This window comes from uncultured Caldilinea sp. (assembly GCF_937128415.1).
In the GTDB taxonomy this organism is placed as follows: Bacteria; Chloroflexota; Anaerolineae; order Caldilineales; family Caldilineaceae; genus Caldilinea.
This window is the reverse complement of record NZ_CAKZMJ010000022.1, coordinates 1-42,037: the sequence shown is the minus strand read 5'-3', so window position 1 is coordinate 42,037 and position 42,037 is coordinate 1. Positions and strand designations below refer to the sequence as shown.

Sequence of the window (42,037 nt, the reverse complement as noted above, 5' to 3'; positions counted from 1 at the left end):
GTGATCGAGCAATGGGTTGTAGAGGTCGAAGACCTGGAAGACTGGATTTATGAAGTAAACGAGCTCGCACTTCACGAGAAAGGAGAGGAGCTGACCGAGCTGCTGGCCGAGGCGTTGCTCAGCATGGACCTCTCACCGGCGGAGCGAGCGGAATGGTTGCAGGTTGTGGAAGCATGGGACCAGACTCTGCCGGAGGTCGAGATAGTGAGGCTCGCCCTGGAGCAAGGATGGGATCATCCGCCTTTGGTCGCTGTATTGCAAGGGCGCATCCCGGCGGAAGAGGGCGATGTTTCCGAACCGAACGACTCCTTGACCCAGATACGGCTCAGAATTCTCGAGCGTCAGGGGCGTTTGCAGGAGTATCTGCATTTGGCGAGGGCGGCAGGATTGTTTGCTGCGCACGTCAACATGCTGGCGCGCATGGGGCAGGTGGAGCAGACCATAGAGATGGCGCGCCTTCACCTGGTCGACGCAAGCGATTTCCTCGCTCTGGCGCAGATCCTGGCCGACCGAGGATGCATGGCCGCAGCCCTGGAGGTTGCAGCCCATGGATTGTCGCAAGCTGGAGGGAGGCGCCTTGATCTGGCGCGCTGGACTGTCCAACAAGCAGAGGCGATGGGCGATTTGACGCTCGCGCAGAGCGCAGCGGAGACTGCGTTTCTGAGCGCTATGCAGCTGGAGGATTACAAGCAGGTGCGGCGTTTGGCCGGCGAACGCTGGTCACAGGTGCGCGATCGTCTGTTGGAGCATTTGCAGCGCGTGACCGACGAGCGAGTCATCCCTATTTATCTTTACGAACGGATGTTGCCGCAGGCCATGGCCGTCATCGACCGCAATCCCTACAGCGCCTACTTCGAGCAGGTGGCCAAAGCAGCGCATATGGAGCATCCTGATTGGTGCATTCAGCACTATCAGCAACGAGCGGAAAGCATCATGGATGGGAAGAGGGCCAAACACTACGAAAGCGCAATTGAATGGCTGCGCTGCGCCCGCGAAGTCTACCTGTTGCATCAGCGCCAGATAGCCTGGGCGAACTATCTGAACGGTTTGCTTGAAAAACATGCGCGCCAATACAAATTGGTTCTCATGCTGCGCAGATTACAGTGAGGGGGCGGCGCTCTCTCCTAAATGTCGGCTGCCAGAAGCAGATCCGGCGCGTTGCTGCAGACGCCGTCCACGCCGATTTGACGCAACGCAGCAATCTCCTCAGGCCGCTCCTCGTGCCACAGAATGATCCCCAGCCCATGCTGACGCACCTGCTTCACCCATTCCGCAGTAAGCAGGCGATGAGGCTGCGGAGCCGCCGCTTCCCAGCACGGATGGACGTAATCGGCGCCGACAGCCTGGGCAAGTTTGACCGGATCGACGTTGGGCGCGCTGAAAAGCACCGAAGTGGGAATGGCTGGATCGAATTGTTTGACTGCGGCGATCCAATCAGGGCGAAACGATCCCACGATCGCCTGATGCTTGAGGTCAAAGCATTGCATCGCCTCCACCACGGCGGGCGCCGCTCCGCCTGCTTTGATTTCGATGTACAGGCCCAAATCATGCTCCAGGCAACAGGCGATCGCCTCTTCGAGCGTTGGAATCGGCTCGCGGGAGCCGTCGGGGCCGGGCACGGTGAGCTTTCTCAGCTGGGCGAGGGAAAGAGCGTTGACGGCGCCTCGGCCTTCCGTCAAATGGTCCACGACAAGGTCGTGAAAGATCACCGCCGCGCCATCGCGTGTGAGCTGGACGTCCATCTCCACCATGTCGGCGCCCAGCTCGGCAGCCTTGCGAAACGCCGCCAGCGTATTCTCCGCCGCGTAGGCTGAGGCCCCGCGATGCGCAATGCGCAGAAAGCGCAAGGCTTCCGGCGGCGTCCCCTCAGCAAGCCGTTGAATCCATCCCGCCACCCGCTCGGGGATCCAGCGCTGCAAGGCGCTCCAGGGGATCAACTGCTCGGCCTGGATGGGAAAGATTTTCGTGAATTGCCAGGCAGGCTCGAATGCGCAGCGCTGCAAATGCGTGCGCACCAGTGTGTTGGCGTAGGGTGTGCGCAACGGTCGGATTTCGCGCTCGAAGAGCGGCGTGACCCAGACGCCCCCGAAGCCGGCCCGACGCGTGGTTTGCTCGCGCAGCGTGCGAGCGTCCCGACGCTCGTGGAACCAGAGGGGGTCCGGCGCAAAAGCATGCTTGCCCGGCTCGGAAAAGACGATCAGGTGATCTCCGTCTAACAGCAGCGCGCCCTCTGACGACGCCATGGCATGCCATCCGCCATGCCAGCTCGCCTCTCCTCGACAGACGCGGCCTTCGGCATCGACGAAGACCCAGACGTGCTCCAACTCATATAAATGTTGAATGTCCCAGTCCCACCAGATGGCGTATTCGATGGCCAGCGCCGCAGGAGGACTGTCCGGCCTCCGCAGCTCGATGCGGCGTGGAAAGGAGGGTGAATCGCCGTCTTCGCGGAAGAGCGTGTATCCCACCGCCAGCGGCGGAAAAGGCTCGCGTGCATCGAAGCGAAGGATCGGCGCGTAGCGCGCGGCAAGGCTGCGCGCTTCCTCCGGCTGCTCCGTCTGCAATAAGGTGCGCAAATGGACGTCGGATAAATCTTCAGACTGAGGAATCATAGAGCCAATGGGTTATGTCCAGAGCAATGACTGCTCGGTCTTTGGGTCAAACAATTGGATTTTTTGCGTATTGAAGCGCAGGTGGACCCGGTCGCCCACTTTGCATCTGCGATTGGGATCGGCCAGCACGTGAACATGCACGTCGCCGAGGCGGACGTCGATCAGATCGTCGCGGCCTAGCGGCTCCACGACGTACACTTCGCCGGCGATCCCTTCCTCTGCAATCATAACATCTTCCGGTCGAATGCCCAGGATCACAGGGCCGCGGCCCGCAGCCTGCCCGCCGCGTTCGGCCAGCAACGGGAGATCGAAGCCTGCCCGCTGCGCGTGATAGACGCCATCGCGCAGAACGATCTCTACTTCGATGAAGTTCATAGGGGGGTTGCCCACAAAGCCGGCGATAAAGAGGGTGCGTGGACGGTCGTACAGTTCGTTAGGTGGACAATACGCCTGCAACCGTCCATCCTTCATGACGGCGACGCGATCCGCCATCGTCATCGCCTCCACCTGGTCGTGGGTCACATAGATTGCGGTGACGCCGAGGTCCATCTGCAGGCGTTTGATCTCGGCGCGCATAGACAAACGGAGGCGGGCGTCCAGGTTCGAGAGCGGTTCATCGAAGAGCAGGAGATCGGGTTGTTTGGTCAAGGCCCGCCCCAGCGCCACGCGCTGTTGCTGCCCGCCGGACAACTGGCCGGGCCGACGATCGAGCAGTTGGCTGATGCCCAGCATCTCGGCGACGCGTTGGGCGCGCGCTTTCATCTCGGCAGGCGGCACCCGCTTCAGCTTCATCGGAAAGACCAGGTTCTCATACACGGTCATGTGCGGATAGAGGGCGTAGCTTTGAAAGACCATCCCGATGTTGCGGTTCTTCGGAGGAACCTGGTTCATCACGCGGTCATCGAACAAGATGCGTCCGGCGGTGGGTTTATAGATGCCGGCGATCAGCAACAGCGTCGTCGTCTTTCCACAGCCGGAAGGGCCGAGGAAGGCGACGAATTCGCCATCGTTGATGTCGAGATTGATGTCGCGGGCGGCGTACACCGGACCCCAACGTTTCGTCAGATTTTCCAATTTTACCTTCATCGCTCACCCCTCATGAGCCGCCTTTGGCGCCGCCGGCGAAAATGCTGAGCAGGTATTCCTGCGTGAACAAGAAGAAAAGCATGACAGGGATCAATTGAAACAAGCCGACGGCCGCCACCTGGCTGTAATTGACTGGCGCAGTGTCGCTTAATAACTTGTTCAAATAGGCGGCAATGGTGCTTTGTTGTTGATCGGTGATATAGGTGTAGGGGATCAAAAATTCATTCCAACCGGATATGAACGAAAAAATGGCAAGCGCCGCAATGCCTGGCCGAATCTGCGGCAGAAGAATCTGCCACCAGGTGCGCCAGCGAGAACATCCGTCGATGAGGGCGGCGCGTTCCATGTCCCATGAAACGTGGTCGAAAAAGCCCTTCATCAGCCAGACGCCCAGGGGCAACTGCAAGGCAAGCATGACGAGAATGACTCCCCCCAGCGTGTTGTATCCGAAGCCGCCGATGATGGGGAGGTCCCGGCCTAAAATCGGAATGCGAGAGATCCAGCGCAGCACAAAAAAGATGGCGATCAGCAGCGTGACGCTGGGGAAGGCGTGCAACACCAGCGTCGTCCCCAGAAAGACGCGGCGCCCTGGAAAACTGATGCGCGACAGGACGTAGCCGGCCATCGAGGAGACCAGCACCACGCCGATCGTCAACCCGATCGCCAGGATCAACGAGTTCAAGGTGACTTTCCAGATGTTGGGGTCCTCCCACAAGAAAGACCAGTTTCTCAGCGTCAGCCCACCCACCTGCCCGGAAGCGTCCACCGGAATCAGGCCATAGGTGCGCTGCGAAAAAGTGGAGATCAGAATCCACACGTAGCCAATAAGAATGGGCACGGTTAAAATTGTTAGAATCAAGAGAAGGATCGCCACCCGCCAGCGACCGCCCATCCCCAAACGATCTTCCATCTTCCCCTCCTCTAGAGCGCCTCGATTTTGGGTTCCTGGACAAGTTGATTGAACTGGAAGTAGCGCATATAGACCAACGCCATCACGACGCCGATCAGCACCAGCACGGCCGCCAACGCTGCACCGAAGCCCCACTGAAAGTTGCCCCAGTAATTGCTGAGCGCCCGCTGGTACGCCCACAGCGACCAGACCTCTGTGCCGAATTGGCCCTCCGTCAGCAGCAATATCTGCTCAAAGGACGTCAACAGAGAAAGCGTCTGATAGGTCGTGACAAAAAGGAGCGGCCAGCGGAGCAGGGGGAGGATGAGGTAGCGAATGCGTTGCCACAGGGAGCAGCCATCGACCAGGGCCGCGACCATGTAATCGCGGGGGATGGACTCGATGGCTGAGGTGAAAATCACCATGCCAAACGATGCGCCGATAAAGCCGTTGGTCAGAATGACAAAAATCCAGGGCTGGGCAGGCAGCCAGTTTGTCGGCGGGATTCCGAGCGGGCCCAACAGGTGTTGGTTGAGAATCCCATAGGGCGCGTCGGCGGCGACATATTTCCACATCATAATGTACACAACCGAAGGCGTCAGTCGCGGCAGCAACCACAACGCCCGAAATAAAAAACCGCTTCGCCTGGGGATATGCGTGGTCAACAGCGCGATCACCAGCGCCATGCCCACGTTGAAAAGGGCCAAGGTGAGCGCCACATACATAAGCGTGTTGCGCAAGACTGGAAGGGTGTTGGGATGCGTTGCGATCCTGAGGTAGTTGTCGAATTGCACCCATTTCCAGTTGTTGAACCCCGTCGCCGTGCTCATATCGGTCAGCGAGATGACCAGCACGATCACGACCGGAATGAAGAAGAACACCACCACAAGGACGATGGCGGGCGCCATAAAAAGCAGCGGACTGAGCAGGCTGCGCAACGACGCCTTTTCTTCTGGATAGCGCGCCTTCCCAACCTCCAGCGCCTGGGCGGTTGATGCACTTTCCGACACGGTCTTCTTCCTTTCTCCTTTCGGTTGCCGACAATGGCCTTGGGACGTTGCCCTTGGGATAGCTTTTGAGATGAATCCGGTCAAACTTTGGAAGAGCGCGCGAAGCGCAACCTTTGCAGCGCTCCGCGCGCTCTTTTCACCGTTGCGCGGCTCGAGACAGCATCGCCCGAAGCCTCAGGCGAGCTTTCATTCCACGATCACCACGTCGCCCAGCTCGGTCTGCAGCAGCTCGACTGCGCCCCTGGCGGCGTCGGAAGGCGACATCTCGCCGTTTTCCGCCTTCACCATGAAATCCCACACGATGTCAAAGTAGGGGCCGTACATCACATGGTTCGGCTGATAGTAGTTGTAGTCGAGCATGTACAGAGTTTCCGAGAGCAGTCGGTCGTTGGCATACTCCGGGAAATTCGCCTGCGACTTGAGGATGCCCAGGTGGGTGCTGCCCACTGCGTGCAACGTGTTGATTTCGGGCGTCGTCGTCTTGGCCAGCAGCGCACAGGCTGCATCCTGATTCTTCTTGCCCGAGGCCTTCTCCGAGGTGATCATGTACACCAGCGGATGCGACAAGGTGCCGCCGGGCTGTCCTTTGACGCCGGAAGGCTGAAGCGCATAGCCGACGAAGCTGAAGAGGTACTCCTGGCCGCCCAAGTCCTTCACATAGTTGGCGGCCCAGTCCGCCCATTGCCAGATGCCGCCGTTCCAGAACAGCGCCTTGCCGTGGCTGACGGTGTCGTGCCAGATGCTCCATTCCGTGCCGATGAAGTTCGCCGGCGTAATTCCTTCCTCGACGACGCGACGCTGGAAGGCGTACCATTTTTCCAGCGCGTCCCGCACAACCACCAGCTTGTCTTGTTCAGGGTCGTAGAGGCGACCGCCGTACGAGAAGTAGTACTGCAGAAAATCGCCGCCCTTTCTCGGTCGGTGCCAGTAGCCGTATCCAGGCTCGACCACTCCCTTTTCCACCGCTTCCTTGGCTGTGGCGATCAGATCGTCCAGCGTAAAATCGCCGGTGCGGATGCGATCCGGCAGGGCGGCGATCTCTTCCTCCGACCAGCCCAGCTCCTGAAGTTTGGTCTTGTTGAAGAACATGGGCCGGGCTTCCGTGTCTTGAGGAACAGCCCAAATCTTGCCCTGCCACATGGTGGAATCCCACAGGCTCTCAATCACGTCGTCGAATTCCGGGTAGCGAGCCTTGCACTCGGTGAATTCCACGATGTAGCCGGCGTTGGCCCACACCGGCACATCCTCATGGCCGGAGAGCACGATGTCGGGCGCCTCGCCAGCCTCCGCAGCCAGCGTAAATTTCTTCTTGTAATCGGCCCAACCGGCGTCATCGCGTATGCCGGTGACTTTGAGTTTGTAATCCGTCACCTGCTCCGCCGCCAGAATCGGACCATCAAGCCGCCAATGCTCCACCTCGTTGCCCTGCACCCAGACCGTCAATTCAACCTCCGCCGGACCTTCGGGCGGCGCAGCGGGTGCTTCGCCCACGCCGGTGGCAGGCGCAGCAGGCGTAGGCGCTGCACACGCGGCGACCGTCAATGACAAGACCATCAATGCGATGCCTACCCATCTCCATCTTCCAATCCGCATGACTTCCTCCCTTCTAGAAATGCTTTGTTGTTGGGTTCAGGTCTAGCGACGCCTAACCGATTCCCATGCTATCTGGCGAGTGTTAACAGGCGAACCAACAAGTATTAACAGGATTTTAGAGAGATGTGATGAAACCGATAGCAAAATGAAACGATCGTTCATCGCCATGTTGAACGAAGTCGCCATCCTCGTCTACAGGCCAGGCTCGATAGGCTAGGCTCGATGCAACGGACGCTCTCTTAAGCCCTCTGCCTCGTTTGACCAACCCTCCCCTGCATCCGCTATACTTTCCCTCATGCGAAAACGAATCGTCGTCAAACTGGGCACCAGCGTCCTCACCGGCGGAGGACGTCAACTCAATCAGGCGCGCATGGTGGAGATCGCCCGACAGTGCGCCGCGCTCTACGAACAAGGCCACGATCTGATCGTCTGCACCTCCGGCGCGGTGGCGGCCGGCCGCGCACATTTGAACTTTCCGGCGCTGCCGCCCACCATCACCAGCAAACAGCTCTTCGCCGCAGTCGGCCAGCTGCAGTTGATGCGCGTCTGGGAGCGCCTCTTCGACATCTACGGCGTGCGCATCGGGCAGATCTTGCTTACGCGCAGCGACGTCGAGAACCGCCAGCGCTATATCAACGCCCGCGACACCTTCGCCGCGATGCTGGAGCATCGCATCGTGCCGGTCGTCAACGAAAATGACGCAGTCGCCACCGAGGAAATCCGCGTCGGCGACAACGACAACCTTTCGGCGCTGGTGGCGACGCTGGTCAACGCCGATCTGCTCATCCTGCTCACCGATCAGCCGGGCCTCTTCACCGCCGACCCGCGCAGCAATCCGAACGCGCAGTTGATCCCAGAGGTGCGCAAGATCGACGAGACGCTCAAGGCCATCGCCAGCGGCAGCGTCAGCGGCCTGGGCACCGGCGGCATGGCGACCAAGCTCCAGGCCGCCAACACAGCGCGCCACGCCGGCGTCGACGTGGTGATCGCCGCCGGCAGCGAACCGAACGTGATCCTACGCGTGGTCGCCGGCGAGGCGGTCGGCACGCGCTTTCCGGCGCTCACCAGCCGCATCGAGAGCCGCAAGGCCTGGATTCTGGCGGGGCCAAAGCCGGCGGGCCGCCTGGTCGTCGACGAAGGCGCGGCCTTCGCCATCTGCCACAAGGGCCGCAGCCTGTTGCCCGCCGGCATCCGCAAGGTCGAGGGCAATTTTCTGCGCGGAGATACGGTCTTGATTCTCGACGGCGAACGTCGCGAGCTGGCGCGTGGCATCGCCAGCTACACCGCCGCCGATCTGCGCAAGATCGCCGGCTGCCGCTCCGATGAGATCGAGACGATCCTGGGCTACACCTACGGCGATGTGGCCGTGCATCGCAATGATATGATTTTGTTGACAGATTGAGGTCGCAGATCGATGATAAAAACGTAAAAAATCTCTCTCATTCTTATCTTCGCTTCCCAGTTTCATTTTTATGGCGCCGATCATTCGCATCGAGGACCTCCACTACACCTATCAACATGAAGGCGGAGCCGTGCAGGCGTTGCGCGGGATCGACCTGACCATCGAGCAGGGCGAATATGTCGTGTTGCTTGGTCACAACGGCTCCGGCAAGTCCACGCTGGCGAAACACCTGAACGCGCTCTTGTTGCCGACGCAGGGCGATGTCTGGATCAACGGCTGGAACACGAAAGAGCGCCGCCATCTGCGCGAGATTCGCAGCACGGTGGGCATGGTCTTTCAACAGCCGGACAACCAGATCGTAGCGACGATCGTCGAGGAGGACGTCGCCTTTGGGCCGGAGAATCTCGGCGTGGAGCGACAGGAAATCCAGCGCCGCGTCGAGTGGTCGCTGGCGCGCGTCGATATGCTGCCGTTCCGCCATCGCGCGCCGCATCTGCTTTCGGGCGGTCAAAAGCAGCGCATCTGCATCGCCGGCGTGCTGGCGATGCAGCCGTCCGTGCTCGTGCTGGACGAAGCGACGGCGATGCTCGATCCGCTCGGCCGCCAGGAAGTGCTGGAGGTCGCCCGCCGGTTGAACCAAGAGGAGGGCGTGACGATTGTTGCGGTCACACACTTCATGCGCGAAGCCATCGAGGCCGACCGCGTGATCGTCCTGCATGAGGGCAAAATCGCCCTGCAAGGCCCCCCGCGCGCGATCTTCCAGCAGCTCGATCAACTGCGCGCCCTGAGCCTGGACGTCCCGCACGTCAGCGAGCTGGCGCAGGCGCTCCACCGCCGCTTTCCCGCCTTCCCGCCCGATCTGCTCACTCCCCAGGAGATCGCCGCCGCCGTGATCGCCTGCTGCCATGAGAACCGGGCTTCACCCCAGAGACGCAAAGAACAGCGGAATGAAGGGAGAAATGAGAGAAAAGGGACAGAAGATGACTTCGCCCCTTCCGCTCCTCGCTCCTCTTCTCGCGCGCCGCTTCTTTCCCTTCGCCGCGTGGCCCACTATTACATGCGCGGCACGCCCCTGGAGGTGAAGGCGATCGAAGACATCAACATCGAGGTGCAGCGCGGGGAAATCATCGGCGTGATCGGCCACACCGGCTCAGGCAAATCGACCGCCATTCAACACTTCAACGGCTTGTTGAAGGCGCATGAAGGGGAGGTGTGGGTGTTGGGCCAAAATTTAGCCGACCCCAACGTCGACCTGCGTGCCGTGCGCCGCGCCGTCGGCCTGGTCTTTCAAACGCCGGAGGCGCAGCTCTTCGAGCAGTACGTCGGCGACGACATCGCCTATGGTCCACGCAAGCAAGGGCTGGAAGCGGAGGAGGTGCGCGCCCGCGTGCGGCGGGCCATGGAGGCGGTCGGGCTGCCGTTCGAGGAGTTCAAAGATCGCATCACCTTCGGCCTGAGCGGCGGCCAGATGCGTCGCGTGGCGATCGCGGGCGTGCTGGCGCTCGAACCGCAAGTGTTGGTGCTCGACGAACCGACCGCCGGACTCGATCCGCAGGCGCGGCGCCAGTTGATGCGCCATATCCTCGACCTGCACAAGCAGGGTGTGACGCTGGTGATCATCTCCCACAACATGGAGGAGCTCGCCGAAATCTGCGACCGCATCTATGTGATCGCCGAGGGTCGGACGGTGATGGCGGGAACGCCCGCCGAAGTCTTCAGCCGGGCGTCCGAACTGCGCGCCATCGGGCTGGACGCGCCGGACATGACGCAGGTCGCCGAGGCGTTGAAGGCGCAGGGCCTGCTGCCTCCTGACGCCGTCATCTACACGTTGGAGCAGGCCGAGGCGGCGATCGCCGAACTCTTGTTGGCGCGCGGCGCCGTCCTGGCGGAGACCGCAGCAGGAGGGCAGGCGAGATGAGCGAGTTCGAGTATCTGCGCAACGTCACCGTCGGCCAGTACATCCCAACCGAATCGATTGTGCATCGGCTCGATCCGCGCACCAAGCTGCTGGCCGCCCTCTTCGTGGCGCTGGCGGCGACCTCCACGCGCAGCGTGCTGGCGACTTTGTTGTTGGTCGCCCTGTTGATGGGCGTAACGCGTCTGGCGCGCATCGAGGTGCGCTACGTATTGCGCGGCCTGCTGCCGGCCGCTCCCTTCATCGTCGTCCTGATGCTGATGCAGCTGCTTTTTCAAGGGCGCTTCTCCGTGTGCGAAACCGTATACTGGGAATGGGGATTCGTGCGCATCACCCCCTGCCTGATCGAGCTGGTGATTTTGGGCGCGCTGCGTCTGGTCATCTTTCTCTTCCTCGTCAGCCTGCTCACGCTGACGACGACTGCCTCGCACATTATGCACGGGATCGAGACGCTGCTGGCGCCGTTGCAGCGCATTGGGCTGCCGGTGCACGAGTTTGCGCTCGCCAACATCATTGCGCTGCGCTTCATCCCCACCATCGCCGAAGAGATGGAGCGCATCGCCAAGGCGCAGGCCAGCCGCGGGGGCGATTTCGGCGGTGAGCCCTGGTGGCGTCCCGACCGCATGGCGCGCGCCCGCCTGCCTTTGATCGTGCCGCTTTTCGTCAACACCCTGCGCCGCGCCGAAGAGCTGATCGTGGCGATGGAGGCGCGCTGCTACCTGGGGCGCAAAGGGCGCACGAAATTTGTCGACCTGCACTTCACCGGCCTCGACTGGGTGGTCATTGCGCTGAGCATCTTGTTGTGGGTGGTTCTCTGGCGAACGCCGTGGCCGACGTTCACGTGAGATCTGGACCACACCTCATGGAGTCATTGGCTCCGACGCAATCTTGTGATTCCTCTTGCGGCGTGCGAGACGGCCGGTCGGGAGTCGAACCTGTGATCCATTCGTAGATCATCGCCTTCGGCGTGACATCCTGAACAGTCGAACAAAGGAGCAAAACCGTGCTGTCGGAAGTGGAGCGACAGGCGCTCGCCTGTATTGACGACGAAGAGCTGATTCGCTGGGTGCAGGAGCTGACGCGTATCCCCAGCGTCTGGAAGCCGGAAAGCGGCCAGGGCGAGGAGGCCGCTGCGCGCTGGGTGGAGGCGCGTTGTCGAGAGATCGGTCTGGAGACGCACTTTGAATTTGTCCAGCCAGGGCGCCCCAACGTGATCGCTCTCCACCGCATGGCGGAGGGTCCGACGTTGATGTTCGAGGGGCACACCGACGTTGTCACGGAAGGAGACCCGGCGGCGTGGAGCGATCCGCCCTTCAGCGCGGTGATTCGGGGCGGTCGCATCTACGGGCGCGGCGCCAATGACATGAAGGCGGGGCTGGTCGCCGCCCTGACGGCGATCAAGGCCATCGTGCAAAGCGGCGTGCGCTTGAAAGGGACGCTGCTGCTGGGCGCGCTCTGCGACGAAGAGGGCGACATGATCGGCGTCAAGCATTTCGTCGAGCGCGGCTGGGCCGACCGGGTAAGCGCCGCCATCATCTGCGAGCCGGAGGAGAACCATCTCTGCGTGACGCAAAAAGGGGTGATGTGGATTCACGTCCTTCTGCACGGCGTGATGGCGCACGGCGCCATGCCGCTGACCGGCGTCAACAGCGCCTATCCGCTGGCGAAATTTCTTTCCCTGCTCCGTTCGTTGGAGCAGCGCATCATGGCCGAGCATGGCGTCGATCCCTTCCTTGGCAAACCGAGCATCACGCCCACCATCGTGATGAGCCCGGCGCGCGGTCACGGCGAAGCGCAGAAAAACGTCATGCCGGGCGCCTCGGAGGCCGTGCTGGACATTCGTCTGATTCCAGGGCAGGACCCCGATGCCCTGGCGCGCGAGATTGAGACCCTTCTGCAGAGCGTTGCGGCGGGCGAGGCCGGGCTGCGCTACGAATTTCGCGTGCTGGAAGTGCGCCATCCCACCTTCACGGATCCCGAGCATCCCGTAGTCGCCGCGCTGGCGAGCGCCTACGCCGATCTCACGGGTCAGTCTCCGGTGTACGGCGGCGTGCCCGGCTCCACCGACGGCACCATTCTCAACGCACGCAAGGGCATCCCTATCGTCACCTGCGGCCCCGGCGACATTCACATCCCCCACCACATCGACGAATGGGTCAGCATCGATGAGATCAAGACGGCGACGCGCCTGTATGTATTGGCCGCCATCCGCTACCTCGGGCTTGCTTGAAGGAGAGCGCTGCAATGAATGACACATTGACCGCCGTTCCCGGTTTTCGCGTTGGCCATTGGTCGGATTTCGAGGCGGCCACCGGCTGCACGGTGATCCTCTGTCCGCCGGAAGGCGCCGTCGCGGCTGTCGATGTGCGGGGCGGCTCCCCCGGCACGCGTGAGACCGATCTCCTGCGACCGGAAAACACCGTCGAACGCGTGCACGCAGTCGTGCTGGCGGGGGGAAGCGCCTTCGGGCTGGCCGCCGCCGACGGCGTCATGCGCTGGCTCAGGGAGCGCGACGTGGGTTTCGACACAGGCTTCGCCCGCGTTCCCATCGTGCCGGCGGCGATCCTCTTCGATCTGCCGGTGGGGCGAGCCGACGCCTGGCCCGGCCCCGAAGCAGGCTACGCGGCGTGCGAAGCCGCCCACGCCGGACCGGTCGAGCAGGGCAACGTCGGCGCCGGCGTGGGCGCGTCGGTCGGCAAAGGCCGCGGCATGGCCTGGGCGTGCAAGGCGGGCGTCGGCAGCGCGGCTATGCATCTCTCCAACGGGCTGGTGGTGGCGGCGCTGGCGGTCGTCAACGCCTTCGGCGCGGTCAGCGACCCGCGCACAGGCAGAGTGTTGGCGGGCGTGCGCCAACATGACGCCGAGGGACGCTTCACAGGATTCGTCGATGCTGTGGAGCTGCTGAAGGCGGGGGAGGCGCCTCATTTTGCGGGGCTCAACACCACGCTGGCGGTCGTCGCCACCAATGGGCTTCTCAGCAAGGCGGCGATGGCCAAAGTGGCGCAACAGGCGCAGGCCGGCCTGGCGCGCGCCATCCGGCCGGTTTTCTCCACCATTGACGGCGACGTCATTTTTGCGCTATCGTATGGCGAGGTGAAAGCGCACACCGATATGGTCGGCATGGCGGCGGCGGATGTGTTGGCGCAGGCGGTGGTCAACGGGGTGATCAGGGCCGCCTCCTGTTACGGGCTGCCGGCGGCGAACGATTTTCTTGGCGAGTCAGCGGTATAATTGACTTTGGAGGGGAATCGAATCCATCAAAATCATTTTCAATAACCCAAAAGGAGGAGTGAACCGTGAACATCTCAACGCGTAGCATTGTGGTCGCCGGCGTATTGATCGCCATCTCCGCCGTGTTGGCGCTCACAGGGCTGGGATACTTTCCGGTGCCCAACGTGACGGCGTCGGCGACGATCATGCAGGTTCCCCCGATCATCGGCGGCGTGCTGGAAGGTCCGCTGGTCGGCGCCGTCGTCGGCCTGGTCTTCGCACTGGATTCGTTCATCAAGTTCGCCAGCGTGGTGACGACCTCGCCGGCCTACGCCAACAATCCGACGATGGGTTGGGTGGCCGCTTTCATCATCATCTTTCTCCCCCGTCTGTTGATCGGCCCCGCCGCATGGTGGGTGTACAAAAGCCTGCGCGGAGGCAACGAAATCGCGGCCCTGGGCGCGGCGGGCGTCGCAGGCTCGCTCACCAACACTGTGCTGGTCGTGGGGCTGGCGATCCTGCTGCAGGTTTTCACCTTCGAAATCGTGGCCGTGGTCATTCCTCAGGCTGTGTTTGAGGCGATTCTGGCGGCTGTGGTGACCATCGCCGTCGTCGCCGCCTGGAAGCGCATCGAGACCGGGCGCGGCGGCTCATCGGTGTAGGGGAATCTGTCCGTTCCACTGCTTCGTGTTCAGAATTTTTTACACTCCGCTCAACCGACCTATGGGTCAGGCAATCATCTTCCAGGAAGCCCCGAGCTTCCTGGAAGATGGCGACGAAGAGCCCACATTTACACAAAAAACCGTGAACGGACCGGCGGCGGAGCCGATCCGGCTGCTGCAGCAAAGCCGGGCGGTTGTCTTTCAGTCCATGCTGAAGGTTTCCTGTTTTGGAGGGGCGCGGCTATCATACAGGTTTAGAAGAATCTTCAGCGCGACCCAGTAAAGGAACCCTGCAATGAACTGGCAATCCTACCTTGAGACGCATCAGGCAAACTTCACCGAACGATTGCTCGACTTTTTGCGCATCCCCAGCATCTCCAGCCTTCCAGAACATGCGGCCGACGTGCGCCGGGCGGGCGAATGGGTGATGACGCAGCTGCGCAACGCCGGGATGGAGCACGTCGAGATGATGGAGACGGGCGGCCATCCGGTCGTCTATGCAGACTGGCTCCATGCGCCGGGCAAGCCGACCGTCATGATCTACGGCCATTTCGACGTGCAGCCGGTCGATCCGCTTGAGCTGTGGGAGCGTCCGCCCTTTGAGCCGGTGATCAAAGATGAACGCGTCTATGCGCGTGGCGCAAGCGACGACAAGGGCAACATGCTGGCGCCGGTGCTGGCGTTGGAGGCCCTGTTAAAAACGGAGGGCGGCCTGCCCGTGAATGTGAAATGTTTCTTCGAGGGGCAGGAAGAGATCGGCAGCCCCACGCTGCCGGCCTTCATCGCTGCGCACAAGGAGAAATTTGCGTGCGACTTCATCCTCAGCGCCGACGGCGGCCAGTGGAGCGAAGAGCAGCCGGCGTTGTTGGTGGGGCTGAAAGGACTGTGCGCCCTGCAGATCGACGTGGTGGGCCCGGCCTACGACGTCCACTCCGGGCTGTATGGCGGCGTGATTCAGAACCCCATCCACGCGCTGGCGGCCATCCTGGCCTCGATGCGCAGCGCGGACGGCCGCATTCTGGTCGAAGGCTTTTACGACGACGTCGTCCCGCTCAGCGAAGCGGACCGCGCCGAGATCGCGCGCGTTCCCTACGACGAAGAGGAGGTGCTTCGCAAGCTGAACATCGACGCCTTCTTCGGCGAGCCGGGCTACACGCCGCTCGAGCGAGCCTGGGCGCGGCCTACGCTGGAGGTGAACGGCGTCTGGGGAGGTTTCCAGGGCGAAGGAGTCAAGACCGTGCTGCCGAGCGAGGCGCACGCCAAGATCACCTGCCGTCTGGTGGCGAACCAGCGCCCGGAGAAGATCGCTCACCTGGTCAAGGCGCACGTAGAGCGCCATACGCCGCCCGGCGTGCGCGTGAAAACGACAATCCTGGACAACGGCGCCCTGCCCTACCTGATGCCTGCCGATCATCCGGGCAACCTCGCCGCACGCGACGTGCTGGTGGAGGAATACGGCAAGGAGCCTTTCCTGGCGCGGTCGGGCGGCAGCATTCCGGTGACGGCGATGTTTCTGGAGTCGCTGGGGGCCTACACGGTGAGCTTCGGCTTCGCCTTGAACGACGAGCGTCAACATTCGCCCAATGAATTTTTCCGTCTGGCGAATTTCCGGCGAGGACAACGAGCCTACTGCAAATTGCTCCATCGCCTCGCCGCCTGAACGGGGGACGGCATGCGCTCTGCTGCACTGCGCTCGAGCGCCAACGTATTTTTTTTGATGGGATTTTTTGACGGGAGTCGCCGGGATTCTTTATGAAAGACGCGCGGCGCGATCTGAATCAAATTTTGCTTGAGGCGGCGCAGACGATCACCGCCGATCTGAAGCTGTCGGTCGTGCTTCCCCGCATTTTAGAAGAGCTGGCCAGACTTGTACACTACGAGAGCGCCTCCATCATGCTGCTGGAAGGCGATTGGCTCTCGACGGCGGAGCGACGTTCGGTCTTCCCTCTCCGCACGGAACCCTTTAAGTTGCGCGTCTCTGAATTGCCGCATGTTCATGCAGCGCTTTCCCAACACAGGCCCGTGTACATCGCCGATACAAGCCAGGATTCTCGCTGGAAGCCGCGCCCCGGCAATGAAAACATCCGCTCCTGGATCGGCGCCCCTTTGATAGCCAACGGCAGAATGCTTGGATTGTTGAACGTCAGCCACAGCGAACCTCATTGCTTCAGCGACGTTCACGTTGAGATTATCGGCGCCTTCGCCGCATTTGCTGCGATTGCGCTGTACAACGCCGAACTCAGCCATCGGCTGCAGACGGAGCTCAGCGAGCGCGAACGCGCCGAGGCCGACCTGCAACGCGAGCGCGCGCTGCTCGCACAGCGGCTGGCGGAGCAGACCGCCGCCCTGCGCGCCGCCAATCAGGAGATGGCGCGCGCCTCGCGCATGAAGGATGAATTTCTGGCGGCCATGAGCCACGAGCTGCGCACGCCGCTCAGTGTGATCATCAGCATGACCGATCTGTTGAGCGAAGAAGCCTACGGCGCGATCACCGAGCAGCAGCGCCAGGCTCTGGAGCGCATTGGCCAGAGCAGCAGACATCTGCTTTCTCTCATCAGCGATGTGCTCGATGTGGCGCGCATCGAGTCGGGCAAACTTCATCTGTTGGCGCAAGAGGTTGACATCGACGCCCTCTGCCGCGCCGCCATCGAACAGGCCAACATCGACGCTCGACGCCTGCATTTCACGTACAGGATTGAGCCGGACCTGCCCCCGCTCATCGCCGACGAGCGGAGATTGCGCCAGGTGTTGGTGAACATGCTCTCGAACGCCATAAAATTCACGCCCGAAGGAGGCTCCTTCGGGTTGGAGGTGGAGCGAGACAAAAGCCACGACTGCCTGGCGCTGACGGTCTGGGACACGGGCATCGGCATCGAAGAGAACGACCTGCAACGGCTCTTTCATCCTTTCATCCAACTGGACGGCAGACTAAATCGTCGCTATGAAGGCACCGGCCTCGGCCTCACGCTCGTTCATCGATTGACCGCCCTGCACGGAGGGAGCCTCGCCATCAAGAGCCGCAAGGGTGCAGGCAGCCGCTTCACCGTGCGCATCCCCTGGAGAGCCGTGCTCGAAGATGCGCCGACAGAAAAAGCTGTTGACGACGCAGCGCCGCTTGTATTGTTGGTGACGCGGCTGAAGCATGCTGAGAATCTGTTAATCGATGCTTTACAGGCGGCGGGGCGCCGCGTGGAGATCCTCCTGCCTGAAACCGAAGAAATTCCCGAAGAGCGCCCGACGATGGTCATCCTCGTCGGCTATCCTCCGCTTCGCAACACCTTGCGGACATTGCGGTCGCTTGAGGATCACGCATCGCTCGCCCGGGCGCCCAAAATCGTGTTGACGACGCTCGATCTCCCCGGTGACCGTGAAAAGGTGCTCATGGCCGGGGCGGCAGGATTTGACCTGAAGCCGCTGTCGGAACAAAAACTACAGGCGCTGTTGAACGAGAGTCGCCTGTAAGATAGAAAAGTTTTCGGCTCGAAAATTTTATGGAGAAATTCAAATGAGCACAGGAAAAGCCCCATCAGAATTAAAAACAGCGTTTCGCCGCCACCCGTTGGACGCCATCTTCAAGCCGCGCAACGTCGCCGTGATCGGTGCGACCGAAAAAGAGGGCAGCGTAGGACGCACATTGCTCTGGAATCTGATCAAGAACCCCTTCGGAGGAACCGTCTTCCCGGTCAACCCCAACCGCACGAACGTGCTCGGCATTCGCGCCTATCCGTCGATTAAAGATGTGCCGGATCAGGTCGACCTGGCCGTGATCGTGACGCCGGCGCCGACGGTGCCGGGCGTCATCGCAGAATGCGTCGAGGCCGGCGTCAAAGGAGCGATCATCATCTCCGCCGGCTTCAAAGAGACGGGCGAAGAGGGCGCTAAGTTGGAACAGCAGATCCTGGAGATCGCCCGCAACGCACAGATGCGCATCATCGGCCCGAACTGTCTGGGCGTGATGAGCCCGCTCACCGGCATCAACGCCACCTTCGCCAAAGGCATGGCGCTGCCGGGCAGCGTCGGCTTCATCAGCCAAAGCGGCGCGCTCTGCACCTCGGTGCTCGACTGGAGCCTGGAGGAGAACGTCGGCTTCAGCGCCTTCGTGTCGATCGGCTCGATGCTCGATGTGGACTGGGCGGATTTGATCTACTATCTCGGCGATGACCCGCGCACCAAGGCCATCGTGATGTACATGGAGACGATCGGCGACGCGCGGCGCTTTCTCTCCGCGGCGCGCGAGGTCGCGCTCGCCAAGCCGATCATCGTGATCAAAGCCGGCCGCACCGCCGCCGCCGCCAAAGCCGCCGCCTCGCACACCGGGTCGCTCGCCGGCAGCGACGACGTGCTCGACGCCGCCTTCCGCCGCGTGGGCGTGCTGCGCGTCGACCGCATCGCCGACATCTTCTACATGGCGGAAGTACTGTCCAAACAGCCGCGCGCCCAGGGCCCCAACCTCACGATCGTCACCAACGCTGGCGGGCCAGGCGTGCTCGCCACTGATGCGCTCATTTTGGGCGGCGGCAAGTTGACCGAACTCTCCGAACAGACGCTCGCCGAGTTGAACAGCTTCCTGCCGCCGGCCTGGAGCCATGGCAACCCGATCGACATTCTGGGAGACGCCAGCCCGGAGCGCTACGCCAAGGCGCTCGAGGTGGCGGCCAAGGACAAGCAGGCCGACGGCCTGTTGGTGATCCTGACGCCCCAGGACATGACCGACCCCACGCGCACCGCAGAGGAGGTTCGCAAGGTGGCCCCCACGTTGGGGAACAAGCCGCTGCTGGCCAGCTGGATGGGCGGCGCCGACGTCGCCGCCGGCATCTCCATCCTCAACCGCGCCAGCATCCCCACCTTCCCCTATCCGGACACGGCGGCGCAGGTCTTCAACTACATGTGGCGCTACAGCTACAACCTGAAAGGCATCTACGAAACGCCTTCGTTGCCGGTGGCCAGCGAAGCCGAGGCCATGCATCGCAACCGGGCGCGACGCCTGATCGATCAGGTGCGCGAAAAAGGACGCACGATCCTGACCGAGTTCGAGTCCAAGCAGATCTTCGCCGCCTACGGCATTCCCACCGTCGAGACTCGCCTCGCTCTCACCGTCGACGAAGCGGTCAAGGAGGCGCAGGCGATCGGGTATCCGGTGGTGCTCAAACTCAACTCCGAGACGATCACGCACAAATCGGACGTCAAAGGCGTGCAGCTCAATTTGCAGAATGAAGAGGCGGTGCGCAGGGCTTTTGAGGAAATTCGCACCGCCGTCACAGCACGACACGGCGCGCAGCATTTCCAGGGCGTCACCGTGCAACCCATGGTGAAGTTAGATGGCTACGAGCTGATTATCGGCAGCAGCATCGACCCGCAGTTTGGGCCGGTCTTGCTCTTCGGCACAGGCGGCGTGCTCGTCGAGGTCTATCGAGACCGCGCGTTGGGGCTTCCTCCGCTGAACACCACGCTGGCGCGACGCATGATGGAGCAAACAAAAATCTGGGAGGCGCTGCAGGGCGTCCGCGGGCGCAAGCCGGTGGACACCGAGGCGCTGGCGCGGCTGCTCGTGCGCTTCAGTCAACTCGTCGTCGAACAGCGCTGGATCAAAGAGATCGACATCAACCCGCTGCTGGCCTCGCCGGAGCAGATCGTCGCGCTCGACGCTCGCATCGTCCTGCACGACCCGGAGATGAGCGAGGAGGAGCTGCCGCGCCCTGCCATCCGCCCCTACCCGGCGCAATACAGCGGCTCTTTCACCCTGCAGAATCAGGAAGAGGTGTACATCCGCCCCATCCGTCCAGAAGATGAGCCGATGATGGCCTCCTTCAACCGCACGCTTTCGCCCTACAGCATCTACCTGCGCTACTTCCATCCTGTCTCGCCGGCGCAGTTGATGTCTCATGAGCAGCTTGCGATGCTCTGTTTCATCGACTATGACCGGGAAATGGCGCTTGTGGCCGAGCGCAGAGACGACCGCGGCCGCGTGCAGATTGTAGGCATGGGGCAGCTGACCAAACTGCAGGGGACGAACGACGGCGAATTCGCCATCCTAATCAGCGATCAATATCAGCGCACCGGATTGGGAACCGAGCTGCTCAGACGCCTGATTCAGATCGGTCGCGATGAAAAGCTCGATCGCATCGTCGCCGAGATTCTGCCGGAGAACGAGGGCATGCGCCGCATCTGCCAGAAACTCGGCTTTAGCTTCAGCAGAGTGCCGGGCAGCAACGTGATCTTTGCGGAGCTTCCCTTGCACGCACACAACGGAGGCGCGGCTCCCCAGCCACACGCCGCCGATAGAGCGTAGGCCGGTGGGTTGACCGACGAAGCACACTTCGAGCCGGCGCTGACAAGATTGTCGGATTAAAGCGCGGCCGCCTCGTAGGCGAAGCATGCATCTTCCAGGAAGCTCTGAAGCTTCCTGGAAGACTGCGGCGAGCATTTCATGCCGCTTTGCATACCAGCGCCGCCTAGGCCATCTGCATCCAGGCTTCCATGGCGGCGTCCAGCTCCGCCTCGGTCTCCGCATACGCCCGACCGATTTGCTGGATCGCGTCGAGGTCCTGCGCTTCGGTCGCCGCATGGAGCGCCTTTTCCAGCTCAACGAGGCGCGCCTCCAGCATGTGCACTCGACTCTCCGCTTCGGCGATGGCCCGCGCCCGGCGACGCTCTTCGGCGCGCATCTGTTTGCCGACCTCGTAGTCGTTGCGCCGGTCTGATTGCACGGGCGCATTCTGCCTGGCGCGCTCGGCGGCCTGTTGGCGGGCTGCCTGCAGCTCGGCGTAGGTTCCTGGAAAGACCTCCAAGCGCCCATTGCGCAGCTCCCACACCTGCGTCGCCAGGCGGTCGATCAGATAGCGGTCGTGCGAGACGAGCAGGATCGAGCCGTCGAACTCTTCGAGCACCTGCTGCAGCACCTCCTGCGCCGGAATGTCGAGGTGGTTGCTCGGCTCGTCCAGCAGCAGGAAGTTGGCGCCTTCGAGCGCCAGGATGGCCAGCGCCAGCCGCGCCCGCTCGCCGCCGCTGAGCAGCCGCACCGGCTTGAAGACATCCTCCCCTCGGAAAAGATAGTGCGCCAGATAGTCGCGCGCCGGGCCGAGCAACATCTGCTTGTGGCGGAGCAGCTCATCGAGCACCGTGTTGTCCGGATTCAATCGCTCGTGCGCCTGAGAGAAGTAGCCGATCTTCAGGCTGGCGCCGAACTTGATTTGGCCTGCAAGCGGCGCCAGCTCGCCCATCAACGTGCGCAAGAAGGTCGTCTTGCCGCTGCCATTGGGGCCGATCAGCGCGGCGCACTCCCCGCGTTCGAGCGTGAGCGGCTCGGCGGTGAAGAGCGTTTTGCCCGGATAGCCGATCGTCAGTGCAGTCGTGCGCAGGACGAGGTTGCCGCTGCGCAGCGTCGATTTGAGCTTGAGGTTGAGCTGAGGCGGTCGCACCAGGGGGTTGCGCAGCCTTTTGATCGCCTGCTCGACGTCCATGACGCCCCATTTCGCCTCTGAAATGTCGACCTCCTCCATGACCTGGCCCCAATTTTTGCGGAGCAGCAGGTCAAGGCCGCCCGCCTCCACGACGCGCACCTCGCGCACCAGTCGGCGCAGTCGCCCCACCGCCTGGGCGCGCGTGGCGTCGCGGGCGATGTTGCGTTTGATGTAGTCCAGTTCGTTCAGAAACCGTTCTTTGGCTGCCAGGAACTCCGCCTCGCGGCGCTCCCAGCGTTCCTGGCGCTGTTGCACATAGTGGCTGTAGTTGCCGCTGTAAATTTCAAAGCCCGACCGGCTCAGTTCCCAGATGCGATTCACCACGTTGTCGAGAAAATAGCGGTCGTGGGAGACCACCAACAATGCGCCCTCCCAGGTGCGCAACATTCCTTCCAGCCATTCGACCGCCTGCATGTCAAGGTGATTGGTCGGCTCGTCGAGGATGAGCAGGTCGGGTTTTTCGAGCAGCAAACGCGCCAACAGGGCGCGCGTCTTCTGCCCGCCGCTCAACATCGAGATTTGCAGATTCCACTCGCTGCGCGTAAAGCCGAGGCCGTAGAGCACTTGTCCGATGCGCGTTTCGTACTCGTAGCCGCCGGCGCGCTCGAACTGCTCCTGCGCGGCGCTATAGTCGGCCAGCAACGCTTCACTGGGTTTTTCGGCCATGCGCTGCTCGAGTCGACGCAGCTCCGCCTCCTGGCGCCGCAGATCGGCGAAGACGGTCAGCATTTCGTCGTGCAAGGTGTTGTTTCGACCTGCAAAAGCGTCGATCGCTTCCTGGCGCAGGTAGCCGATGCGAGCCCCGCGCGCCAGCGTCACGCTTCCGGTCGTCGGCTGCAGCAGGCCGGCCAGCACGCGCAGCAACGTGGTCTTGCCGATGCCATTGGGGCCGACGAGGCCGATCTTGGCGTCTTTCGCAATCGAGGCCGAAACCCCCATGAAGACATCGTAGTCGCCGAAGGAAACGCCCAGGTTCGTAGCTGTTAAAATCGACATGGTCTGTATAGAGTGAAAGCGCTCGCCATATTGCTACGCTTGCCTAAACGGGCGCATGCGATCAGCGCGTATATAGCTCCAGCGGCAGATGCGGCGCGCGGTTGAGATAGCGCACCGCGATCAGGCCGCCCTCTAAAAAGTCCACGCGGCTGACGCCTGTGTTGAGATGAGAAAAGAAAAAGTTCGGCTGTTCGCCTGCGCCGATCAGCGCCTTGAGCAGTTGATCCATGAAGGTGCCGTGCGTCACCAGCAGGATGACCTCGTCCTTGCGCGTCTTCGCCCATGCGCACAACGTCTCGGCGACGCGCCGTGCGCGCGCCGTGCAATGTTCGATTTCTTCGTAGCCGTTCCACCACCAGCCGTCTTCGGTCACTTCCGGCGGCAGGAGAAAGCCTGGGAAACGCTGCTGCATTTCCGCCCTGCCCATGCCGGAGAAGTTGACGGCCGTTCCGTTGCGTGGGTCGCCGGTGAAGAGGCCGCCGTGCTCGTGAATGTCCACCCAGACTTCAGGCGCCAGGCCGAGCGCAGCGGCCAGCGGCGCGGTCGTGCGCAGCGCGCGCAACATCGGGCTGGTGTAGAGGGCGGTCACCGGCTGCTCGCTGATGCTGGCGCGGCGCTCGGTGAGGTCGGCGTCGGATTGCGCCGCGTCTCCGAAGAACTGCGCCAGACGCCGGGCCTGCTCTTCGCCGACCGGCGTCAGGTCAGGTTCATGGCTGCGCGTGGCGATGTATTCGTCGTACGTCATCTTGTCGGCCAGCACATTGTTCTCCGATTGTCCGTGACGAACAAGCAACACTCGCATAGGGGTTTCTCTGCGTTTTTACAACGTTGGGACGACCTTCGCCATACGCTCCAGCATCTTCTCCAGGTCCTGCGTGCGCTCGGCGATGCTGAAGCGCACGTGGCCTTCGCCGGCCGGGCCGAAGGCGCTGCCCGGCGTGCCTACGATCAGCGCCTCGTCGATCAGCGCCTGCGTGATCTCCAGGCTGCTTTTGCGCGTCTGCGTGAAGCGCGGGAAGACGTAAAACGCGCCCTCCACTGGCGGACACTCGATGCCGGGAATTTCCTCGAAGGCGTCGAGCACCATGCGCCGGCGTTGGTCGTAGACGGCCACCATCTCCTTGACGCACTCCTGCGGCCCGTTGAGCGCGGCCACGCCGGCGGCCATGGTGAAGCTGGCGGCGGACTGCGCGCTGTGCGTCTGGTAGACGCGCGCCAGTTTGACGATCGGCTCCGGCCCCGCCAGCCAGCCGAGTCGCCAGCCGGTCATGGCGTAGGCTTTGCTAAAGCCGTTGACGATGATCGTGCGTTCGGCCATTCCGGGCTCGGCGGCCAGGCTATAGTGCACGTGGTCATCGTAGATAATGTGTTCGTAGATTTCATCGCTGATCACGTAAAGATCGTGCTGTTGGGCGACGTACACGATGGCGTCGATCTCGGCGCGGGTGAGCACGCGGCCGGTCGGGTTGTTCGGGCTGTTGACCATCAGCGCTTTGGTGCGCGGGGTGACGTATTGTTCGAGCAGGTCGGCGGTGACGCGAAAGTGATCTGCGCCGGAGAGCGGCACGCGCACCGGGTTGCCGCGATGGAGCAGGATCATCGGCGCATAGCTGACCCAGGAAGGATCGAGGATCATGACGTCGTCGCCCGGCTCCAGCAGGGCGGCCAACGCAGCGAAGAGCGCCCACTTTGCGCCAGGCGTCACCATGATCTGCGCCGGCGTGATGTGATGGACGTTGTTTTCGCGCTTGAGCTTGTTCACGATGGCGTCGAGCAGCGCCGGCGTGCCGAAGGCGGGCGGATAGTGCGTGTCGCCCGCCTCGATGGCGCGAACGCCCGCCTCAACGATATGCCGCGGGGTGTCGAAGTCGGGTTCGCCGCCGGCCAGGTTGACGACATCCTTGCCCGCCATGCGCAGCTCTCGCCCGCGCTGCATCATCATGGTGGTGGGGGACGGCGGCACACTTTGCACGGTGGTGGAAAGCGGTTTCATGGTCATGTATCCCTTTGCATTTTTTTTTTTTTTTTTTTTTTTTTTTTTTTTTTTTTTTTTTTTCTTGCGTTTCCGGAGCTCATCCTGAAGGTTTTTCCATAAGTTCACCTCCAGGCTCACCGATTCTGCGACGATCAAATCCTGTCCATTATCGGTGATCGATGGGCTTCGACCAAGCTGGCGTTTGCAGTGGAGAGAATTTCAACGACTCACGTTGCGCAGGTAGACAACGCGGTCGGCGTCAGCGTTGGCGAATTCCTCATCCTCTCACACCGACCGCTGAAGGCGCTGTGAGGAGTCAGGGCGAGGGGGCAACCACCAAGACACTAAGACACAAAGGACACTTCAAAGAGGGGAAAAAACGCTAAATCCTCGTATTCTTGGTGTCTTTGCACCTTCGTGGTGATATTTTAAGCGCCTGGCTGTCAGGTCAATGGTGGAATGAGGGCAAAGGGCAGGAGACAAAAGCGAATGATTGGAGGCGTCCGGTTGCACAAAGAGAATGAACATCTTCTGTGTAACGTAAGTTAACAACTGAGGTGAGCAGAACAGGAACGACCGATATTCTCCAGCGCCTTTGCAATGGCGTGCTGATGTAAAGAGCTGTTGCGGAACTCATCCCACGAGAGATCAGCGCTGAACTCGCAGGCCTCCCTTGCAGCGATCAACATATCATGGGAATCCTCTCGCGGTGCAGAGCCGAAAATCGATAATTCGGCGACGCGCCAACAACGGCAGAAATCAGCAATTGCTTCCTTGTGCAGATCGATCTGTAAAGACATAAACTCGTTTCCTTGTTTGCCCCCGCCGGCCTCTGGACCGGAGATATGCGCCACTGCGCCCCCTTCACGCCCGGAAAAAGTTGGTCACAAAGAACCAGAGGTTCGCCGGACGCTCGGCCAGCCGACGCATGAAGTAGGGATACCACGCCGTGCCGTAGGGGACGTAGATGCGCACGCAGTGACCCTCGGCCGCCAGTTGCTCTTGTCGCTCGCGACGGATGCCGTAGAGCAGCTGAAACTCGTAGGCGTCCTTCGGGATGCGATGAGCGTCCGCATAGCGTTGCACCGCGCGGATTATGGCGTCGTCATGGGTGGCGACGGCCAGATGGACGCCGCGCGCGCGGGCGCGTTCGCTCAACAGCTGCTCCGCCAGCCGGATGAAGGCGGCGTCGGTGTCCGCCTTGCGCGCATAGGCGACCGTGGGCGGCTCCTTGTACGCCCCCTTGACCAGCCGCACCCAGGCGCCCTCCTCGATCAACCGGCGCACATCCTCTTCGCTGCGATAGAGATACGCCTGAATCACGACGCCGACATTGTCGAAGCCTTCGCCGTGGCGCAGACGCCGATAGATGTCGAACGTGGTGTCCACCAACGCGCTCTCCTCCATGTCGATGCGCACGCGCAGGCCATGCGCCTGGGCGCGGGCGAGGATGGCGCGCAGGTTTTCCAACGCCAGATTCTCGGCGATCTTGACGCCGAGCTGGCTGAGTTTGACCGAAACATAGGCGTCGACGCCGCTTTCCTGGATGCGGTCTAGCAACAACAAAATCTGATCGCGTGCAGCGTTCGCCTCCTCCGCCTGGGTGACGCTTTCGCCGAGATAGTCGAGCGCCGCCTTCAGGCCTTTGGCGTTGAGTTGGCGTGCGACGGCGATGGCCTCATCGACCGATTCGCCGGCGATGAAGCGGCTGGCGACGCGCCACGCCGGGCCGAAACCGGTCACTGCGCGTCTCGCCCAGGTGGAGCGGGAAAGCGAAAGCAGCAGGCTGCGCAGCCATGTCTCCCCGTGGCGATAGAACACATAGCCGGCGACGGCTGCAGAGAGCAAGAAGAAAAAGCTCGGCGGCTGTCGGGTTTCGGAACGGGGTGCAACAGGTCTCCTGTTCATGGTGGCGCCTCGTCGCTCGGTCTCGTCGCTTGATGGATGGTTGCAATCAACACTCCACATTCACCCAGAAGAAATCAGTCGCCCCTGACCACGCGCGGAAGGACGGCCTGCCAGACGCTTGCAACCTGCGCCCACCGCCCGTACAGATCGTCTTGAGCGGGCGCCTCGGCGAGCCATTGCGCAGCGCCACGGCTGCAGCGCAGCTCGACGGTGTAACGGCTGCAATCTTGGCCGGCGCGACGGATGCGACGCTGCAAGTCCTGAAGGCCGTCGAGCGCTGCGTGCATCTCGGCCTGTTCCGGCGTTGCAGCTTCGGCGCGGCCGCTGCGCGCCTCCGCACGACCGTCGAAGAGGCGCACCAACTGCCAGCGCCAGCTCTGCGCATCATCTCCAACCGACCAGACGTTGAGCGCAAATTCGGCGGGCGATCGAAGCGCCTGACTGTAGAAGCGATGGACGTCCTTAAACTCGCGCGTGAAGCGAGCGGGCGGCAGGTCCTGGCGAGAGCGGCGTCCATACGCCTTGCTTGTCAACCGCTCGTCGAGGATCGCCACCACGCCGCAGTCGTCGCTGCGCCGGATCAGGCGGCCAAAGCCCTGTTTGAGCGCCAACGTCATCAGCGGGATCATATATTCGTCAAAGCTGGAGCGCCCTTGTTCCTCGAGGGCGCGCATGCGCGCCGCGTGCAGCGGATCGCCCGGCGTCGGGAAGGGCAGCTTGTCCAGGACGACCAGGCTCAGCTCCTCGCCGGGGATGTCCACGCCTTCCCAGAAGGAGCGCGTGGCGAGCAAAACGCTGTAGGGCGTCGTCTTGAACCAGCTCAACAACGCTTCGCGCGGGGCGTCGCCTTGGGCGCGCAGCGGCCACACCACGCCGGCGCGTTCGGCCTGCAGGCGGTCGCTCACCTGTTGCAGGCCGCTCCAGCTGGTGAACAGACAGAGCGCCCGGCCTCGGCTGACCTCCAAAAGACGTTCGATCTCGGCTGCAACGGCGTCGTAGTAAGCGTCGGCGTTGCGATAGTCGTAGGCGGGCAGGGCGGGCTGATAGAGCAGCGCCTGGCGGGGATAGTCGAACACGGCCGGCAAAATCAGCTCTTCGCCCACCTCGCGAATGCCACAGCGCGCTTTGTAGTGATGGAAGCCGCCTGCGGTCGCCAACGTGGCGCTGGTGCAGATCACGGTGCGGCCTACGGCCTCGCCGTCCTCGTCTTCGGGGTGAAACAGGTAGGCGGAGAGCAGGTCTGCCGGGTGAATCGGCGCAGCGTGCACTTCCAGCGTCACATGACGGCGGTCGAAGATGCGTACGGCGTAGCGCACGACTGCGCCGTCTTTGCGGCTGCCGCCGATGGCTTTCAAACTTTCGGCGGCGCTGTGGATGGCGGTCACCGTCAGCTCGTAGGAGCGATGGCGCTCGGCCGTCTCCGGGTCTGGACGCTCGCCCAGCTTCGCCGCTTGTTCGACCGCCGCAGCGTAAGGATTGGCGCGCTTGAGTCGCTGGCCAAGCTCGCTCAACGCAGCGCTTAAGCTGAGCGCCGCCTCCAAATCTCCTGTCAGCTCGAAGGAGTTGTCGCGGCTGCGCTGTGAAATCTCCTGAAAAGCCAGCGCGTTCAGGTGGCGCAGCCGTTCGATCTCGTCGTCGCCGATGTGTTCCTTGAAAATGGCGCGACCCAACAACTGCTCGACCGTGTAGTCGGTCACCATCACCTCAAAGACGGCGGTGGCGATCTGCTCGAGATGGTGCGCCTCGTCGATCACATAGATCGAGGCCGGCGGCAGGATGCGCTCGCCTGCGTAGCCCAGCCCCAACGCATTGAGCAGGAGATGATGGTTGGTGATGATCACCTGCGCCTGCGCCGCCTCGTCGCGCATGCGGTTGACCCAGCAGTTGTCTTCGTAGTGCCGGCAGTCGTTATGCAGACAATCGTCGGGAAAGCTGACGATGCGCGTGCGCAGGTCGTTGTTCAACACGAAGGGCAGGTCGTCGACGTCGCCGGTCTCCGTTTCCTCCAGCCACTGCTCCACGAACTTGAACTGCTCGTCCATGCGGTCGTAGAGGGAAATATAGCGTTGCTCTTTGCTTTCTTTTTCCCACTTCAGGGTGCAGATGAAATTGCTGCGCCCTTTGACGATCACGGCGGAGATGGGACGGTTCAACACCTTGCGCAAAAAAGGAATCTCTTTTTGGAAGAGCTGGCTCTGCAAAGATTTGTTGGCGGTGGAGATGACGACCGTCTTCCCGCTGAGGATGGCCGGCGCCAGGTAGGCGATCGACTTGCCCGTGCCCGTCGGCGCTTCGATCAGCGCATGGCGTTGGCCTAAAATGGCGCGCTTGACCGCCTCCGCCATTTGCAGCTGGCTCTGTCGCAGCTCATAGCCCTCCAGCGCCTGCGCCAACGGACCGGCGGGGCCGAAAAATTCGGAAAGGTCCGTGCCGGCGAGCGCTGAGGGGGGCGCATTGGTTGCGCGTTTCGTCTCGTCCAAAGGATAGGGAGGGAGGGGCTCCTCTTCCGAACGATGAAGAGCAGGGTCGGCGTCTACAGGCGTGGTGAAATGAATAGATCGTCTGGGCATGCGTGAATCATAGCACAAACGTGCGGATGCTTCCAACCGTCAGATGTTGGAGCGGCGCCGTGCGACGCCGATGCTTATCAAAACGAACGAGCCGGGGATTCACCCGGCTCGTTGTTCACACTGTGTCGAGCGCCTCACTTCGTTGGGAGGCTACAGGCTAGTTGTCCGTTATTCGGCGGGCGGCAGAATCACTGCGCTGATGGCGTGAATGACGCCGTTGGAGGCCGGAATGTCGGCGACGGTCACCCTGGCGCCGTTGATGAAGACGTTGCCATCGCGCACTTCAAAGGTCACCGGCTTGCCCTGGACGGTGGTCGCGCGCATGCCGTTGGTGATGTCGGCGGCGTTGACCTTGCCGCTCAGCACATGGTACTGCAGAATCTGGGCCAGCTCCGGCGCCTGCAACAGCTGGTTGACGTTTAGGCCGGTGGTCGCCAACAGCTCGTTGAACGCCGCATCGGTCGGGGCGAAGACCGTGTATTCACCGCTCGAGAGCGTAGCGTTGAGACCGGTGGCCTGCAGCGCCCGCGCCAGAATGGAGAAGTTCGGATTGGTGGCCGCAATTTCGGCGATCGTGCCGGCTGCGGTGGCAGGGGCTCCGGCCGTGGGCGTCGTCGGGACCGTGGCCGTCACCGCCGTCGTGGGCGTGGTTGCAGCCGTCGCCGTGACGGTGGGCGTGGCCGCCGTCGTCGCCGGCGTGGCGGCCGTCGCAGGCGTGGCGGTAGGCGTGGCGGCCGTCGCAGGCGTGGCGGTAGGCGTGGCGGCCGTCGTTGTGGCCGGAGCGACGGCGCCGGCGCCGATCTGCTCTCGCGTCGGCAGGTTGAGCACCTGGCCTATTTCGATGCGGTTGCAGTCCGCAATGTTGTTGAAGGTGCAGAGTTGTTGATAGAGTCGGAAGTCGCCGTAAATGTCGCGGGCGATCAGCGCCAGCGTGTCGCCGGCTTTGACCACATACGTGCCGCCCGGTTCACCCACGCGACCGGTGGATGCGGGAGCCGCGGTTGCGGCTGCGTCTGGGGCTGCAGCGGCGGTCGCCGCCGGGGTGGTGGCCGTTGCGCCTGCCGCCTCGCGTGCGGAGATGGTCTGCAGCGCGTCGTCGACCAACACCGCGCCCGTCGCGACGAGTTCATAGGTCGCCGGGATGCGCGAGTTGTTGTAGACGATCACGGTGTAGGGGCCAAAGCCCGAAGCCCTGAACTCCGCCTGGCGGACATTCTCGTCGCCCGGGGTGGTGACGCGGTTGCCGTGACCAATGGCGACATCGTTGATGCTCGCACCCGCCTCATAGCGGCGCAGTCCCTGCTCGTCGAGCACCCAGAAGCTCATGCGCCGCGCCAGCTCCTGGTTGTCGCGCGGGTCGAAGGTGAGGCGCAGCGTAATCTCCGCGTCGCGCTGCTCCGGCTCCAGGCCGAGATAATGCTGCTCGAACTGTTCGTTCAGTTCACCCTTGACGCTGTTGCTGCGGAAGGGGCCGGCTGCAACGACTGTCGTGGTTTCCGGCGCAGCCGTAGCCTCCGGCGTCGCTTCGGCGACAGCGGCCTCAGCCTCCACCGTCGGTTCGACCGTCGCCGCCACAGGAGCCTCCGTCGCAGCTTCGGTGGCAGCGGGCGTCGCCTCTTCGGCGGCCACGCCGACCGGCCGCACCTGATTGCTCTCGTCGACGAACACGCCGTTGTCAACGCTCAGCGTGAAGTTGGCGTCGGTGGCCGAGTCATTGTAGACGACGATGGTGTAGGATCCGCCCGTGGCGCGGAAAGCGGCGCCCTGAACGTTGTCCTCTCCGCGCGGGAAGAAGTTGGTGTCGCCCATGGCGACGTTGTTCAGATCGATCCGCGCCCCATTGATGACGGCGGAAAGGTTCGCCTCCGTCAACACGTAGAAGCCCACGCCGTTGCGCTCGGGATTTGACCGATCCCAGCGCGCCGTCACCGTGACCGTGCCGGGCTGATTCGGGACGAGGCCCAGCCAGATTTTGGCGAACTGTCCGCCGGGGATCGTGCCCGAAACTTCCGATGCGCGCACCTGTGCAGCCGGGGCGGCCTGCTCCGCCGCCAGAACGACCGGCGCCAGCGCCGTGACGAGCAGCGCCGTCAACAGGGCTGCGGTAAGAAATTTGCGCCATTTTGATTCGTTCATAGAAACCTCCCAATTACCGAAATTTTTTATTTAACCTACAACGAATGCTTGTGAGCAATTTGTTCCTCTCGTTGCAATCAGCAAACGTTCTCAATGAGCTTCAGGGTTCCCGCTCAACTTCTTTGTGACCATGAAGCGTTCACGGTTTTCCCGGCCAGGTCGCTGAGATTGCCTCAGACGTTTCCGGCGCATCCTATTGATTATAAGCGTTGCCGCAATTCCAGACCAAAACTTCCCTCTCGATATCTTCCCTCTCGATATATTGTCTACAGCTTCTTCCACGGTTCGTTCATTGCGGCGTCACCGCCTGGGCGGCTGCGGAATCGGCGTCGGCGTTGGCGGAACAGCCACCACATTACGCACATAGTAGTCCGAGTAGGTGTAATCTTGTCGGACAATTCTCAGACGGAAATCAAACGAGTCTTCCGGCAGCAGGCTGAGATCAAGCCGCGCCAGGTAGCCGTTGACGACTGGTTTGACGTCGCTGAAGATGAACGTCCAACGCTCGGCGCCGGAGGGCGACCAGTACAGCTCCCAACGCAGCAGATTGGGCGCAGCGGTGGTGCCGACGAAGTCGATGACGCCGGTGACGCGGATGTTGTCGAAGGGGAAGTAGAGCCCCAGGATGCGCGGCGCAGGTCGCGTGGCGGTGGGATGGACGGCGGGCGGCGCAGAGGCGTTGGCGACGTACAGCCGCGTCACATAGTATTCGTCGTAGTTGCTGTCGCGGTAGACGACGCGCAGCCGCAAGTCATAGAAGCCGTCCGCCAGTTGCGTCGTGTCGAGCACATAAATCTCCGACTGCCAGAACTGCTGCTCGCTGCTATAAAGCCAGCCCCACTGGTCGGTCCCGCTGGGCGCAATGTACAGCTCATAGCGCAGAAATGGATTAAAAGCCGTCTTGCTGTTGACCGTCCCGATGATAGGCGTGCGCCCGCGGATTACGTCGCCATTTTGCGGCTCGAAAATGCCCTGGCCGTTGGGAATAAAGCTGCGAAAGCGCGGGGTGGGCGTGGCCGTCGGCGTCGGCGTGTCGAAGACGATGATAAGCGGGGAGAACGGCTGGTTGGGATCGGCGCTGGTGGGGATGGGCGTGACCGTCGGCGGCGCAGCGTTGCGAATCTCGATTTTGCGCAGGAACGCCTCGGTGTAGTTGCCGTTGCGATCGATCGCCCGCACCCGGATGTCATAGAGACCGTCTGGGAATTCATAGGTGTTTAAAATGTAGAGCACGTTGTTGCGAATGACTTCCCGGCTGCTCGTCAGCCAGCGCCATGCCTCGGCGCCCGCCGGGCTGATGTGGACATCGTAACGGGTGAAATCGCGGATCACCGCCGTGCCGATGAGCGGCGTGAAGCCAAAGACGGCGTCGCCGCTGCGCGGATGGACGATTTCGTTGACGACGCGCAGATCTAGCGTGGGCGTCGGCGTAGGAAAAAACTCCGGCGCAGCAGGGAACGGGGTGAAGAAGAACGGCGTCCAGGTGGGCGTCGGCGTGTCGAAAGGGGATTGAAAGGCGAGGCCCGGCCTCTCCACGTCGGCCAAGACGCGCTGCGCGATTTCCGGCGCGCCCGCCAACACCGTCACCAGGGCCGCCAGCAGCGCCAGCCCCACTCGAATTTTGGCGGTTCGTTCATCCATTCTTGAGTCGCCATGATGCGGCATAGGATTTCAGAGCCTGTGTCACGCCGGCGGCTGCGAGCCGCTGACGTTTTCTCGGTTTGCAGCTTGCAATGTCGCGCCAGAGGCGGCGACCTACGGGCGCAGGCGCGAACCCGATCCCGTGAGGTTGCCGCATGGATTTGTTAAACTCCAAAAAGCATCCTGGAAGAAGGATGCTTTTAGATTTTAGCGCACAAAAGCGGGTCTTTCCGAAAACGACGCCCGGCGATTGCGGGCGTCGCTTCATCCTTGCGCGTCTCTCCAGACCAGGTGATAGCAGCGCGCATCGCCGCTTTCCGGCGGGTAGCGCAGCATGATCGTTGGGCTGGCCGGCGCGCCGTCCGGCCCCATGACGGTGAGGGAAAGCTCCAATCGGCTGCCGGAGTAGATGGGAAAATCGAATTGCCCCGCATCGGCGGCTCCGCTCTTGCTGACCGCCGTCGCCCGGTTGCCCCACTGATCGACCATCTGCACGACGACGCCGCCCACCGGCGCCCCTTGGCGATTGAGCACGCGCCCCATGATATAGTTGCCCGGGCAGTTGTTGTCTGCGCTGACGCTGGAAAGCTGATAGATGCCTGCGCCGACCGGGGTAGGCGCCGTCTCCGCGGCAACGCGCGTTTCGGGCTGCGTCTCCGTCTCCACCGTCCTTTCCGTCGCCGTCTCGGTCGTGGTCAGAATCGCCGTCGCCTCCACGACGTCGGTCAACACGCTCGTCTCGGTCACCGTGAGCGTTCCGACCAAGGAAGCAGCGGCCAACCGTCGCGGCGGCTCGCTGATGGCGATGCGGCGCACCGTCTCTCCGTAGAGGGCGCGTGCGATCCCCTCCGCTTCGGCGCAGGTTCCCAGCGAGAGCAAGGTGTTGCGCGCCTGCGCCCAACGCAGGGCGGAGCGCTGCTCCTCCAACACTCGATTGGGGAAGGCGAAGATCGCAGGCCGCTGCGCGCCCGGCGTCGGCAGGAAGGGGCGCAGCGTCGGCGCAAGGTCAGGAGCAGCCTCGCCCCCTTCCAACGCAATCAACGTCTCCTGGCCGGTGAATGCATCTGCGTAGCGCCATTGCGGCGCCAGCTCGCCGAAGCCGCGCGGCATCGCCAGGAACACCTGCGCATCGGGGTCGTCGAAGGCGGTGCGCTGCTGCAGGCAGACGCCGAGCTGAATGCTCTGGCCGTTCGTGCGGTCGACGCGCACGCGCGAGAAGATTCCGCTCTGGTAGGCGTCGACGTAGGGGCCGCTCAGCAGATGCGTTTCGATCCACTGGCGGGTGAAGAGCTCGCCTTCAGGGGGACAGCGCAGCTCGCGCGGACATGGATGGGCGATGCGCACGACGTCGCTCGGCTGCTCAAAGGCCCACGCCGCCGGGTCTTCGGGCGCGTCCAGAGTGCGCAGCAGCGCCGGGTCGGCCATCACCGCCTCCATGAACATCTTCCAGATCGGCGCAGCGCCGGTGACGCCGGTGGCGTTGCGCATGGGGCGGCCGTCGTTGTTGCCCGCCCACACCCCCGCCACCAGATAGCGCGTGTAGCCGACGGTCAGGTTGTCGCGGAAGGAGGTGGTCGTGCCGGTCTTGGCTGCAGCCGGCCGCGAGAGCCGCAGCGGGCTGTTGACGCCGAAGATCGGCGCGCGGGCGTCGTTGTCGCTCAGGATGTCGGTCACCAGGTAGGCGGCGGCGGGCGAGACGGCCTGTCGCCGCTCCTGGGGCGGCAGGGGAATCGGCCGGCCGCGCGCGTCGGTCATGCGCAGAATCGGCGTCGGCTCGACATACTCGCCATGGTTGGCGATTGTGTGATAGGAGACCGCCAGGTCAAAAAGCGTCACTTCGGAGCCGCCCAGCGTCATCGCCAGGCCGGCGCGACGAATGTCCTCTTCGCTCAAGCTGCGCACGCCCATGCGGTTGGCGGCCTCGACGAAGCGCTCCAGGCTCACCCCCTCCATCAGCTTGACGGCGGGCACGTTGAGGCTGCCGGCGAGCGCCATGCGCGCGGTCACCGGCCCGCGCAACCGACCATCGTAGTTGCGCGGGGTGTAGGGGCGCGAGCCAACGACCGGATAGGTGACGGAGAGATCCCAGAGGACGGTCGCCGGGCTGATGAGGTTGGCGTCGAAGGCGGCAGCGTAGAGCACCGGCTTGATGGCGCTGCCGGGTTGGCGCTGGCGCAGCACGACGTTGACCTGCCCGCCGATGCGCGCGTCGTTGAAGTCGGCGCTGCCGACCATCACCAGAATCTCGGCGGTTCCCGGCTTGAGGGCGACCAACGCCGCGTTGTTGAGGTTGAAGCGAGGCCGCAACGCGTTCACCTGTTCGGTGACGATCTGTTGCGCCAGGTTGTGCATGTCGAGGTCGAGCGTGGTGTAGATGTTCAGCCCTCTGCGCCCAAGATTGTCTAGCTCCGGATAGCGAGCCAGATAATCGCGCACGTATTGCACGAAATGGGGCGCCTGCGTGGGGCGGCGGTCTGGGTCCTGCGCCAACGCAATCGGTTCGGCGAAGATGCGGTCGGCCGTGGCTGCGTTCAAATACCCGTGGCGCACCATCAGGTCGAGCACAACGCGCTGGCGTCGCTTGGCGCCCTCAAAGTTGACGAACGGATCGAGGCGCGCCGGCTGCTGCGGCAGGCCGGCCAGCAGGGTCGCCTCGGCCATGGAGAGCGCCAGCGCCGACTTGCCGAAATAGGTGCGCGCGGCGGCTTCCGGCCCGTAGGCGCGATGGCCGAAATAGACCAGGTTGAGATACATCTCCAAAATTTCGTCCTTGGTGAAGAGTTCGGTCAGCTCCTGGGCCAGCAACACCTCGTTGACCTTGCGCTCCAGCGTCGGCTGGAAACGCTCCGCCGGCGGCATGAACAAATTGCGCGCCAGTTGCATCGTGATGGTGCTGGCGCCGGAGAGCCGCTCGGGGTTGGCGAGATTTTGCACCAGCGCCGCCACGGCGCGGCGTCTGTCCACGCCGCGATTGGTGTAGAAGGTGGCGTCCTCGGTGGCGATGACGGCTTGAATCAAGGTGGGCGAAATTTGCGAGAGCGGCGTCCACACGCGGCGCCCTTCGTCGAAAATCTCGGCCAGCACGCGGCCCTTGCGGTCGTAGATGACGCTGCTCTCGAAGATGCGCGGTTCGGGGCCGGGCTGATAGCGACGCATGTAGGTCTCGGCCACGGCCTGCAGATCGCCGGGCGGCCGCGGAGCCAGTTGATAGCGGGCGCGATAGGCCTCGATGTAGCGATTCACCTCGGCCTGCGCCAGGGCGGAGGCGACCTGCGCGTCGCGGCGCAAGGAGACGGTGGGCTGGGCGTCGCAGGCGGCCAACACGAACGCCGTCAGCATCAACAGCAGCGCAACGCGCTTGTTTTTCGGCGGCTTTTCAGAAATCGTCTGTAATGCGGCGCTTCCGGAACGCAGAGGCGCAACGGCGCAAGGGCGCCGAGCAAAGACTGGGCCCAAAGCAGCGGGAGCGGCCTTTCCTCTCATTGCGTCTTTGCGTTTTTGCGTTGAGGATAGTCTTTCGCTCAGCGCGTTGCGGGCAGTCTTCCAGATCGCCTGCATGGACGTAAGGATGCAGAGCGGCGAGACAGGGGTTTTGAATCGTTTCATCATCGGCGTCCTCTGCTATCGCAAGCCAACGACCGAACACACTATGCACCGCGTCGGGGCCATCTGCTGAGCATCGGGGCAGCGACTGACTCGGTTAATTTGACTCTCAGCAAACTGGTTTTATGGGTATAACGCAACCGCTGCGCCGTCCGTTCCCCGTTGCGCAACGAAAAACGGCTCTCGTTGACTTTTCATTCATTTCGTTCACGTCTGGTTCAATCCAGAGGATTCAAACCAGACGTTGCGCAGATGCGCGCACTGCTTTTGCAGAATACGCCTTCCCGCAGGCTTCAAGGTTTTCACAGAATCGCCCGGCATTTTCGTAGGTGCGGCTCCCGGCTGCACGCCCTCACCCCCTGGCCCCCTCTCCCAGCCTTGGGAGAGGGGGAGCTGCGCTTACGTGAAAGGCGTCGGTTTGCTCGTAGGTGCGGCTCCCAGCCGCACGTCCTCGACGGCCCCCGAGACACGGGATGAACCGGCGAAGCACTGCTACGAGCAGCGCCTACGAAATACGCAACCACGACGGTCTTCCGTAGGTGCGGCTCTCAGCCGCACGCTTTCGACAGACCCCGAGACACGGGATGAACCGGCGAAGCGCTGCTACGAGCAGCGCCTACGAAATACGCAACCACGACGGTCTTCCGTAGGTGCGGTTCTCAGCCGCACGCCCTCGGCGGATTGCACGGGTTGAATAATTCAAGTCATAGACCCAAAGGCACAAAGGACGCTTAAATCTTCGTGTTTATTGGTGTCTTTGCGCCTTTGTGGTGATATCCTAAGCGCTGAGCCGGTGGACGAAGTGCAGCTGCTGTGATTTGCAGTGGGCCAGGCTCGATGCAAAGATATCGACGGAGAGAGAAAATCGACGGAGAGAAAAAATGGAGCGCATTCACTACAGCATAGCGCCGTGTTCTCTGGGCTGGGTGTTGGCTGCAGCCACCGAGCGAGGGCTATGCGCCATCGAGTTGGGAGACGACCCGTCGACGCTGGAGACCGGCTTGCAAGAGCGATTTCCCCATGCGGCGCTTGTGCGCGATCCCGACCTCGGCGGCTGGATGAAGCAGATTGCGGCCTTTCTCGAAGCGCCGCAGTGGGAGCTGTCCCTGCCGCTTGACATGCAGGGCACGGCCTTTCAGCGTCGCGTGTGGGCGGCGCTGTGCGAGATCCCGGCGGGCGAGACGATCAGCTACACAGCGCTGGCCGCGCGCATCGGCGCGGCTTCGGCGGTGCGCGCGGTGGCGGCCGCCTGCGCGGCCAACCGGCTGGCCGTAGCCGTCCCCTGCCATCGCGTCGTGCGCAAGGACGGCGAGCTCGGCGGCTACCGCTGGGGCCTCGAACGCAAGCGCCGGCTATTGGAGCGAGAGCGCAGGGCGATTCGTTAATCACCGCTTATTTCGTCAGGAAATCGTCATGCAAGACGGAAAGAATTGGGATAAAAATTACAACAAACGCGCCGAGCCGTAGATTCAAGTTGAATTCATCGCCCTTTTAGACGATCCAACCCGAGGAGATTCTATGCGCTTCACCCCCCCCCGTTCTGGACGCCGAGCGCGGCGCCTGCTTTGGCTGTTGCATGTGACGACGTTGGCAAGCCTGCTCGTGATGGCTTTGCCGTCAGCGCGGGCGCAGGAAGGCGCCTCGGCGACGGCGGAAGCGACGGCCGCTGCGCCGACTTTGGAAAGCGCGCCTGACCTCTTGCCGGAAGCGACCGCATCCCCCACGGTTGCGGAGGAGCCGTCCCCGCCCGCCGCAGAGACGCCTGCGCCAAGCCTGACGGTGGAAGCTTCGCCCACGCCGACGGTGGACGTCTCCCTTCCCGTGGCTGCGCCGGTGAGTGGGACGAGCGAGGCCGCCCAGGTGCAGCTCTATGCGCCCTTCATCGCTGCGCCTTTCGACGGGGCTGCGGCGGCGGGGACGTTGGAGGAGGCGCCGGCTGCGCCGCAAACGCCGACGCCCACGGCGACGCCGGACCCCTTCCTGGAGGCGCTGCTGGCGCAGATGGAGGCGGCCGAGGCAGCGCCGGCGCTCTACGTGCTCGACGATGCAGCCGACGTCGAGGAGGCGGCGGTGAGCGAGCGGCTGACCTTCACGGCCACGGTGACGGCGCAAGGCGGGGAGGTGGCGGCCTTCGAGGGGCGGGTGCAGGTGCGCTTTGCGGCGGAGGCGGTGGCCGAGCCGTTGACGGTGCGCGTGCGGCCGGCGGTGGGCAAGGGGGCGCCGCCGGAGAGCCTGAGCGGCTGGCCGCTCGAAATCACGGCGTGGGGAGAAGAGAGCGGCGCCGAGGTGCATTCGTTCAAAGAGCCGGTGCAGATCGTGCTGCACTACGAGGAGGCGTGGATTGAGGGCGACGAAGAGAGCCTCTATCTCTTTTTCTACGACGAAGTGGAGCATCTGTGGCGGCCGCTGCCCAGCCGCGTGGAGGCGGAGGAGAACCTGCTCATCGCCGAGACCGACCACTTCAGCGTCTTCGACTTCGACGTGCAAAACTGGGAGGCGGCGCGGCTGCCGAGCCTGAGCGGCTTCCAGGTGGCGGACTTCACCGGTGCGGCGCAGTACAGCTATGCGCTGACGCTGCCGCCGGGCCCGGGCGGGTGGGCGCCGCAGCTGGCGCTGAGCTACAACAGCCAGGTGGTGGACGGCGCCACCAACCGCACGCAGGCGGACTGGGTGGGCATGGGCTGGAGTTTCGACGTCGGCGCCGTCGAACGCTTCATGCGCGGGACAGACCACACCGGCGACGACGTCTTCATCCTGACGCTCAACGGCGCCAGCCACCGGCTGGTCAGAGACGGCGCCGGGCGCTGGCGCACCGAGGACGACGCCTATTTGCGCATCGAATACTCGGGCGACCCGGAGGTCTTCGCCGGTCAGGGCGGGGCGTGGACGGTGTGGGACAAAGAGGGGAATCGCTACGTCTTCGGAGACAACGGCGACCGCGCCACCTACGCCCGCTACATCTATCCCACCACCACGCAGCTGTGGACGTGGCGGTGGTCGCTGAGCCGGGCCATCAGCCGCTTTGGCCAGGTCATCTCCTATGCGTACGCCTATGAAGGGGTGAAGAAGAACTGCGGCCAGTATTATCAGGCGAGCGAGAGCCAAAACAACGTGGCGACCTATCCGTCCGAAATCCTCTATCCCAACGGCAAATACCGCGTGCGCTTTGAGCGCATGGGCCGCAGCGACTACGAGGGGGGGTGGACCGACCCGTGCGCCAACGTGCGCTTTCAGCGCTCGCTGCTGAGCCGCATCGTGGTGGAGCATCACAACGGCGCCGGGTGGGAGACGGTGCGCCGCTACGATCTCACCTACGATTTCAACGCCGTCTTCCCGGGCGTCTTTTGGGGCGTAAGCGGCCGCACGCCTGCGCTGGTGAAAATTCAGGAGTTCGACGCGAACGGGAACTCCCTGCCCCCCACGACTTTCACCTACGGCGACGCCATGCACCTGACGGCGGCGGAGAACGGCTACAAGGGGCGCATCGAGTTCAGCTACGCCTTGTGGTCGGACGACCGCGGGGTGGGAGGCGACGACGCAGTGCAGAGCGGAGGGAGATGCTCGCAGTATTCGTGGGGGACGAACGGCCAGACGGACACGCTGTGCTCGTCGAGTTCGGGGCAGAGCCGCGGCTTTTACTTCAAAGCCCGGGGGGACGCCGTCAATAATCACGGTCGCGTGCACACGGCGAACTACTTCCGCATCTTTCGACCGGGCGGCGCCTATCGCATCGTCAGCAAATTCGAGCGCTGGGACAAAACGCCGCACCAGGTGCGCACCGGGCTGGACTACGGCGGAGACGTTGTCTGGGAAGCGGGCGATCCCCAGACGAACCAGCCGTTCTGGGCGCTGCCTGAGAGTGGAGAGCAGCTTGTAGACGCGACCCTCGTGCTGCCGGCCACGGCGAGCCGCATGTGGCTGACCTACGAGGGCAACGCCGTGCTGCGCGTCTTCATCGGCTACGACACGCTGACGCGCTATCGCGTGGTGCAAAAACGCCTCATCGACCAGGTCACCAACACCGTGCACGTCTTTGAGTACAGCTACGACGAGCCGGCGGTCAACGACCCCCTGCACTCGGCGGTGGTGAAGAATGTGCTGAAGGACGACTGGAGCTGCTGTCGCAACGACAACCGCGCCTACGTAGACCCTTTCACGGAATTTCGCGGCCACGCCATGGTGCGGGAGCGGGGGCCGGACGGTCGCATCCGCTATACGTGGCGCCGCCAGGACGACGTGCGCAAGGGCAAGACGGTGCGCGTGCAGGAGGGGTGGGAGGAATCCTTCGACGGCTTCGCCGTCAGCCGGCTGCAGGACGTGAGCGGCTGGGGGTGGGCTGGGGAGGCTGCGCTCGTGCGGGTGCAGGGCGACCATGCGCTGCGCATCCACAACCCTGCTGTGAACTGGTCTGTCTCCGCCTATCGGAGCGCCTATGCGGTGCAGGACAGCGAGCTGGCGCAGCTGCAGTTCCGCGTCGCCGCCACCGGCGCGGGGGCGCCGATGGCGGTGCTGGCGTTGGAAAGCGAGGACGGACGGCGGTGGGGCGTCTTCATCAAAAGCGACCGCAGCGTGGTGGTGCAACGCAACGACGGCGACGGCGATCAGGAAGTGTTCACCCTGCTGGGCGCCGGCGAATTCCAGTACGACCGGTGGTATGTCTTGCAACTGGGCGTGGACAACGTGGACATGGTGCGGCTGTGGCTGCGAGATGCGACGCCGGAGGAGGGGGCGGAGGCGCGCCATGCAGGCGGCTATGTTTCGGGAAACAAGAACTGGCGCTTCCGGGGTTGGATTTCGGCCGGCGCGCTGACGCTGGATGCCTACAGCGAAATGCGCTTTTTCCGTGAGCGTGTGCAGCGCTACTGGGCGGAGCAGACTGCGACCTGGCCGCGCACGCGCAGCGACGGCAAGCCGCTGTTGGGCGTGGCCGCCTACTGGCATCGGCTTGACCATGTCACCACGCTCGAATACAGCGGCAAGCCCGGCTTTGTCGGCCAGGTGAAGCAGGTGGAATATCTGTACGAAGTTGCGTTGCAAGGCGGCGCCCAGTACGGCAATGCGACCCACAGGGTGGAGAAAGCGTGGAACGGACAGACTTTCGTCGCCTATCGGGCCACGCAGTGGCTCTACTATCCGCGCAACGACGCCACGCGCTACGTGGTGGGGCTGCCGGCGCGCGAGATCGTCTTCCGCTGCCCGAACGGCGCCTGCACCTACAGCCTGGGGGACGCCGTGCAGACGCGGCACCTGGTCTACGACGACCAGCCGCACTTCTGGGCGCCGCCTGTGGCTGGCGCGCTGACGCGCGAACGTCGGCTGGTCTGCTACGCCAACGCCAGCAACCAATGCGTCAGCTACGGTGCGCCGGG

General features: G+C 63.0%; 26 protein-coding genes. 12 read left to right on the top strand and 14 right to left on the bottom strand.

Going from position 1 to position 42,037, the window contains the following annotated elements; translation table 11 throughout:
• Positions 1-1,107, top strand: a 1,107-nt coding sequence (locus tag Q0367_RS02610; protein WP_298980832.1) for a hypothetical protein, incomplete at its 5' end; no start/stop codon positions are given.
• Positions 1,108-1,124: 17 nt separating this feature from the next.
• Here Q0367_RS02610 and Q0367_RS02605 read toward each other — a convergent pair.
• From Q0367_RS02605 to Q0367_RS02585, 5 genes are all read right to left on the bottom strand, one after another.
• Positions 1,125-2,612, bottom strand: a complete 1,488-nt coding sequence (locus tag Q0367_RS02605; RefSeq protein ID WP_298980831.1) for a glycerophosphodiester phosphodiesterase family protein — start codon at positions 2,610-2,612, stop codon at positions 1,125-1,127.
• A 12-nt stretch (positions 2,613-2,624) separates the two neighbouring features.
• The gene (locus Q0367_RS02600) at positions 2,625-3,698 is read right to left on the bottom strand and encodes an ABC transporter ATP-binding protein (protein ID WP_298980830.1); all 1,074 of its coding nucleotides are present in this window, start codon (positions 3,696-3,698) and stop codon (positions 2,625-2,627) included.
• Positions 3,699-3,708: 10 nt separating this feature from the next.
• The gene (locus tag Q0367_RS02595; RefSeq protein WP_297631331.1) at positions 3,709-4,608 is read right to left on the bottom strand and encodes a carbohydrate ABC transporter permease; all 900 of its coding nucleotides are present in this window, start codon (positions 4,606-4,608) and stop codon (positions 3,709-3,711) included.
• An 11-nt stretch (positions 4,609-4,619) separates the two neighbouring features.
• Positions 4,620-5,597: a carbohydrate ABC transporter permease gene (locus tag Q0367_RS02590; RefSeq protein WP_297631334.1), complete on the bottom strand. Its 978-nt coding sequence runs from the start codon at positions 5,595-5,597 to the stop codon at positions 4,620-4,622.
• A 186-nt stretch (positions 5,598-5,783) separates the two neighbouring features.
• A complete protein-coding gene (locus tag Q0367_RS02585; RefSeq protein ID WP_298980828.1) occupies positions 5,784-7,151 on the bottom strand; it encodes an ABC transporter substrate-binding protein in 1,368 nt (455 codons plus the stop codon).
• 334 nt (positions 7,152-7,485) lie between these two features.
• Here Q0367_RS02585 and proB point away from each other — a divergent pair, with 334 nt between their 5' ends.
• The 9 genes from proB (at position 7,486) to acs (ending at position 20,668) form a co-directional block, all read left to right on the top strand.
• A complete protein-coding gene (proB, locus tag Q0367_RS02580; protein WP_297631339.1) occupies positions 7,486-8,592 on the top strand; it encodes a glutamate 5-kinase in 1,107 nt (368 codons plus the stop codon).
• A 70-nt stretch (positions 8,593-8,662) separates the two neighbouring features.
• Entirely contained in the window at positions 8,663-10,510 is a 1,848-nt protein-coding gene (locus Q0367_RS02575) for an energy-coupling factor transporter ATPase (protein ID WP_297631342.1), read from the top strand.
• On the top strand, positions 10,507-11,352 hold the full coding sequence (locus Q0367_RS02570; RefSeq protein ID WP_297631345.1) for an energy-coupling factor transporter transmembrane protein EcfT: 846 nt from the start codon (positions 10,507-10,509) through the stop codon (positions 11,350-11,352). The genes Q0367_RS02575 and Q0367_RS02570 overlap by 4 nt, the downstream gene beginning before the upstream one ends.
• Before the next feature lie 158 nt (positions 11,353-11,510).
• Positions 11,511-12,737: a M20 family metallopeptidase gene (locus tag Q0367_RS02565; RefSeq protein WP_297631348.1), complete on the top strand. Its 1,227-nt coding sequence runs from the start codon at positions 11,511-11,513 to the stop codon at positions 12,735-12,737.
• Positions 12,738-12,751: 14 nt separating this feature from the next.
• Positions 12,752-13,738, top strand: coding sequence for a P1 family peptidase (locus Q0367_RS02560; protein ID WP_297631352.1), 987 nt, complete (start codon positions 12,752-12,754; stop codon positions 13,736-13,738).
• A gap of 65 nt (positions 13,739-13,803) precedes the next feature.
• Positions 13,804-14,379 carry an ECF transporter S component gene (locus tag Q0367_RS02555; RefSeq protein WP_297631355.1) on the top strand — a complete coding sequence of 192 codons (576 nt, stop codon included), beginning with the start codon at positions 13,804-13,806 and terminating at the stop codon, positions 14,377-14,379.
• 295 nt (positions 14,380-14,674) lie between these two features.
• Entirely contained in the window at positions 14,675-16,039 is a 1,365-nt protein-coding gene (locus tag Q0367_RS02550; RefSeq protein WP_297631357.1) for a dipeptidase, read from the top strand.
• Positions 16,040-16,131: 92 nt separating this feature from the next.
• On the top strand, positions 16,132-17,841 hold the full coding sequence (locus Q0367_RS02545) for an ATP-binding protein (RefSeq protein WP_298980827.1): 1,710 nt from the start codon (positions 16,132-16,134) through the stop codon (positions 17,839-17,841).
• Between the two features lie 43 nt (positions 17,842-17,884).
• Positions 17,885-20,668 carry an acetate--CoA ligase alpha subunit gene (acs, locus tag Q0367_RS02540; RefSeq protein ID WP_298980826.1) on the top strand — a complete coding sequence of 928 codons (2,784 nt, stop codon included), beginning with the start codon at positions 17,885-17,887 and terminating at the stop codon, positions 20,666-20,668.
• 163 nt (positions 20,669-20,831) lie between these two features.
• Here acs and abc-f read toward each other — a convergent pair whose 3' ends face one another.
• From abc-f to Q0367_RS02495, 9 genes are all read right to left on the bottom strand, one after another.
• Positions 20,832-22,835, bottom strand: coding sequence for a ribosomal protection-like ABC-F family protein (abc-f, locus tag Q0367_RS02535; RefSeq protein WP_298980825.1), 2,004 nt, complete (start codon positions 22,833-22,835; stop codon positions 20,832-20,834).
• Between the two features lie 61 nt (positions 22,836-22,896).
• Positions 22,897-23,637 (bottom strand): histidine phosphatase family protein, encoded by a 741-nt coding sequence (locus Q0367_RS02530; RefSeq protein ID WP_297631366.1) that lies wholly within the window; start codon positions 23,635-23,637, stop codon positions 22,897-22,899.
• A gap of 18 nt (positions 23,638-23,655) precedes the next feature.
• Positions 23,656-24,828, bottom strand: a complete 1,173-nt coding sequence (locus tag Q0367_RS02525; RefSeq protein ID WP_297631369.1) for a pyridoxal phosphate-dependent aminotransferase — start codon at positions 24,826-24,828, stop codon at positions 23,656-23,658.
• Positions 24,829-25,355: 527 nt separating this feature from the next.
• Positions 25,356-25,610 carry a hypothetical protein gene (locus Q0367_RS02520; protein WP_297631371.1) on the bottom strand — a complete coding sequence of 85 codons (255 nt, stop codon included), beginning with the start codon at positions 25,608-25,610 and terminating at the stop codon, positions 25,356-25,358.
• A 64-nt stretch (positions 25,611-25,674) separates the two neighbouring features.
• Positions 25,675-26,718 carry a proline dehydrogenase family protein gene (locus Q0367_RS02515; RefSeq protein ID WP_297631374.1) on the bottom strand — a complete coding sequence of 348 codons (1,044 nt, stop codon included), beginning with the start codon at positions 26,716-26,718 and terminating at the stop codon, positions 25,675-25,677.
• Between the two features lie 74 nt (positions 26,719-26,792).
• A complete protein-coding gene (locus Q0367_RS02510; protein ID WP_297631377.1) occupies positions 26,793-29,288 on the bottom strand; it encodes an ATP-dependent DNA helicase in 2,496 nt (831 codons plus the stop codon).
• 168 nt (positions 29,289-29,456) lie between these two features.
• On the bottom strand, positions 29,457-31,424 hold the full coding sequence (locus Q0367_RS02505) for a fasciclin domain-containing protein (protein ID WP_297631380.1): 1,968 nt from the start codon (positions 31,422-31,424) through the stop codon (positions 29,457-29,459).
• Positions 31,425-31,724: 300 nt separating this feature from the next.
• The gene (locus Q0367_RS02500; protein WP_298980823.1) at positions 31,725-33,065 is read right to left on the bottom strand and encodes a hypothetical protein; all 1,341 of its coding nucleotides are present in this window, start codon (positions 33,063-33,065) and stop codon (positions 31,725-31,727) included.
• Positions 33,066-33,329: 264 nt separating this feature from the next.
• The gene (locus Q0367_RS02495) at positions 33,330-36,404 is read right to left on the bottom strand and encodes a transglycosylase domain-containing protein (RefSeq protein WP_298980822.1); all 3,075 of its coding nucleotides are present in this window, start codon (positions 36,402-36,404) and stop codon (positions 33,330-33,332) included.
• 1,145 nt (positions 36,405-37,549) lie between these two features.
• On the opposite strand from Q0367_RS02495, the gene Q0367_RS02490 reads away from it, so the two are divergent.
• Together Q0367_RS02490 and Q0367_RS02485 are read left to right on the top strand one after the other, a co-directional pair.
• Positions 37,550-38,053 (top strand): methylated-DNA--[protein]-cysteine S-methyltransferase, encoded by a 504-nt coding sequence (locus Q0367_RS02490; protein ID WP_298980821.1) that lies wholly within the window; start codon positions 37,550-37,552, stop codon positions 38,051-38,053.
• Between the two features lie 133 nt (positions 38,054-38,186).
• Positions 38,187-42,037 (top strand): hypothetical protein (locus Q0367_RS02485; protein ID WP_298980819.1); only part of this gene is annotated, 3,851 nt, incomplete at its 3' end.

Excerpts from the sequence above, each read along its gene's own strand:
- Q0367_RS02520 (WP_297631371.1), bottom strand. The coding sequence starts at position 25,610 with ATGTCTTTACAGATCGATCTGCACAAGGAAGCAATTGCTGATTTCTGC.
- Q0367_RS02600 (WP_298980830.1), bottom strand. The coding sequence starts at position 3,698 with ATGAAGGTAAAATTGGAAAATCTGACGAAACGTTGGGGTCCGGTGTAC.
- Q0367_RS02510 (WP_297631377.1), bottom strand. The coding sequence starts at position 29,288 with ATGCCCAGACGATCTATTCATTTCACCACGCCTGTAGACGCCGACCCT.
- Q0367_RS02530 (WP_297631366.1), bottom strand. The coding sequence starts at position 23,637 with ATGCGAGTGTTGCTTGTTCGTCACGGACAATCGGAGAACAATGTGCTG.
- proB (WP_297631339.1), top strand. The coding sequence starts at position 7,486 with ATGCGAAAACGAATCGTCGTCAAACTGGGCACCAGCGTCCTCACCGGC.
- Q0367_RS02515 (WP_297631374.1), bottom strand. The coding sequence starts at position 26,718 with ATGAACAGGAGACCTGTTGCACCCCGTTCCGAAACCCGACAGCCGCCG.
- Q0367_RS02525 (WP_297631369.1), bottom strand. The coding sequence starts at position 24,828 with ATGAAACCGCTTTCCACCACCGTGCAAAGTGTGCCGCCGTCCCCCACC.
- Q0367_RS02545 (WP_298980827.1), top strand. The coding sequence starts at position 16,132 with ATGAAAGACGCGCGGCGCGATCTGAATCAAATTTTGCTTGAGGCGGCG.
- Q0367_RS02490 (WP_298980821.1), top strand. The coding sequence starts at position 37,550 with ATGGAGCGCATTCACTACAGCATAGCGCCGTGTTCTCTGGGCTGGGTG.
- Q0367_RS02595 (WP_297631331.1), bottom strand. The coding sequence starts at position 4,608 with ATGGAAGATCGTTTGGGGATGGGCGGTCGCTGGCGGGTGGCGATCCTT.
- Q0367_RS02605 (WP_298980831.1), bottom strand. The coding sequence starts at position 2,612 with ATGATTCCTCAGTCTGAAGATTTATCCGACGTCCATTTGCGCACCTTA.
- Q0367_RS02500 (WP_298980823.1), bottom strand. The coding sequence starts at position 33,065 with ATGGATGAACGAACCGCCAAAATTCGAGTGGGGCTGGCGCTGCTGGCG.
- Q0367_RS02505 (WP_297631380.1), bottom strand. The coding sequence starts at position 31,424 with ATGAACGAATCAAAATGGCGCAAATTTCTTACCGCAGCCCTGTTGACG.
- Q0367_RS02575 (WP_297631342.1), top strand. The coding sequence starts at position 8,663 with ATGGCGCCGATCATTCGCATCGAGGACCTCCACTACACCTATCAACAT.
- Q0367_RS02495 (WP_298980822.1), bottom strand. The coding sequence starts at position 36,404 with ATGCTGACGGCGTTCGTGTTGGCCGCCTGCGACGCCCAGCCCACCGTC.
- acs (WP_298980826.1), top strand. The coding sequence starts at position 17,885 with ATGAGCACAGGAAAAGCCCCATCAGAATTAAAAACAGCGTTTCGCCGC.
- Q0367_RS02560 (WP_297631352.1), top strand. The coding sequence starts at position 12,752 with ATGAATGACACATTGACCGCCGTTCCCGGTTTTCGCGTTGGCCATTGG.
- abc-f (WP_298980825.1), bottom strand. The coding sequence starts at position 22,835 with ATGTCGATTTTAACAGCTACGAACCTGGGCGTTTCCTTCGGCGACTAC.
- Q0367_RS02570 (WP_297631345.1), top strand. The coding sequence starts at position 10,507 with ATGAGCGAGTTCGAGTATCTGCGCAACGTCACCGTCGGCCAGTACATC.
- Q0367_RS02585 (WP_298980828.1), bottom strand. The coding sequence starts at position 7,151 with ATGGTCTTGTCATTGACGGTCGCCGCGTGTGCAGCGCCTACGCCTGCT.
- Q0367_RS02550 (WP_297631357.1), top strand. The coding sequence starts at position 14,675 with ATGAACTGGCAATCCTACCTTGAGACGCATCAGGCAAACTTCACCGAA.